The sequence below is a fragment of the Peribacillus asahii genome (assembly GCF_003570725.1).
GTDB classification, from domain to species: Bacteria; Bacillota; Bacilli; order Bacillales; family DSM-1321; genus Peribacillus; species Peribacillus asahii.
Genome location: NZ_QWVS01000020.1, coordinates 1 through 57,671, shown reverse-complemented (window position 1 = coordinate 57,671; position 57,671 = coordinate 1). Strand labels below are relative to the sequence as shown.

The 57,671-nt window shown below is 39.1% G+C and carries 52 protein-coding genes, 1 other RNA gene, 1 riboswitch and 2 other annotated features (1 of these 56 running past the window's edge); of the genes, 46 read left to right on the top strand and 7 right to left on the bottom strand.

The genetic code is table 11. The features are described 5' to 3' along the window. Window positions 1-443, top strand: the 3' portion of a protein-coding gene (locus tag D1953_RS12230) for a DUF421 domain-containing protein (RefSeq protein ID WP_245980094.1). The gene continues 211 nt to the left of window position 1, outside the view; only the last 443 of its 654 coding nucleotides appear in the window; the start codon falls outside the window, past its left edge; its stop codon occupies window positions 441-443. Here D1953_RS12230 and spoVB read toward each other — a convergent pair. Further along, complete coding sequence (spoVB, locus tag D1953_RS12225) at window positions 440-2,005, bottom strand: stage V sporulation protein B (RefSeq protein ID WP_119117473.1); 1,566 nt, start codon at window positions 2,003-2,005, stop codon at window positions 440-442. The two genes, D1953_RS12230 and spoVB, sit on opposite strands and share 4 nt — an antisense overlap. A 130-nt stretch (window positions 2,006-2,135) precedes the next feature. Between spoVB and D1953_RS12220 the strand changes: the two genes are divergently transcribed. From D1953_RS12220 to dtd, 6 genes are all read left to right on the top strand, one after another. Next, window positions 2,136-2,438 carry a post-transcriptional regulator gene (locus tag D1953_RS12220; RefSeq protein ID WP_119117472.1) on the top strand — a complete coding sequence of 101 codons (303 nt, stop codon included), beginning with the start codon at window positions 2,136-2,138 and terminating at the stop codon, window positions 2,436-2,438. 193 nt (window positions 2,439-2,631) lie between these two features. Beyond that, window positions 2,632-4,884: a protein translocase subunit SecDF gene (gene secDF / locus D1953_RS12215; RefSeq protein ID WP_119117471.1), complete on the top strand. Its 2,253-nt coding sequence runs from the start codon at window positions 2,632-2,634 to the stop codon at window positions 4,882-4,884. A 139-nt stretch (window positions 4,885-5,023) separates the two neighbouring features. Beyond that, window positions 5,024-7,396: a single-stranded-DNA-specific exonuclease RecJ gene (gene recJ, locus D1953_RS12210; RefSeq protein WP_119117470.1), complete on the top strand. Its 2,373-nt coding sequence runs from the start codon at window positions 5,024-5,026 to the stop codon at window positions 7,394-7,396. Beyond that, a complete protein-coding gene (locus D1953_RS12205) occupies window positions 7,387-7,899 on the top strand; it encodes an adenine phosphoribosyltransferase (RefSeq protein WP_119117469.1) in 513 nt (170 codons plus the stop codon). The genes recJ and D1953_RS12205 overlap by 10 nt, the downstream gene beginning before the upstream one ends. A gap of 272 nt (window positions 7,900-8,171) precedes the next feature. Beyond that, window positions 8,172-10,367: a RelA/SpoT family protein gene (locus tag D1953_RS12200; RefSeq protein ID WP_119117468.1), complete on the top strand. Its 2,196-nt coding sequence runs from the start codon at window positions 8,172-8,174 to the stop codon at window positions 10,365-10,367. Between the two features lie 12 nt (window positions 10,368-10,379). Continuing rightward, window positions 10,380-10,820 (top strand): D-aminoacyl-tRNA deacylase, encoded by a 441-nt coding sequence (dtd, locus tag D1953_RS12195; RefSeq protein WP_119117467.1) that lies wholly within the window; start codon window positions 10,380-10,382, stop codon window positions 10,818-10,820. 70 nt (window positions 10,821-10,890) lie between these two features. Here dtd and D1953_RS12190 read toward each other — a convergent pair whose 3' ends face one another. Further along, complete coding sequence (locus D1953_RS12190) at window positions 10,891-12,612, bottom strand: N-acetylmuramoyl-L-alanine amidase family protein (RefSeq protein WP_182480594.1); 1,722 nt, start codon at window positions 12,610-12,612, stop codon at window positions 10,891-10,893. Between the two features lie 110 nt (window positions 12,613-12,722). Here D1953_RS12190 and D1953_RS21280 point away from each other — a divergent pair, with 110 nt between their 5' ends. From D1953_RS21280 to D1953_RS12135, 12 genes are all read left to right on the top strand, one after another. Continuing rightward, window positions 12,723-12,893 (top strand): hypothetical protein, encoded by a 171-nt coding sequence (locus D1953_RS21280; protein WP_182480593.1) that lies wholly within the window; start codon window positions 12,723-12,725, stop codon window positions 12,891-12,893. A gap of 75 nt (window positions 12,894-12,968) precedes the next feature. Then, window positions 12,969-13,205, top strand: a binding site (T-box leader). 62 nt (window positions 13,206-13,267) lie between these two features. Then, complete coding sequence (gene hisS, locus D1953_RS12185) at window positions 13,268-14,539, top strand: histidine--tRNA ligase (protein WP_119117465.1); 1,272 nt, start codon at window positions 13,268-13,270, stop codon at window positions 14,537-14,539. Window positions 14,540-14,551: 12 nt separating this feature from the next. Further along, complete coding sequence (gene aspS, locus D1953_RS12180; protein WP_119117464.1) at window positions 14,552-16,324, top strand: aspartate--tRNA ligase; 1,773 nt, start codon at window positions 14,552-14,554, stop codon at window positions 16,322-16,324. Window positions 16,325-16,379: 55 nt separating this feature from the next. Then, window positions 16,380-16,564, top strand: a non-coding RNA gene (ssrS, locus tag D1953_RS12175) — 6S RNA. A 197-nt stretch (window positions 16,565-16,761) separates the two neighbouring features. Beyond that, the gene (locus tag D1953_RS12170) at window positions 16,762-17,904 is read left to right on the top strand and encodes a M20 family metallopeptidase (RefSeq protein ID WP_342769249.1); all 1,143 of its coding nucleotides are present in this window, start codon (window positions 16,762-16,764) and stop codon (window positions 17,902-17,904) included. 109 nt (window positions 17,905-18,013) lie between these two features. Next, window positions 18,014-18,781, top strand: a complete 768-nt coding sequence (locus D1953_RS12165; protein ID WP_119117462.1) for a tRNA threonylcarbamoyladenosine dehydratase — start codon at window positions 18,014-18,016, stop codon at window positions 18,779-18,781. A 281-nt stretch (window positions 18,782-19,062) separates the two neighbouring features. Then, window positions 19,063-20,250 carry an ABC transporter substrate-binding protein gene (locus tag D1953_RS12160; protein ID WP_119117461.1) on the top strand — a complete coding sequence of 396 codons (1,188 nt, stop codon included), beginning with the start codon at window positions 19,063-19,065 and terminating at the stop codon, window positions 20,248-20,250. 82 nt (window positions 20,251-20,332) lie between these two features. Beyond that, window positions 20,333-21,211: a branched-chain amino acid ABC transporter permease gene (locus D1953_RS12155; RefSeq protein ID WP_119117460.1), complete on the top strand. Its 879-nt coding sequence runs from the start codon at window positions 20,333-20,335 to the stop codon at window positions 21,209-21,211. Window positions 21,212-21,224: 13 nt separating this feature from the next. Further along, window positions 21,225-22,187 (top strand): branched-chain amino acid ABC transporter permease, encoded by a 963-nt coding sequence (locus D1953_RS12150; RefSeq protein WP_119117459.1) that lies wholly within the window; start codon window positions 21,225-21,227, stop codon window positions 22,185-22,187. Then, the gene (locus tag D1953_RS12145; protein ID WP_119117458.1) at window positions 22,162-22,944 is read left to right on the top strand and encodes an ABC transporter ATP-binding protein; all 783 of its coding nucleotides are present in this window, start codon (window positions 22,162-22,164) and stop codon (window positions 22,942-22,944) included. The genes D1953_RS12150 and D1953_RS12145 overlap by 26 nt, the downstream gene beginning before the upstream one ends. Next, on the top strand, window positions 22,944-23,651 hold the full coding sequence (locus D1953_RS12140; protein WP_119117457.1) for an ABC transporter ATP-binding protein: 708 nt from the start codon (window positions 22,944-22,946) through the stop codon (window positions 23,649-23,651). The genes D1953_RS12145 and D1953_RS12140 overlap by 1 nt, the downstream gene beginning before the upstream one ends. Before the next feature lie 129 nt (window positions 23,652-23,780). Then, on the top strand, window positions 23,781-25,637 hold the full coding sequence (locus D1953_RS12135; RefSeq protein ID WP_119117456.1) for a S8 family peptidase: 1,857 nt from the start codon (window positions 23,781-23,783) through the stop codon (window positions 25,635-25,637). A gap of 84 nt (window positions 25,638-25,721) precedes the next feature. On the opposite strand, the gene D1953_RS12130 is transcribed toward D1953_RS12135, so the two are convergent. Next, entirely contained in the window at window positions 25,722-26,906 is a 1,185-nt protein-coding gene (locus tag D1953_RS12130) for an MFS transporter (protein ID WP_119117455.1), read from the bottom strand. Between the two features lie 248 nt (window positions 26,907-27,154). On the opposite strand from D1953_RS12130, the gene D1953_RS12125 reads away from it, so the two are divergent. After that, on the top strand, window positions 27,155-28,000 hold the full coding sequence (locus D1953_RS12125; protein ID WP_119117454.1) for a hypothetical protein: 846 nt from the start codon (window positions 27,155-27,157) through the stop codon (window positions 27,998-28,000). Window positions 28,001-28,227: 227 nt separating this feature from the next. Here the strand turns inward: D1953_RS12125 and D1953_RS12120 are convergent, their stop codons facing one another. Together D1953_RS12120 and D1953_RS12115 are read right to left on the bottom strand one after the other, a co-directional pair. Then, the gene (locus D1953_RS12120) at window positions 28,228-28,896 is read right to left on the bottom strand and encodes a DUF2642 domain-containing protein (protein ID WP_119117453.1); all 669 of its coding nucleotides are present in this window, start codon (window positions 28,894-28,896) and stop codon (window positions 28,228-28,230) included. 39 nt (window positions 28,897-28,935) lie between these two features. Continuing rightward, complete coding sequence (locus D1953_RS12115; RefSeq protein ID WP_119117452.1) at window positions 28,936-30,276, bottom strand: arsenic transporter; 1,341 nt, start codon at window positions 30,274-30,276, stop codon at window positions 28,936-28,938. Between the two features lie 205 nt (window positions 30,277-30,481). Then, a riboswitch (cyclic di-GMP riboswitch) is annotated at window positions 30,482-30,565 on the top strand. 23 nt (window positions 30,566-30,588) lie between these two features. Here D1953_RS12115 and D1953_RS21275 point away from each other — a divergent pair. Beyond that, a complete protein-coding gene (locus D1953_RS21275; protein ID WP_182480591.1) occupies window positions 30,589-30,726 on the top strand; it encodes a hypothetical protein in 138 nt (45 codons plus the stop codon). A 167-nt stretch (window positions 30,727-30,893) separates the two neighbouring features. Here D1953_RS21275 and D1953_RS12110 read toward each other — a convergent pair whose 3' ends face one another. Continuing rightward, complete coding sequence (locus D1953_RS12110) at window positions 30,894-32,171, bottom strand: replication-associated recombination protein A (protein WP_119117451.1); 1,278 nt, start codon at window positions 32,169-32,171, stop codon at window positions 30,894-30,896. Between the two features lie 193 nt (window positions 32,172-32,364). On the opposite strand from D1953_RS12110, the gene cymR reads away from it, so the two are divergent. From cymR to D1953_RS12015, 19 genes are all read left to right on the top strand, one after another. Further along, window positions 32,365-32,784, top strand: a complete 420-nt coding sequence (gene cymR, locus D1953_RS12105) for a cysteine metabolism transcriptional regulator CymR (protein WP_119117450.1) — start codon at window positions 32,365-32,367, stop codon at window positions 32,782-32,784. Between the two features lie 121 nt (window positions 32,785-32,905). After that, window positions 32,906-34,051 carry a cysteine desulfurase family protein gene (locus D1953_RS12100; RefSeq protein ID WP_119117449.1) on the top strand — a complete coding sequence of 382 codons (1,146 nt, stop codon included), beginning with the start codon at window positions 32,906-32,908 and terminating at the stop codon, window positions 34,049-34,051. A 13-nt stretch (window positions 34,052-34,064) separates the two neighbouring features. After that, window positions 34,065-35,180: a tRNA 2-thiouridine(34) synthase MnmA gene (gene mnmA, locus D1953_RS12095; RefSeq protein WP_119117448.1), complete on the top strand. Its 1,116-nt coding sequence runs from the start codon at window positions 34,065-34,067 to the stop codon at window positions 35,178-35,180. A 93-nt stretch (window positions 35,181-35,273) separates the two neighbouring features. After that, the gene (locus D1953_RS12090; protein ID WP_119117447.1) at window positions 35,274-35,939 is read left to right on the top strand and encodes a tetratricopeptide repeat protein; all 666 of its coding nucleotides are present in this window, start codon (window positions 35,274-35,276) and stop codon (window positions 35,937-35,939) included. 83 nt (window positions 35,940-36,022) lie between these two features. After that, complete coding sequence (gene recD2 / locus D1953_RS12085) at window positions 36,023-38,365, top strand: SF1B family DNA helicase RecD2 (protein ID WP_425454272.1); 2,343 nt, start codon at window positions 36,023-36,025, stop codon at window positions 38,363-38,365. Window positions 38,366-38,523: 158 nt separating this feature from the next. Continuing rightward, the gene (locus D1953_RS12080; protein WP_245980092.1) at window positions 38,524-39,012 is read left to right on the top strand and encodes a PRC-barrel domain-containing protein; all 489 of its coding nucleotides are present in this window, start codon (window positions 38,524-38,526) and stop codon (window positions 39,010-39,012) included. Beyond that, window positions 38,981-39,217 carry a hypothetical protein gene (locus D1953_RS12075; RefSeq protein WP_119117444.1) on the top strand — a complete coding sequence of 79 codons (237 nt, stop codon included), beginning with the start codon at window positions 38,981-38,983 and terminating at the stop codon, window positions 39,215-39,217. Before D1953_RS12080 ends, D1953_RS12075 begins: the two co-directional genes overlap by 32 nt. Window positions 39,218-39,474: 257 nt before the next feature. Next, a complete protein-coding gene (locus tag D1953_RS12070; protein WP_119117443.1) occupies window positions 39,475-40,551 on the top strand; it encodes an AI-2E family transporter in 1,077 nt (358 codons plus the stop codon). A 29-nt stretch (window positions 40,552-40,580) separates the two neighbouring features. After that, window positions 40,581-40,790, top strand: a binding site (T-box leader). A 53-nt stretch (window positions 40,791-40,843) separates the two neighbouring features. Beyond that, window positions 40,844-43,480 (top strand): alanine--tRNA ligase, encoded by a 2,637-nt coding sequence (gene alaS, locus D1953_RS12065; protein ID WP_119117442.1) that lies wholly within the window; start codon window positions 40,844-40,846, stop codon window positions 43,478-43,480. A 66-nt stretch (window positions 43,481-43,546) separates the two neighbouring features. Then, window positions 43,547-43,804 (top strand): IreB family regulatory phosphoprotein, encoded by a 258-nt coding sequence (locus D1953_RS12060; RefSeq protein WP_119117441.1) that lies wholly within the window; start codon window positions 43,547-43,549, stop codon window positions 43,802-43,804. An 11-nt stretch (window positions 43,805-43,815) separates the two neighbouring features. Next, a complete protein-coding gene (gene ruvX / locus D1953_RS12055; RefSeq protein WP_182480590.1) occupies window positions 43,816-44,241 on the top strand; it encodes a Holliday junction resolvase RuvX in 426 nt (141 codons plus the stop codon). Between the two features lie 11 nt (window positions 44,242-44,252). After that, window positions 44,253-44,534 carry a DUF1292 domain-containing protein gene (locus D1953_RS12050; RefSeq protein WP_119117440.1) on the top strand — a complete coding sequence of 94 codons (282 nt, stop codon included), beginning with the start codon at window positions 44,253-44,255 and terminating at the stop codon, window positions 44,532-44,534. A gap of 317 nt (window positions 44,535-44,851) precedes the next feature. Beyond that, on the top strand, window positions 44,852-45,985 hold the full coding sequence (gene mltG, locus D1953_RS12045) for an endolytic transglycosylase MltG (protein WP_119117439.1): 1,134 nt from the start codon (window positions 44,852-44,854) through the stop codon (window positions 45,983-45,985). 237 nt (window positions 45,986-46,222) lie between these two features. Then, window positions 46,223-46,888, top strand: a complete 666-nt coding sequence (locus tag D1953_RS12040) for an O-methyltransferase (RefSeq protein WP_245980099.1) — start codon at window positions 46,223-46,225, stop codon at window positions 46,886-46,888. After that, window positions 46,875-47,804: a peptidase U32 family protein gene (locus tag D1953_RS12035; RefSeq protein WP_119117437.1), complete on the top strand. Its 930-nt coding sequence runs from the start codon at window positions 46,875-46,877 to the stop codon at window positions 47,802-47,804. Before D1953_RS12040 ends, D1953_RS12035 begins: the two co-directional genes overlap by 14 nt. Before the next feature lie 23 nt (window positions 47,805-47,827). Then, complete coding sequence (locus D1953_RS12030) at window positions 47,828-49,102, top strand: peptidase U32 family protein (protein WP_119117436.1); 1,275 nt, start codon at window positions 47,828-47,830, stop codon at window positions 49,100-49,102. Between the two features lie 477 nt (window positions 49,103-49,579). Next, window positions 49,580-50,056 (top strand): transcription elongation factor GreA, encoded by a 477-nt coding sequence (gene greA / locus D1953_RS12025; RefSeq protein WP_119117435.1) that lies wholly within the window; start codon window positions 49,580-49,582, stop codon window positions 50,054-50,056. A gap of 253 nt (window positions 50,057-50,309) precedes the next feature. Next, window positions 50,310-52,106 (top strand): peptidoglycan D,D-transpeptidase FtsI family protein, encoded by a 1,797-nt coding sequence (locus D1953_RS12020; RefSeq protein ID WP_342769247.1) that lies wholly within the window; start codon window positions 50,310-50,312, stop codon window positions 52,104-52,106. A gap of 76 nt (window positions 52,107-52,182) precedes the next feature. Beyond that, on the top strand, window positions 52,183-52,836 hold the full coding sequence (locus tag D1953_RS12015) for a DUF1510 family protein (protein WP_119117433.1): 654 nt from the start codon (window positions 52,183-52,185) through the stop codon (window positions 52,834-52,836). A 53-nt stretch (window positions 52,837-52,889) separates the two neighbouring features. Here the strand turns inward: D1953_RS12015 and D1953_RS12010 are convergent, their stop codons facing one another. Continuing rightward, a complete protein-coding gene (locus D1953_RS12010; RefSeq protein WP_119117432.1) occupies window positions 52,890-53,102 on the bottom strand; it encodes a DUF2536 family protein in 213 nt (70 codons plus the stop codon). A 236-nt stretch (window positions 53,103-53,338) separates the two neighbouring features. On the opposite strand from D1953_RS12010, the gene D1953_RS12005 reads away from it, so the two are divergent. The 6 genes from D1953_RS12005 to D1953_RS11980 form a co-directional block, all read left to right on the top strand. After that, the gene (locus D1953_RS12005) at window positions 53,339-53,977 is read left to right on the top strand and encodes a class I SAM-dependent DNA methyltransferase (RefSeq protein ID WP_119117431.1); all 639 of its coding nucleotides are present in this window, start codon (window positions 53,339-53,341) and stop codon (window positions 53,975-53,977) included. Window positions 53,978-53,992: 15 nt separating this feature from the next. Continuing rightward, window positions 53,993-54,688 carry a 5'-methylthioadenosine/S-adenosylhomocysteine nucleosidase gene (gene mtnN / locus D1953_RS12000; RefSeq protein ID WP_119117430.1) on the top strand — a complete coding sequence of 232 codons (696 nt, stop codon included), beginning with the start codon at window positions 53,993-53,995 and terminating at the stop codon, window positions 54,686-54,688. Window positions 54,689-54,790: 102 nt separating this feature from the next. Then, a complete protein-coding gene (locus tag D1953_RS11995) occupies window positions 54,791-55,714 on the top strand; it encodes a PLP-dependent cysteine synthase family protein (protein WP_119117429.1) in 924 nt (307 codons plus the stop codon). Window positions 55,715-55,716: 2 nt separating this feature from the next. Beyond that, window positions 55,717-56,853 (top strand): bifunctional cystathionine gamma-lyase/homocysteine desulfhydrase, encoded by a 1,137-nt coding sequence (locus tag D1953_RS11990; protein WP_119117428.1) that lies wholly within the window; start codon window positions 55,717-55,719, stop codon window positions 56,851-56,853. 109 nt (window positions 56,854-56,962) lie between these two features. Continuing rightward, window positions 56,963-57,211 carry a YrhC family protein gene (locus tag D1953_RS11985; RefSeq protein ID WP_245980089.1) on the top strand — a complete coding sequence of 83 codons (249 nt, stop codon included), beginning with the start codon at window positions 56,963-56,965 and terminating at the stop codon, window positions 57,209-57,211. 199 nt (window positions 57,212-57,410) lie between these two features. Next, the coding region (locus D1953_RS11980; RefSeq protein ID WP_142920449.1) for a hypothetical protein at window positions 57,411-57,671 on the top strand (261 nt) is incomplete at its 3' end.

Below are 57,671 nucleotides of genomic sequence, written 5' to 3'. Positions count from 1 at the left end.
TTATTCAACTCTTATTTTCGTATATGTCATTGAAAAGCTCGAAGTTTCGTAAATTAGTAGATGGCGCACCGAGTATTATTATTAGCAATGGAAAGATTGATGAAAAAGCGATGCGCCAGCAACGCTATAATTTTGACGATTTACTAACGCAGCTTCGTGAAAAAGGTATTATTGATATCAATGAGGTTCAGTTTGCCATTTTGGAAACAACAGGTAAGCTTTCTGTTATTAAACGAGAAAATAAGGAAGTTTCCCAACATAAGGAGGCTGCATTTCCCCTGATTATAGATGGCGAAGTACAAGAGGATAGCCTCCGACATATTGGGCAAAATCAGTTTTGGCTCCGTCAGCAATTAAAGAAACGGGGCTATGAAGATATAAAGAAAATATCCTTATGTAGCTATAAGAACGGAACGCTGTATATTGATCAAAGTGACAGTTAAGGGCGCCATGCAAAACGGGCTAGAAAAGGTCCAATTCGCGGAATGCGCTGTAGGTCACTCTTTTTAATGCTGCCAGTAGCAAGCATCAGTACAATATACGTAATCAGAAGAATAGTCAGTGAACTTAGTAATCGGGTACTAATCGAGAAATTAGTTAAAAGATAATAGAACATATAATAACCGCCGGCACCTGAGATGAGACCAATGAGCAGAGCAGAACAATAGCTGCGAACATGAATGGTGAACGGAACGACTTTTAAGACGGTTGAGAAATGTAAAAAGGTTACGAGCACTGTTCCGACAGCAATCCCCATGGCTGCTCCCATAATGCCAAAACTCTCTTTTGTTGCTAATAAGAAGATCACGACAATTTTAACGATGGCACCAATCAAACTATTAATCATCGCCGCCCGCGCTAAATTTAATGCTTGAAGCATAGCTTGTAAAGGAATTTGAAAATAGAACATAACAAAAAAAGGTGCGAGAAATTTAATAAAAACCGCAGCGTTTGAGGAGCCGTACATCAGCTCTAAAAGCGGTTCGGCAAACACATAAAGAGCAATAACCGCTAAACAACCCGTGCTGAAGGTAATATTTAATGTTTGTTGCAATCGATGTTCAATTAATTTCATATTTCCAATTGACTTTGCCTCACTTACTGCTGGAACAAGTGATGTAGCAAGGGAAGATGTAAGGAAGGAAGGAAGCATTAATAAGGGCAAGGCGTATCCGGTTAACTCCCCGTATTGCTTAGTAGCGACAGCTGTAGCTACACCAGCAATCGCTAAACTTTGAGCGACTACAATCGGTTCTAAAAACCAAGCAAAAGAACCAATCATTCGACTGCCCGTTGTCGGAACGGCGATGCCCATTAATTCGGTAAACGTGTCTTTGCCTGAGTGAGCCATCTTAAAAAAGCCTTTACGTAATTTAAAGTGTTTTTTCAATTTAAAGGCACGCAGTAAGTAAAGTAGGGAGGCGAGCTCTCCGATAATGGATGCTAACATGGCTCCTGCCGCCGCATATTCAATGCCATAAGGTAAAAAGGTTTTCGTTAAGACTGCAATAAAGGTGATTCTTACTATTTGTTCAATCAGTTGAGAAAGGGCAAAAGGTTTCATATTTTGTTTGCCTTGAAAATAACCGCGCAGAACAGAAGAAATCGCAATAATTGGTACGACAGGGGCGATAGCTAGTAAAGGCCAAATCGTACGTTGATCTGTAAATAAAGTTTCAGAAAGTATAGGAGCCAGTATAATTAACAGTGGTGTGAAAATCATGGATAACGAAAAAGTACAGGCGAGGGAAACGACAAGAATTTTTTTTACTTTTCGCTCATCACCCCGTGCATGTGCTTCAGCAACAAATTTAGAAATGGCAACTGGAAGTCCAAATTGAGTAATCGCAATAACAAGAAATAATGTCGGGAGTGCCATCATATATAACCCGACCCCTTCTTCCCCGATAAAACGGGCGATAACAATTCGGTTAATAAATCCGAGTATCCTTGTAATTAAGCTAGCTGCGATTAAAATTAATGTTCCTTTTAAGAATTTTGACATTGCTTACAATCCCTGCCTTCTCAAACAAGCTGTCATATTATACAATTAACTATATGCAGTGACTTGGACAAAGCATGACAAAAGTGTTTGCGTTAAATACAAATAATCTTTCTTCGATGGGGGAAAAGCGATGACACAGAATCATCCTTATCAACGATACTACATTAAGGTAAAGCCAGCTTTAAAAAGCAAGCGGGAAGAGTTTAGAATGCTCGGATTACATGCGGTGAAAGAAGAGGACATTTGGAGCTACTTAACGGACAAAACATGGAAGCGTCCGCAAGAAACGATCCGTATTCATGAAATTGTAGCCGATATTTTAGCTCTTTCAAGCAATCAATTTATGACGTTTCAAATGATTGCTGCTTATAAAGCACCGAGCCTTTTTGAACCTTTGTCATCAGAGGAATTGAAAGATTTGTTACGTGATTAAAATGCATATAGAAGAGCGGCTCTTCTAAAAAATTGACAGTCGATTAAAATTGAATCATAATACTTATGGTTATGTATTTTTCTGGTGAAAAGGTAGTACTCGCGGTAACTCAGACACTTCTTTCGAATGTGATTCGAATAAGCAATACAACAACAAGGTCATAGGCATGTTATAGAAAGGGGCCTACTACATAATGGTAAAAAGAAGCAGGATTGTGGCGTTTTTCCTTATTGCTATCGTTATTTTTTCAGCAATAGGTACAACGTCCAAAGACATTCTCAATAATATTAAATTGGGACTAGACCTTCAAGGTGGTTTTGAAGTGCTTTACGAAGTAAAACCGCTTGATGGCGGGAAAGTTACGGAGTCCGTATTAACGAGTACGCAAGGTGCACTTGAAAGACGTATCAACGTGCTTGGGGTTAGTGAGCCGAATATTCAGATTGAGGGCAAGGATCGCATCCGCGTTCAATTAGCTGGTGTAACGGATCAAAATAACGCTCGTAAAATTTTATCGACTCAGGCTAAACTATCATTCCGTGATTTCAACGATAAGGAAATGATGACAGGTGCCGATTTAAAAGAAGGCGGTGCTAAACAAACATTCCAAGATAATAAACCAGTTGTCGAAATTACGTTAAAAGATTCCAAAAAGTTTAAAGAAATTACACAAAAGATTTCACAAATGGAGCCAGGAACAAACGTCTTGGCAATTTGGTTAGACTTTGAAGAAGGCAAAGATTCATTCGCGAAAGTAGAATCACAAGATAATATGATTTCTGCACCACAAGTGAGTGAAGTATTTAATACGAATACAGTATATATAACAGGTCAATTTACAGTAGAAGAAGCAAAAGAACTGGCAAGTCTATTAAATGCAGGTGCTCTTCCTGTTGATTTAAAAGAAGTATACTCAACGTCTGTAGGTGCACAGTTTGGAGAAGAAGCGCTTAACAAAACCATTTATGCTGGTATTCTCGGGATTGCGTTGATTTTCTTATTCATGCTATTCTACTATCGCTTCCCAGGTTTTATCGCAATTGTGACATTATCAATCTATATCTACTTAACACTGCTTGTGTTTGACTGGATGAACGCCGTCTTAACGCTTCCGGGAATTGCAGCATTAGTGCTCGGAGTTGGGATGGCCGTGGATGCAAATATTATTGGCTATGAGCGAATTAAGGATGAATTGAAATTAGGTCGTTCTGTAAAAGCAGCTTTTGCGGAAGGAAACAAAAACTCGCTAGCTACGATTTTTGATGCGAATTTAACGACGTTGCTTGCGGCAGCCGTTTTATTCATTATTGGGACAAGCTCTGTTAAAGGGTTTGCTACAACGTTAATTATTTCGATTCTAATGAGTTTCATCACTGCTGTTTACGGTACACGACTTTTCTTAGGCTTATGGGTAAAAAGCGGCATCTTTGATAAGCGTCCGGGCTGGTTTGGAGTAAGAAAGAAAGATGTTCATCAGTTATCAGAAAAGCTTGATTTAGTCGATTTAAGAACACGATTTGATCGTATTGACTTTGTTAAGCATAGAAAAGTGTTTTATGGTATTTCAACAGCAATTACGATTATTGGGATTATCTTTTTGTTTGTATTTAAGTTAAATCTTGGTATTGATTTTACAAGTGGAACACGCATTGAAATTGGCGGAGATAAACCATTAACAACGCAGCAAATTGAAACAGAAATGAACAAGCTGGATATTGAAGTGAAGGATATTAATTTCGCGGGTACAAATAATGAAATTGGTGTCGTTCGTGTAATCGGTGTTCTAGATAAAGAAGAAATTGCTGAATTGAAGGATCATTTCAGTAAGGATTTTGGTGTTGAGCCAAATGTTAGTACGGTTTCACCAACCGTTGGTAAAGAGTTAGCGAAAAATGCGTTAATTGCTGTAGTCATTGCCTCACTTGGAATCATTTTATATGTTTCTGTACGATTTGAGTGGAGAATGGCTGTACCATCTGTTGTTGCTTTAATACATGACGCCTTTTTTGTCATTACGCTTTTCAGCGTTCTGCGATTAGAAGTAGACATTACGTTTATTGCCGCGATTTTAACAATCGTTGGGTACTCGATTAACGATACAATTGTTACCTTTGACCGAATCCGCGAAAATTTACGTAAGAAGAAGAAAATTAAAACGGTGGAAGAACTCGAAGAAATTGTAAATATCAGTATTCGTCAAACATTAACAAGATCGATTAACACGGTATTAACGGTTCTTGTAACGATTATCGCTTTAATGATTTTCGGCAGCGAATCCATCCGTAACTTCTCGATTGCGCTATTCATTGGGATGGTTTGTGGTGTGTACTCTTCTCTATACATCGCTTCTCAATTCTGGCTAGATTTGAAGGCGAAAGAATTAAAGCAAAAAGGTACGTTAAAAACAGAAAAAGTGAAAAGAGAAAGCTTAGAAGGACAAGTATAAGCTTTTGAATGGAGAGACTGACAATATGTCAGTCTCTTTTTTGGAATTGGCAAATAAGAGGCGCTCCTTTTAAGGGTGAAATTAAAATTGAAACTGCTCCTCTCTTTTTTGTATAATGAATAAATTGAGGGGTGAATTCATGTTAAAGCCAAAAACGCGGTGGAATGTACAAGCCGCTGATTCAAATAAAATTACTGCGCTAGTGGAACAGCTTCATATTACACCTCTAGTAGCAACGCTATTAGTTAATCGAGGCTTAGATGATGTCGAAGCTGCTCGATCTTTTTTATATGTAAAAAAACAAACGTTTCATGACCCGTTTCTATTAAAGGATATGGACAAAACCGTTCATCGTATACAAGAGGCCATTCATCGTGGCGAGAAAATTCGCATATTCGGTGATTATGATGCGGATGGTGTCACATCGACAACGGTGATGATGACAACGCTAAAAAGATTAGGCGCTCACGTGGATTTCTATATTCCCAATCGTTTTACAGAAGGATATGGGCCGAATGAGATGGCTTTTCGCCTTGCTGCTAGTGAAGGTGTGCAGCTATTAATTACCGTTGATACAGGAATTGCTGCCGTAGCAGAAGCAGCGCTTGCCCGTGAGCTTGGGATGGATTATATTGTGACAGATCATCATGAACCAGGACCAGAGCTTCCAGAAGCATTTGCTATCATTCATCCAAAGTTAGAAGATAGCAGCTATCCGTTTAAAGAATTAGCTGGAGTTGGGGTAGCATTCAAGCTTGCACATGCCCTGCTTGGAGAACTTCCGGAAGACCTGCTAGAAATTGCTGCAATTGGAACGATTGCCGATTTAGTACCGTTGCTTGGTGAAAATCGTTTGATTGCTGCAAAAGGAATTGAAAAGATGCGCCAGACGAGAAGACCAGGTCTTGTTTCTTTAATGAAAGTAGCGAATATTGAGCAAGGTTCGTTAACGGAAGAATCGATTGGGTTTTCTTTGGCGCCGCGTTTAAATGCAGCCGGACGTTTAGGTCCTGCCGATCCTGCTGTTGATTTATTAATGGCGGAAGATTTGCTAGAGGCAGCCGAGCTTTCAGAAGAAATTAATGAGCTTAATAAAGAGCGTCAAGCAATTGTAGCGGAAGCAGTAGAGGAAGCGGTTCGTGAAGTAGAAGAACATTATCCACTCGCTAACAATCAAGTGCTGGTTGTCGGGAAAGAGGGATGGAATTCAGGCATTGTAGGGATTGTCGCTTCAAAGCTTGTTGAGCGTTATTATCGACCGACAATCGTTCTAAGTTATGATCGAGAAAAAGGTTTAGCAAAAGGATCAGCACGCAGTATTGCTGGATTTGATTTATTTCGGAATTTATCTACTTGTCGCGAATTATTACCTCATTTCGGAGGTCATCCAATGGCAGCTGGAATGACGTTACAAATTGATGATGTGCCCGAATTGCGCATGCGTTTAAATCAATTGGCGGCCGAACAATTAACAGCAGAAGATTTTATTCCTGTAGTGAGTCTAGATGGAGCCGTACATATTGAAGAGGCTTCCATTCAAACAATTGAGGAAATGAGCTTATTAGCTCCATTTGGTGTCAGCAATCCTAAACCGAAAGTTTTACTTGATTCTGTTCAGCTTGCAGGCATTCGGAAAATCGGTGCCAATCAAAATCATTTAAAGTTCCAGTTTGCGGAGGAAGATAAGCAGCTTGATGGGGTTGGATTTGGCTTAGGACATTATGCTGATCATATTGCTCCGCATGCCAAAGTGTCCGTTATTGGAGAACTTTCTATTAATGAGTGGAATAATATGAAAAAGCCGCAAATTTTTGTGAAAGATATTGCTGTTGATCATTGGCAGCTATTTGATTATCGTGGTAAAGGTCAAGTGGAAAAGTGGTTAACGGAGATTTTGCCAACGAAACGAAAAATCATTATTTTTTCGACCGAGACGATGAAACAGTATCCGTTTTTGCAAGATTATCCAGATGTGATGTTGATTCAAACGGAGCAGGATGTAGACAGGGTAGAAGGAATTAATAGCTATTTAGTATTGATGGACTTGCCAGTGTCTCGCGAAATTTTACAGAAACTTATTCGTAATCAACAGCCAGAGCGAATTTATGCTCACTTTTTTCATCAACAAGATCATTTCTTAAGTACGATGCCAACTCGGGACCATTTTAAATGGTTTTATGCATTTTTAGCGAAAAAAGGGCCGCTTGATTTAGGAAGATATGGAGATGACCTTGCTGCATACCGTGGTTGGTCCCGAAATACAATTGATTTTATTTCTAAGGTGTTTTTTGAATTAGATTTTGTTACAATAGATAATGGATTAATTATGCTTAAAACCAATGCGAAAAAACGCGAACTAACTGATTCAATATCGTATCAACGAAAGAAAGAGCAATTTGAGCTTGAAAAAGAGCTTGTTTATTCTTCCTATCAGCAATTATTCGATTGGTTCAATCAAGAATTAATTCAAGAGGTAATAGACCTTGAGGAGGAAACAAAGCAATGGATTTAAAGCAATTTGTAACAATTGTGCCAGATTGGCCGAAAAAAGGAATTATTTTCAAAGATATCACGACGTTAATGGATAATGGTCAAGCCTATAAATATGCAACAGATCAAATTGTAGAATATGCACGTGATAAAAAGATTGATTTAGTCGTTGGACCGGAAGCACGTGGCTTCATTATCGGATGCCCAGTTGCTTATGCATTAGAGGTTGGTTTTGCACCGGTACGTAAAGAAGGGAAACTTCCACGAGAAACTGTGAAAGTCGAGTATGGATTAGAGTATGGGAAAGATGTACTAACGATTCATAAAGATGCGATTAAGCCGGGACAGCGTGTGTTAATCACCGATGACTTGCTGGCAACAGGAGGCACAATCGAAGCAACAATTAAACTTGTGGAAGAATTAGGCGGAGTAGTTGCAGGGATTGCCTTTTTAATCGAGTTAAGCGATTTAGATGGCAGAGATAAACTAAACGGTTACGATGTCTTAACATTAATGACATATTAATAATGAAGAAAGAGCATTCTTGGAATAGAATGCTCTTTTTTACAAGGCTGCTTAATAAAAAATGGCCGGTTATTAAGAAAAATACAAGGAATTCTCTTTACATCCTCCCTTTTTTTTTCGATAATAGTAACAATAATGTTTTTTTTCTGCAAAAATTGTCGTGTTTTGAATAAAGACTAATAGATATGATTAATTATACTCAATCCGGTGTATTAGTATAAATAGAGACAATAAGATACCGGTGGCAGTTAAAGTGGGGTTAAGGTGATTTCATGGCTAATGATCAAATATTGACTGCCGAGCAGGTTGTCGAAATAGCGAGCCGGTATCTTCAGCCCGAGGAAGCTGAATTTGTTTATAAAGCATACAAATATGCTGAGTATGCTCATCGTGAGCAATATCGTAAATCGGGTGAGCCTTATATTATTCATCCGATTCAAGTAGCTGGAATTCTAGCGGATCTTGAAATGGATCCAGCGACGATTGCAGCGGGGTTTTTGCACGATGTTGTGGAAGATACCGAAGTGACGCTGAAGGACCTTGAGGAACACTTCAGTGCTGAAGTTGCGATGCTCGTTGATGGTGTAACAAAACTCGGAAAAATTAAATATAAATCTCAGCAAGAACAGCAGGCAGAAAACCATCGCAAAATGTTTGTTGCTATGGCTCAAGATATTCGGGTTATTTTAATTAAGCTTGCGGATCGCTTGCATAACATGCGGACATTAAAGCACTTGCCGCAGGAAAAACAGCGTAGAATTTCGAATGAAACATTAGAAATTTTTGCTCCGCTTGCTCATCGACTTGGAATTAGTACGATTAGATGGGAGCTTGAGGATACAGCGCTTCGCTACTTAAATCCACAGCAATATTATCGCATTGTTAATTTAATGAAGCGAAAGCGTGCTGAGCGTGAGCAGTATCTTCAAGAGGTTATTAATGAAGTTCGAGACAATGTTGGTGCTGTGAACATTAAGGCGGATATTTCAGGAAGACCAAAACATATTTATAGCATTTATCGTAAAATGGTGATGCAAAATAAGCAATTTAGTGAAATTTATGATTTGTTGGCCGTTCGTGTTGTTGTCAACAGCATTAAAGATTGCTATGCCGTACTTGGAATTATTCATACATGTTGGAAACCAATGCCGGGGCGCTTCAAAGATTATATTGCTATGCCAAAGCCAAATATGTATCAATCTTTGCATACAACGGTGATTGGACCAAAAGGTGATCCGTTAGAAGTCCAAATTCGGACGAGTGAGATGCATCGAATTGCTGAATTTGGTGTTGCGGCTCACTGGGCTTATAAAGAAGGAAAAGATGCAAGCAATCAGCCATCACTTGAGGATAAGCTTACATGGTTCCGAGAAATTCTTGAATTTCAGGATGATGCTACAAATGCTGAGGAATTTATGGAATCGCTGAAAATTGACTTATTTTCGGACATGGTGTTCGTTTTTACTCCAAAGGGTGACGTAATTGAATTACCGGCTGGTTCCAATCCAATTGACTTTGCTTACCGAATTCACTCGGAAATCGGTAACAAAACAATCGGTGCCAAAGTAAATGGGAAAATGGTTCCGCTAGACTGTAAATTAAAAACGGGCGATATTATTGAAATTTTAACATCTAAGCATTCATATGGCCCGAGTCAAGACTGGTTAAAATTAACGCAAACTTCACAAGCGAAGAATAAAATTCGAGCCTTTTTCAAAAAGCAACGCCGCGAAGAAAATATCGAAAAAGGAAAAGAGCTTGTTGAAAAAGAGATTAGGGCGATGGAGTTTGATCCAAAAGAAATTCTTATGCCGGATAATTTAAAGAGAGTAGCGGAGAAGTTTAATATTATTAATGTCGATGATCTGTTTGCTGCTGTCGGCTATAATGGTATAACCGCTTTACAAGTAGCTAATCGCTTAACGGAAAAATTACGCAAACAAAAGGAACGTGAACAAGAGCCGGATATTAAAAATGCGGTTTCTGAATTGAAATCGTTCCCAATGAGTAAAAAGCGTGAATCAGGTGTACGTGTACCAGGAATTGATAATTTATTAATTCGTGTTTCTCGTTGTTGTAACCCGGTGCCGGGTGATGAAATTGTTGGTTATATTACAAAAGGGCGCGGTGTTTCAGTTCATCGAAAAGACTGTACAAACCTAGATGTAAGCGAAGATGAAAATCGCCTTATTCCGGTTGAATGGGAAAGTATTGCGAATGATCGAAAAGAATATACAGTGGAAATTGAAATAAGCGGTTATGATCGTCGAGGCTTATTGAATGAAGTATTACAGGCGGTAAATGAAACAAAAACAAATATTTCGGCTGTTTCAGGAAAATCAGATCGTAATAAAGTAGCGACGATTCATATGTCCATTTATATTTTTAATCTGGCTCATTTACAGAAAGTCGTCGAACGGATTAAGCAAATTCCAGATGTCTATTCTGTAAGAAGGATGATGAATTAAGGAGTTTTATTCATGCGCGTAGTATTACAACGATCAAAGGCGGCTAAAGTAGTAGTAGCTGGAGAAACAATTGGTGAAATTGAAAGAGGTCTTGTTTTGCTAGTGGGTGTCACTCATGGTGATACAGCAGAAGACGCTGCTTATTTAGCTGAAAAAATTGTGAATTTACGAATTTTTGAAGATGAGGATGGAAAAATGAATCACTCGCTTCTTGATGTTGGTGGCTCTATTCTTTCTGTCTCTCAATTTACGCTATATGGTGATTGTCGCAAAGGTCGTCGTCCAAACTTTATGGATGCAGCACGTCCGGAAGAGGCCGAGGTGTTGTATGAACGATTTAATGAGGAACTTCGTAAGCGAGGCGTCCATACTGAAACCGGGCAATTCGGTGCAATGATGGATGTTCAGCTTACAAATGATGGGCCTGTCACCTTAATATTAGAAAGTAAGTAACAAAAAAAATCCCTAATAGGGATTTTTTTTGTTGTTTACTAGTAGATTCATTATAGCTAGTAACATAGCCTTATTTGAAATATCGAGCAAGTCCGTTGTAGATTGCTGATGTGACGTTTTCTTGGTAGTCATTTGTTGTGACAATTAACTCATCAGCAGGGTTACTTAAATAGCCGAGTTCGACTAGTGCTGCTGCTCGTTTATTTTCCCTTAGCACATGATAATTTCCAAGGCGCTGCCCGCGGTTTTCAACTTGTAAGGCTGAGGCGAGCGAGTAATTAATGGATGAGGCTAAAGCTTGTTGATATCCATGATAATAATAGGTCGTGATGCCGCTCGTTGCAAGATTTACCGTGCTATCATAATGCAGGCTAATAAAAGCATCTGCATTGTGAATATGAGAGATGCTTACGCGAGAGGGAAGCGGCACATATGTATCTGTACTTCTTGTTAAGATGACATCGGCTCCGGCTGCATGCAGCTTATCGTATAGCAGCTTAGCTGTGCGACTTGTTAAATGCTTTTCAAGTGTGCCTCGCAGGCCGATTGTTCCGCCATCACGTCCGCCATGACCAGGGTCAATAATAATGACCTTATCTTTTAAATATTTTTCTACACCAGGGCGGGTAACTTGTTCGTTATGGCCATCTATGCTGACCATCCAGCCCGCTACATAGCCTGTTTTTCCGCTCTTCCATTTTACTTTATACCAATCGTCTTCAAGACCTGTAACCGAGAAGGTATCTCCTTCTTTTGTTTGTTTAAGGATGGCTGAATTCGCAGTTGGTTTTTCTCGAATCAATGTATCATCGTACATAATGGAAATTGTGCCGTTCGTTACTTTCTTTTTTTCAGAAGAGAGTGCTGGCGGTTCTTCTTTTTCTAAAAACCAATTAGCTACCCACCCTTTTTTTGTCGAATTAAACTGAATTTGTGTTAGGTATCCTTTTTCTTTTATAATAGGATAACTTTCATTTTTTTTGACTTCACCTAATAAGCTGCTCGTTAACGAGGCCTCTTTATGAACGGCTAGGTTTGGGGCTAATACTTTTGCCGTTGCACCGCTCGATGCTGTATCTTTTGTTTGAATATATTGCTTTAAAACCCAGCCTTTTTGATTTTGAAAGTCAATTTGCACCCAACTTCCTTCTTCCTGATAAACGGTCACTTCGCTGTTTTTTGCTAATTTGCCTAAAAGTGCTCCGCTCGTAGATGGTTGTAAGCGTACATTTAATTGATCAACGTTTACTAAGCCCGTATATAGTTCTTCTGCTTTTGCTTTCGATTCTTTTGCTTTTTTAGTTTGCCCGGTGGCAGAAAGTTGAACATATTGCTTAGCTACCCAGCCTTGTACATGATCGGTTTTGATTTCGAGCCAATTCTCGTTGTCTGTTATGGTGATGCTGACTGCTGTACCGTGAGATAGTGAACCAATCGTTTGAAAGGATGTTCCAGGTCCAGTACGAATGCGAACAGAGTCTCCGATGATGGTACCTTGCTCCGTTGTTTGGTTCACTGCTTCTGTTTTTTCTACAAGCCAATTGGCAACCCAACCTGTTTTGGCTGCTGATAATTTAATTTGAATCCAATCGCCTTCCTCTTTTATAACAACGTGTTCTTCTCCTTTTGTTAATTGACCGATGACAGGAAAGCTAAGTCCTGCTCCAGCGCGCACATTGACGCTATTGGATGTTGCAGTAATTTTTTGCTGCTCACTAAAGGCGTATGCATGCGGAAAAGCAATGAATATGATAAGTAAAGCGAGAGTAAGTATGGTCCATTTTTGTTTCAATGAGCTCAATGCCTCCTCTTAGATAAAATTTTGTTTATATGTAACATTTCAATATTTTAAAAAACCCTCTAGTAGGAAATACTATGACTAAATGAGGAGGGGGTTCGTTTATGAAATTTAGTGAGAAAGGGCAAACGAGTTTAACTGGTTCCAATCAATTAACCGGAGTCGACTTTCACGATTTTATTCAAAAAGAGCAAAGCGCTAATTTAATTGAATTAGCGTCTGAATTTGGCGTGAATGTTCGGACAATTAAAAATCTAAAAAAGCATTTACGGTAAAGCGAAATTTGTCGAGCGAGTCTTGACAATTGAAGACAACGTCCGTATGATTATAGAATATCATACATATTACTGCAACAACCAATGATGGAGAAAAGTAGTTAAGATACACATGGAAAGAGAGGAAATGCCTTAGGCTGAGAGCATTCCACATGATGCCTTAATGAAAGAACACTCTGTAGGTTTCGCTCTGAACAAGCATTCTTTAGTAGGAGATGAACGTAGGCAGGCGTTAACTGCTTAAAAGAGGAGGCACTTATTACGTGCTTCAACTAGGGTGGCACCACGGGATATTCAACTCTCGTCCCTTGTAGCGATTGAGTTACAAGGGATGAGAGTTTTTTGTATGGGCAAATAAGAATGGAGGGAACGCAATGGGTATTCAAATTCCACGAGGTACGCAGGATTTACTGCCGGGCCAAACGGAAATCTGGCAATACATTGAGAATACAGCGCGCGAGCTTTGTCGCCGCTATCAATATAAAGAAATTCGCACACCGATTTTCGAGCATACGGAACTGTTCTTACGCGGTGTAGGTGATACAACAGACATCGTGCAAAAGGAAATGTATACGTTTCAAGATCGCGGTGGAAGGGACTTAACGCTGCGTCCAGAAGGAACGGCGTCTGTTGTTCGTTCTTATATTGAAAATAAAATGTTTGGTCATCCATCACAACCGGTTAAGCTTTATTATATTGGACAAATGTTTCGATATGAGCGTCCACAAGCGGGTCGCTTCCGTCAATTTGTTCAATTCGGAATTGAAGCTTTAGGCAGCAAAGACCCAGCTATCGATGCAGAAGTGCTGGCATTAGCGATGAGCCTTTATCAAGAGTTAGGTTTGAAAAAACTAAAGCTTGTCATTAATAGTTTAGGTGATAGCGAAAGTCGAATCGCTCACCGAAATGCGTTAATTAATCATTTTGAACCACGCATTGGTGAGTTTTGCAGCGATTGTCAAAATCGCTTGCAAAAGAACCCGCTTCGCATTTTAGATTGCAAAAAAGATCATGATCATGAGTTAATGAAAACGGCTCCATCGATTATTGATTATTTAAATGAAGAATCACGTACGTATTTTGATAAGGTGAAACAACATTTGACAGATTTAGAGATTGAATTTGTCGAAGATCCAACGCTTGTACGTGGTTTAGATTATTATAATCACACGGCATTTGAGATTATGAGTGAAGCGGAAGGCTTTGGAGCGATTACAACGCTAGCTGGAGGCGGGCGCTATAACGGTCTTGCTGAAAGTTTAGGCGGTCCAGAAACACCGGGTATTGGTTTTGCTCTTAGTATTGAGCGTTTAATTGCGGCTTTACAAGCAGAGAACGTTGAACTTCCTATTGAACAAGGCATTGACTGCTATTTTGTTTCCTTAGGAGATGCTGCGCGTGATTATACGGTGAAGCTTGCTTACCAATTGCGTAATTCTGGTTTTACTGTTGAAAAAGATTATTTAGACCGTAAAGTAAAGGCACAATTTAAATCGGCTGACCGACTAGAAGCAAGATATGTCGCCGTACTTGGGGATGATGAGTTAGCAAATAACAAAATCAACCTTAAAAACATGGCAACAGGCGAGCAAGTTGAATTAGACTTAGCAACATTTATTGAACAATTTAAGAAGCTACAAGCTTAAGGAGGAACTAAGATGTTTGGTAGATCATACTTCTGTGGAGAAGTTTTAGAAACAGCAATTGGTGAAAAAGTAACATTAAAAGGATGGGCTCAAAAGCGACGTGATTTAGGTGGATTAATTTTTATTGATCTACGTGACCGTACAGGCGTTGTTCAAATTGTGTTTAATCCAGATGTATCGGCTGAAGCATTAGCGATTGCTGAGAAAGTTCGTAACGAATACGTTCTTGATGTGCAAGGAACGGTTGTAAAACGTGATGAAACAACGGTAAATCCAAATATTGCAACAGGTACAATTGAAGTACAAGTTGAAAATATTACGATTATTAACGAAGCGAAAACTCCTCCATTTGCTATCGATGGAAATACGGATGTCTCTGAAGATGTTCGTTTGAAATATCGTTATTTAGATTTACGTCGTCCAGCGATGTTTGAAACATTAAACATGCGCCATAAAGCGACAAAAGCAATCCGCAACTATTTAGATAGCGAAGGATTCCTAGACATTGAAACACCAATTTTAACAAAAAGTACACCAGAAGGAGCACGCGATTACTTAGTACCGAGTCGTGTTCATGAAGGGGAATTCTATGCCCTGCCGCAATCACCGCAATTATTTAAACAATTATTGATGGTATCTGGATTTGAACGTTACTATCAAGTAGCTCGTTGTTTCCGTGATGAAGATTTACGAGCTGATAGACAACCTGAATTTACACAAATTGATATTGAGACAAGCTTCATGAGCCAAGAAGACATTATGTCTATGACAGAAAACATGATGGCTAAAGTGATGAAAGAAGTAAAAGGCTTAGATGTGACACTTCCATTCCCTCGTATCACATATGATGATGCGATGAATCGTTATGGTTCAGATAAACCGGATACTCGCTTCGGTATGGAACTTATTGATATTGCTGAAGTGGCGAAACAAAGCAGCTTAAAAGTATTTACAGGTGCTCTTGAAAAAGGCGGCCAAGTAAAAGCAATCGTAGTCAAAGGCGGAGCTGCGGACTACTCTCGTAAAGAAATGGATGCTTACGCAGAATTTGCAGCCATTTACGGTGCTAAAGGTCTTGCTTGGTTAAAAGTTGAAGAAGACGGTTTAAAAGGACCAATCGCTAAATTCTTTGGTGAACTTGAAGAAGCGTTAATCCAAACTGTGAAAGCTGAAGTTGGCGATATTATCATGTTCTGTGCCGATAAGAAAAGCATTGTAGCGGACACACTTGGGGCTCTTCGCGTGAAGCTTGCGAAAGAACGCGGCTTAATTGACGAATCTGCATTCAACTTCCTTTGGGTAACAGATTGGCCGCTTCTTGAGTACAATGAAGATGAAAAACGCTATACAGCAGCACATCATCCATTCACAATGCCATTCCGTGAAGACTTAGATAAATTGGAAAGTGCGCCACAAGAAGTACGCGCTCAAGCGTATGACATTGTCTTGAATGGTTATGAGCTTGGCGGTGGATCTCTGCGTATTTTTGAACGCGATGTTCAAGAACGTATGTTCAAAGCACTTGGTTTCTCTGAAGAAGAAGCAAAAGAACAATTTGGTTTCTTAATGGATGCTTTCGAATACGGAACGCCTCCACACGGTGGAATTGCTCTTGGTTTAGACCGTTTAGTGATGCTGCTTGCAGGTCGTACAAACTTACGTGATACAATTGCGTTCCCAAAAACAGCAAGCGCAAGCGACCTATTAACAGCAGCGCCAAGTACGGTAAGTCCAGCGCAGCTAAAAGAATTGAATTTAGCGATTACACCTTCGAAAAAATCATAACCAATATCGCTTGAAATAGACAAAAGCAATATGGTATGATATTTCCAAGTAAGAGAGAGTCCTGATGTGTACGTTTCCAAACCTATAAGTTTTGACCGAACACTTATAGTTAAGGGAGCTCCCAAGTTTCTAAGCCGCGTACATGCCTCCTTGAGAGGACTTACAATCGTTTAGAACAGAGCACCCACCTGCGGAGAGCGGGTTCAAAACAAGGGCACAAACGGCATATTCGGGATTCTCTTAGTCATGAATGTAAAACCCTACGTATGTAGGGTTTTTTGCGTTTAGCGGGTAAAGTACTGTTATTGGCAGGTAAATATATCAATTTAGCAGGTAAACGATTTAATATAGTAGATAAAAGAAATAATCATAATATAACAGCACATTCCTGATAAACTTTCGTACATATATAATAACGATAACAAGTGAAGAGAAGAGTGGGCATCTTGAAGGATCTATTGAACGCAAAGAAACAAGAAATGCTTCATTTTTTAGAACAAATCGTAAATATAGACAGCGGTTCTCACATAAAGTCGGGGATCGATGAAATAAGTGGGTTACTAAAAGTAAAATTTGAGCGTCTTGGTTTTATCGTAGAGGTAGTAGAAGAAAAAGCACAGGGAAATCATCTAGTTATCCAACATCGTGATGCTGTGCAGCCTGAAATTATCATTATCGGTCATATGGATACAGTCTTTCCAGAAGGAACGGCGAAAAGACGGCCATTTACAATGAAGGACGGCCGTGCATATGGTCCGGGTGTAATTGATATGAAGGCAAGCTTAGTTGAGTTAATCTATGCACTAACATGCATGAAGCAGACAGGAAGAAAGGGCTATCAGAACGTTCAGATTGTTTTGAATAGTGACGAAGAACTTGGGTCTCCAACCTCCAGGTCGCTTATTATGAAGCAAGCTATCAATAAAAAATATGCTTTAATTTTAGAGGCGGCACGTCCAGATGGTTCAATTGTAACAGCGAGAAGAGGAGGAGGGCAGTTTAAGGTTTTTGTAGAGGGGAAAGCAGCCCATTCTGGGATTGAGCCAGAAAAAGGTCACAGTGCCATTGAAGAACTAGCTTATAAAGTGATTAAACTTCAGCAATTGACGAATCATGAAGAAGGAATTAGTGTAAATGTTGGTCTTATACAAGGTGGAACGGCTGCCAATACTGTAGCAGCTGAAGCTTCTGCTCATGTAGATGTCCGTATTTCACAAAAAAAGCAAATTAATCCTTTGAAAGAACAAATTGAAAAAATTTGTACAACAAATTATATTGCTGGAACAAAAACAAATGTAGTTGGGAAAATAGAGAGAATTCCAATGGAAAAAAGCGAAAAAACAGAGGCTCTGCTATCCGTAATTAAGCAGGCGGGGCAGGAGCTTGGTTTAACGATTACAGATACGGCGACCGGTGGAAGTTCAGATGCTTGCCTTACATCTGCTATGGGAGTGGCGACAATTGATGGGTTAGGGCCAGTTGGTGGTTTCTTTCATAGTGAAGAGGAGTATTTAGTCATCTCGAGTTTGTTAGAACGAACGTTATTATTAGCGACTGTTATTCAAAAGCTGTCGGAATAATTCAGAGTGGAAATCATTCCGAGGGGTTGGCTTTTCGTTTTAACTTGTCATGTACTGTAGTTATGTTATATTCTTGACTTTATAAGTAATTTTATTGGAGTTGAGAATAATGTTGCACCAATTTTCGCGAAATGAATTAGCTTTAGGCCAAGAAGGCTTAAACTTATTAAAAAATTCAACGGTTGCTGTACTCGGTATTGGTGGAGTCGGCTCGTTTGCAGCAGAGGCCTTAGCACGTTCCGGTGTTGGACGTCTTGTTTTAGTCGATAAGGATGATGTAGATATTACAAATGTTAATCGACAAATTCATGCCCTGCTTTCAACAGTTGGACAGCAAAAGGTTGAATTGATGCGCGACCGCGTAAAAGAAATTAATCCAGACTGTGAAGTTATTGCTTTAAAAATGTTTTATACAGAAGAAACATATGAACAATTTTTTAGCTATGGTTTAGATTATGTCATTGATGCTTCTGATACCATTATGTATAAAATACATTTGATGAAAGAATGTTTAAAGCGTAATATCAAGATGATTTCCAGTATGGGGGCTGCCAATAAAATGGATCCAACCCGTTTTCAAATTGCGGATATTTCTAAAACACATACTGATCCGCTGGCAAAAGTGATTCGTACCAAACTTCGTAAAGAAGGCATTACAAAAGGGATTCCTGTAGTCTTCTCTGATGAAAGTCCAATTGTCATTCGTGAAGATGTTCGAAAAGTGGTTGGTAACGATGAGGCAAAAATTCGTAAAGCGAAAATGCCGCCGTCATCCAATGCATTTGTTCCTTCAGTGGCGGGATTAATTGCTGCAAGCTGGGTAGTCCGAGATATCGTTCGTGATATTGATATTCGCCGTGTAAGCGACGAGAAATAAATATAGTTGAACTGACTCTGTAAACAGGGTCAGTTTTTTTATTTGAAAACGATTCGTAAATATTAGTGCTCAATAATAAAACCGGATTGTATATGGTCTAGAGAATAGTATTTCTAATGAGAAAGTTCACAATTAATACCATATTTTTTCTATTTCGATAGAAAAAATAATAGGAATATAGACGTAATTGGGTTTTTAAGGTAGAATATTTTTAATATTTACTAATATGTAAATATTTAACTAATTTATTTTTCTACAAAAGACGTTGGGGGGATTTTTGCATGAAAAAGAAAAAGCTAGCGGGAATATTTATGTCCCTATCACTAGCGGCAGGGGTACTAGCTGGTTGTTCCGGCTCGGATGAAAAGGCAAGTAATTCTTCTACAGGGAAAGAAGAAACGATTAAAGTTGGAGCTAATCTTGAGCTATCTGGCGGTGTTGCTTCATATGGGCAATCGATTTTAGAAGGGCTTGAGCTGGCACTGGAGGAAATTAATAAGGAAGGCATTGATGGTAAGAAAATTGAGCTTACGACCGTTGATAATAAATCGGAAGCCGCTGAATCAACAAGCGCAGCATTAAAGCTTACCTCGCAAGATAAGGTAGCGGTCATTATTGGAGCGGCGACAAGCGGGAATACGATTGCACAGGTACAAATTGCACAAGATAGTCAAACACCGGTTATCTCACCAAGTGGGACAAGCCCAGATATTACATTTAAAGATGGAAAATTAAATGATTTCATTTTTAGAACAAGCTTTATTGATCCGTTCCAAGGAACAGTAGCCGCAAACTTTGCAACGAAAGAAGTAAAAGCGAAGAATGCAGCAGTTTACATTGATAGTGCAAGCGATTACTCGAAAGGCTTAGCAAAAGCGTTTATTGAGCAATTTAAAGCAAACGGTGGCAAAATTGTAGCTGAAGAAGCGTATGTTGCAAAAGATACAGATTTCCGTGCGACATTAACGCGAATTAAATCAGCGAAACCAGATTTTGTTTTCCTTCCTGGTTATTACGAAGAGGCTGGTCTAATTGTAAAACAAGCTCGTGAAGCGGGATTAGACGTACCGTTTATGGGTGGAGACGGCTGGGATTCTCCTAAACTTGTTGAAATTGCCGGTGCAGACGCTTTAAATAACACCTTTATTACAAATCATTATTCTTCAGGTGATCCTGACGAAAAAATTCAGAATTTTGTAAAATCATTTAAAGCAAAGTATAAAGATAAATCACCGGATGCGTTCAACGCTCTAGGCTATGACACGGGTTATTTCTTAGCGGATGCGATTAAGCGCGCTGGCTCAGCGGATTCTGTAAAAATTAAAGAAGCACTTGAAGCGACAAAAGATCTTGAACTAGTATCAGGTACATTTACATTAGACGATAAACATAATCCAATTAAATCCGCGTCTATTCTTGAATTTGTAAACGGAAAACAACAATTCAAGACAAAAATCGATCCTGAATAAGAGATTGACGGAATAGGGGGGCGAAATGGCCTCCTATTTCGGGTTTTAAAAAACATCATCATAATGAAGGAGGTTCAAGATCATGGAACTGATTCAACAGCTTGTGAACGGACTTTCACTAGGCAGCATATACGCCCTCATTGCCCTCGGCTATACGATGGTATATGGGATTGTTAAGCTGATTAACTTTGCCCATGGGGATGTATTTATGGTTGGGGCATTTGTCGGTTTTTATTCTATCACTATTTTAGAGTTACCTTTTTTACCAGCTTTATTGATCTCTATGATTGTCTGTGCCATCTTTGGAGTACTCATTGAGAGAATTGCGTATAAGCCTTTACGGAATGCAACGAGAATTGCTGCATTGATTACAGCAATTGGTGTGTCCTTGCTTATCGAATATGGGATGATTTATATTCGCGGTGCGCAACCGGAAGCCTATCCAAACGATGTTATGCCAACGAGCAAGATTGATATTTTAGGGGTTTCGATTAGCAGCCAATCTTTATTAATTTTCTTTGTTGCGATTGTATTAATGATTATTTTGCAATTTGTTGTACATAAAACAAAAATCGGAAAAGCGATGCGTGCTGTCTCTTTTGATGCCGATGCGGCAAGATTAATGGGCATTAATGTTAATAACACAATTTCGGCGACATTTGCGATTGGCTCTGCCTTAGCGGGTGCAGCAGGTGTTATCTTTGGTATTTATTATATTAAAATCGAGCCTTTAATGGGAATTATTCCTGGACTAAAAGCGTTTGTTGCGGCTGTCCTTGGTGGAATCGGGATTATACCTGGCGCCATGGTCGGAGGATTACTTTTAGGAGTGATTGAAGCGTTAGTAAGTGCAGCTGGATTTTCCTTATGGCGTGATGGTGTAGCATTTGTTGTCCTTATCTTAATCCTCATCTTTAGACCACAAGGCTTATTCGGAAAAAATAAAAGAGAAAAAGTATAGGAGGGACAAGGCAATGACGATTTTGAAGCGAGCAAAAGGCTTTTGGCTCTCTATTTTGCTATCATGTATCTTCTTTACCATTATTCAAACGATGATTAGCGGTGGCCTATTAAATCCCTTTTATCAAAATACAATCATGTTAATTGGGATTAATATTATCTTAGCGGCAAGTCTTCATTTAATTATTGGGATTACAGGTCAATTTTCAATTGGTCATGCTGGATTTTTGGCGGTAGGTGCTTATGCATCCGCTATTATGACTATGAAGCTTGAAATGCCGTTTTTTGTATCCTTACTAGTTGGAGGGCTAATGGCCGCTCTTGCGGGATTAATTATCGGAATCCCGAGTTTACGCCTAAAAGGAGATTATTTAGCGATTGCAACACTTGGATTCGGAGAGATTGTTCGAATTGTTCTGCTGAATATTGATTATGTTGGTGGAGCGAGCGGCATGCAAGTTTCCCATTTGACGACGTGGCCATGGGTATTTGCCTCCGTTCTTTTGACCATTTTAGTTATTCGTAACTTTACGAGTTCTACGCATGGCCGCGCCTGTATTTCGATTCGTGAAGATGAAACAGCAGCGGATTCTATGGGGATTAATACAACGTACTATAAAGTAGTTGCTTTTGCGATTGGTGCTTTTTTAGCTGGGATTGCTGGAGGTTTGTATGCACATAATTTTTATATTATTTTGCCTTCGAACTTTGGTTTCTTGAAATCGTTTGATATTTTAATTTTTGTTGTACTAGGTGGTCTAGGCAGCTTATCTGGTGCTGTATTAGCGGCTATTTTGTTAACGGTTGTGACGACTTTCCTACAAGATTACCCGGAAACACGAATGATTATTTATAGTCTTGTCTTAATTATTATGATGATTTATCGTCCGCAAGGATTATTAGGTACGAAAGAGTTTACAAGCTTCTTTAAGCGTAAAGGAGGTCACAAGCATGACAACGAACAAACCATTGCTTAAAGTGGACGCTGTTGGGATTCAGTTTGGTGGATTAAAGGCTGTGTCCAATGTGAATGTTGAACTCTACCCAGGCGAATTAATTGGATTAATTGGACCAAATGGAGCGGGAAAAACGACGTTCTTCAACTTATTAACAGGAGTGTATGTACCAACAGAAGGAAGTATTTCATTAGAGGGACAGAACTTAAGAAAACTGCCGCCATATAAAATTAACCAAAAAGGAATCAGTCGTACGTTCCAAAATATTCGTTTATTCGGCGACTTGTCTGTTATTGATAATGTAAAAGTAGCCTATCATTCGCTAGCGAAACACAGTATGATAAGCTCTATTTTACGCTTTCCAACTCATTTTAAAGGTGAGCAAGAAATGGATGAAAGGGCGCTTGAATTTTTAAAAATCTTTAATTTAGATCATTATCAACATGAATTAGCTAAAAATTTGCCTTATGGTCAACAACGGCGCTTAGAGATTGCCCGTGCGTTAGCAGCTAATCCTAAATTGCTTCTTCTTGATGAACCGGCGGCTGGAATGAACCCGCAGGAAACACATGAATTGATGAACTTAATCGCCTTTATCCGTGAAAAATTCAATCTGACCGTCCTTTTAATCGAACATGATATGTCACTTGTGATGGGGGTATGTGAACGAATTTATGTATTGGATCACGGCCAGCTTATTGCTGAAGGAAAGCCTGAAGAGATTCGTAACAACCCAAAAGTGATTGAAGCGTATTTGGGTGAGGAGGTTGTGTCATAATGTTGAAAATTGAAGATATCAATGTGTATTATGGGAACATTCAAGCACTACGCGGAGTTTCAATGGACATTAACAAAGGAGAAATTGTTACCTTAATTGGTGCTAATGGAGCAGGTAAAAGTACGTTATTAAAGACGATTTCGGGCTTATTGAAGCCGAAACAAGGGAAGGTTTTATTTGAGGGAGAATCGATTGGTGGAAAAGCGGCGCAATCAATTGTAAAATTAGGCATTTCGCATGTTCCGGAAGGTCGAAGAGTATTTGCGAATATGACTGTAGAAGAAAATCTGGAATTAGGTGCTTTTTTACGAAAAGATAAAGCGGGGATTAAGCAAGATTTAGAGAAAGTGTATACGCTTTTTCCAAGATTGTTAGAGCGAGTTAAACAGCAGTCGGGAACATTGTCGGGCGGCGAACAGCAAATGCTTGCGATGGGGCGGGCATTAATGGCTAGACCCAGACTATTACTTCTTGATGAGCCTTCAATGGGTTTAGCCCCCTTATTAGTAAAACAAATTTTTAATATTGTAGAAGAAATTAATAAAGGAGGAACAACGATTTTACTTGTTGAACAAAATGCTAATCTAGCTTTATCGATTGCGGACCGAGCATACGTTGTAGAAACAGGAAGCATTGTGTTATCGGGAGAAGCGGAAGAGTTAACAGCTAGTGAGGAAATCAAAAAAGCTTATCTCGGTGGGCACTAATGAGAAAAACCGCTATTGCGGTTTTTTGTGTTGAATGTGAAAGAATAGGTTGTTTCGTCCTTTTTAACTAAAGCCAAGGTGAGGAAATAGAGCGTATAATAGAGTCATATATTTCTAGGAGTGAGCATAATGTACAAATTTGTGAATCGTCTATTATTCTTCATCTTAGTTGGAAGTTTTCTATCCATTCTTCAGAGTGGGTCCGAGGTGTATGCAGAAGAAACGGACATTGGCCAAGTGATTGTAAAATATAAATCCGACGAAGAAATGGTCACGCTAGATGTGCCAGCTAAAAAGTCAGCCGCGAGCTTTATAGCTGAATTAGAAGAACAGCCGAATGTGGAGGCAGTAGAACCGAATTATGTAATCAACCGTTCTGCTACGGCTAGTGATCCGTATTATACAAGGCAGTGGTATCATCAAGTGATTGGAGTAGAAGATGCTTGGGACGTTACGACGGGATCTAGTGAGGTTGTCGTTGCGATTATTGATGATGGTCTCGATATCAATCATCAAGAATTTAAGAATCGAATTATCGCTCCTTATGACGTTGTATTAGATAGCAAATTAAAAATTACAGCAGGGGAGCACGGCACTCATGTTGCAGGAATTATTGCAGGTTCTATAAACAATAGCTATGGTGGGGCAGGGGTTGCACCGAATGTCAAAATTATGCCGATAAATGTTTTTGATAGAGAAAATGCGAGGCATTCCGATGTAATAAAAGCGATTGATTACGCAATTAAGCAAGGAGCAGATATTATTAATTTAAGCTTGGGCGGGACAGAATCCTCTGCTTTATTTAATGAGGCTATTCAAAGGGCTCATAAGGCGGGGTTACTTATTATTGCCGCAGCAGGAAATGATGGAAAAAACATATATGATTATCCAGCTTCTTATGACCATGTGATTGGGGTAAGTGCAACAGATAAGAACGATAAAATTGCACGTTATTCCAATTACGGGTCTACGATTGATCTTGCTGCTCCAGGTACTAATATTTATTCCACGTTACCTTATAATACATATGGTTATATGACAGGTACTTCTATGGCAACACCTATTGTTGCCGGTGTTGCTGCTCTTGTTTGGTCGATTAATCCGAGTTTAACGAATGAACAAATTGAACAACAATTATATAGAACGTCTCTCGATTTAGGGGTGGAAGGAAAAGATCGATATTACGGGTATGGGCGCATTGATGCGAACAAAGCAGTAGCAGTTATTCCAGATGTAGAGCAGAAACAAATGATTTTAACGGTCGATGAAATTGTCGATTCCGCTACCGTTGTAAAAGGAAGATTATCGAAGAGTATTGTAGATGGAAAGGTGACGATTTATACGGATCAGGAGGTTCTAGCAACTGCTAATCTAGTTAATCAGAATACTTTTGCTGTTAAGATTCCGAAGCAACGAGCTGGCACCGTTGTGCATATTGAAATAGATCAACCGAATGTTGAACCGGTTACTTTAACAGTCATTGATCAAACCTCACCGGCTCGTCCTGTAGTAAAGGGGATAGGGGACGATACAACCAAGGTCATAGGTACAGCAGAAGCAGGCTCGACTGTTCGTGTTAAATCCGGTATAAAACAACTCGGTGTAGCAAAGGCAAATAGTGCGGGGGAGTTTACGATCACTATGAAGACAAAACAAAAAGCGGGAACGTTACTCAAAATAACAGCTACAGATAAAGCAGGAAATGTGAGCGCTGCTACAAAGATTAAAGTTATCGACCAAACATCGCCAGCTAAGCCAACTGTCTCGATTAAAGCAACAAGTAAAACAATAACGGTAACCGGAAAATCTGAAGCGTATTCAACAGTCTACTTTCGAGGAAAGGGAGAAATAATCGGTACGCAACAAACCGATGCCCAAGGTAATTACACCATCAAAATCAGCAGACAAAAAATTGCCAAAATCTTACGTATTTATGCTCAAGATCCAGCTGGCAACCAAAGTGAACGTGTCACAGTGACTTTTTAAATTGTGGATAATCTGTGGATGAATCCCTATAATTTCCAAATAAAAAAGGGAAGCGAATGTGTGTAGAATTCGCTTCCCTTTTCGTTATGTTTGCTTATTTCGTATCAATAGCCAAATGTATATGACAATAGATAAGAGTACGGATAAAGCAGCGGTTATGTAGATGCTTCGATAGTCTAAAAAGTACCCAATTTGTCCAAATAGAATAGCGCCGAATCCAATCCCGAGATCGAAAAAGGAAAAGTACGTTGCATTGGCCATTCCTTTTCGATTGGCGGCCGCTTTTTCGACAGACCAAGCTTGGAGTGCAGGCTGTAAGGCACCGAATCCTAGTCCATAACAGATCGCGGCGATATACAATACGATGTTGTTTGGCATCCAAGCTAAAAGCAGCATAGCAATGCTAATGAGGATTGTAGATGGAATATAAATTGCTTTATGTCCGTGTTTATCATAAAGTTGTCCGGCAAAAATTCTTGTCGTCATGAGGGCTGCGGCAAAGATAAAGAAATACCATTGAATCCCTGTCACACCGCGTTGGTCTGCGTAAAGGGGTAAAAATGTTGAGATTCCTCCAAACGTCACAGAGATGAAAAAGATGAGAATAGACGGCTGAAGGGAGCTTTTTTCGTATAAGTTCCATTTCGTTGTTTTCGCTGCTATAGCCATAGGCTCGGCTTTTTTATAGCGAATGGTCGAAGCGGAAATCCAGGCGATGGCACCTAAAAGCCCACAAATTAAAAAAAGTTCTTTAAACGAAATCATATTGACCAAAATTAATCCAAGCGATGGACCGATAGCAAGTGCGACATTTCCTGATAATCCGTAATACCCCATTCCTTCGCCGCGTCTTTTAGCTGGAATAAGGTCTGTTGCGATGGTGCCAGATGCTGTTGTCGAATATCCCCAGCCTATACCTTGAATGACACGTATAGCAAATAGCAGAATCAAACTTGTGGTAAAGCCAAAAGCACCAATAGTAAGGATGAAAATCGTTAGTCCAGCTAGAAAAACAAAGCGTCGACCCTTTGTTTCCAATAATTGTCCAGCAAACGGTCTAATCAGCAGGGCGGAAAAAGTGAAAATGCCGACAACCACGCCAATGAGGCGATCATTTCCACCAAGACTTTCAACGAAAAGCGGAATAGTCGGTAAGGTCATTTGAAAGCCGAGAAATACAAAGAAGTTAGCTAAGCAAATTAAAATAAAATCTCGTGTCCAGATTTTTTCCTTGCTACTTACGTGTTCTTTCACCAAAGATTCAGCCATACACATTCACCTTCAATCTATAGATGCCGTTATTTTACTAAAAATTCATGAGTTTTACCAATGATTGAGAATTGAAGTGTTGCGTTTTTATTCGAATTGATGCACCTCCATAATTAAGTTTTTACTGGGCTAACAAACGAATTCCGCTAAAATGGGTTAATAGCAGATAGCGGAATTGATTAAAGGCGCATATACATGCATTATAAATATCCCTAAAGTATAAATAACTATTTGGAGGCAAGGTAAATATGGCAGATAAAGTAGGTTTATCATACCTTGAGAAGTTAGTCGGCAGAACTGTGACCGTTTTTAAAGGAGGACCACATTCAAGAACAGGTGAGCTTTTGGTGGTGAAAAGTGATTATTTGGTGTTGAAAACGGAAGATCAACAAGTTGTGTACTATCCATTAACACAATTAAAAAGCGTGATTGATAATACGAAGAATAGCGCAGTATCAATCGAGCATCTGTACACAAGACTAGCGGCACAGGAAACAATTGTTTATCCTGATACGTTTCAAGAATTAGTGCAGTCTCTGCAAATGGGCTATGTTCAAGTAAATGGAGGGGGACCATCTTCTAGTAAAGGCTATTTACTTGATGCTAAGTCCGAATACATTGCTTTGACAACAGAAGAAAAGGGACTTGTTTTTTATCGACTTGATCAAATCAAGAGTATTTCTACAACTGAATCTGATTTTTCAGAGGTGTTACCAACAATTGCATTTGGCGGCAGTCACTTATTTACAGATTTGCTAAGGTCTCTTCTGTTACAATGGACGACTGTTAATCATGGACCAGATAAAGTAGAAGGTATATTGATTGAAGTAAATGATGAATATTCCGTACTTGTGAAACATAAAGAAGTTATTTATGTACCAAATGATTCGATTAGCTTTGTTGCTCAAAAAATAGAGGTTGAAGAGGAAGAAACTAATGAAGATCAAAATATGGATAGTACTACTCAAAACGTTAGTCAGCCTGAAATGACTCAAAGCAATACACAGCCTGTAAATACAACTTCTGCAAGAAACTCTACAATTAGACGTATGTTAATTGAGAATATTATGAGAAATTCAACAGTTGGACAGTGATAAATAAGTAATAAAAGTACAACAACATGCTCGTTGTTGTACTTTCTTTTTGGCCTTGTTACGCAATGATCATACGGTTTTAGAATTATTTGTGTCAGATCAAAGTCTCACATAAATGATTCCAAAATAAATAGTACTCTGTACCAGAGCTTTCTTTTTTAATTAAGTCCTATGAGGCGATTGAAATCAGTCAAACCTCAATAGTGACATAACGCTTAGCTTGGGCACTATGGTAAATGAATCGTTTTGAGATGCTGGCAATTCCAATAGACGATTTCCTCTTCCGCAGTTACGAGTGTCAATTGCTGATCTTGTACTTTTTGAAGTAGACCAATTTTCTCGGGATGATCACCGCCATCTAAGATGACGATATTATTTTCAAGCTTTTTACACTGTTCGGTAAAAGATCTAGCTAATGAAATTGAAGTAGGGTTAACAGGGAGAAATTTATTATTTAATGAATAAGGAGAAGAGTTTTTGCTATATGGAATTAGCCACTTTAAATGATTCATGGAAATGAACATGACTTTATAGGCAGGAGAGTAGAAGACGAAGTAATCATTCATAATGCTTGTTAAATAGCCATGAATCGTTTTATTTCCTTCAATATAGATTTGGACAAAAGTTCCTTTCGCATTAGTGAGAATCTTTCGAAACGAGATAGAGTCTGAGTTTGTTGTAATAGGCTGTTCTGGCTGAAAGTCCGCTGCTAATTCTAATATATTTTGAGTGTCTAGCTTCACTCGTTGAATATGAACAATGGGAATATAGAAATATTGCCCATTATAGAGAACGAGAATATCTAATCCCGCATCGATAAGTTGTCCAAATATCTCTATTTTCCCCGATATCTCTACATTTATTATTTTACCAATTAGGTGATCAAAATGAGTCATAATTCATTGTAGCTCCTATTCTTTTATAAAATGTTGTTGTTAAAATAGCCAAGATACCCAGTAGTATAAGAGAACTAAAGTTAAAAGTGTAGCAGGGGGAATGACGATAAAGGTTACCTTCGTATACTGTCTCCACGTAATTTTGATTCCGTTGCTTTTGACAATATGCATCCACATAATGGTGGCCAACGTTCCCATAGGGAGAAGAAGTGATCCCATATCGCTGCCGATTACGTTTGCTAGGTAAGAGACTTTTAATGTGAGTGGATCGAGATTCATATTCATTAATGTTAACGTACCGACCATCAATGCTGGATGATTATTAAAAATATTTGAGAGAACGGATAATAATCCACCCATCATGACACTGGCATGCAGTAAGCTCCCAGAAACGATTGGATCCATGATTTTAATCAGCAACATTGTTAAACCGATATTATGCAATCCATAGATTACGACATACATACTAAAGGCAAAGACAAGAATATACCAAGGTGTTCTTTTTAGCACATCAATTGGTGGTACTTTTAAATAAAACCAACGCCATCCCAGTAGGACAGCAGAGCCGAGTACCGCCATAATCGGGACAGGAATGCCATAGTAAGAGGCTATAAATAAGCTGATCCGAACGATTAATACAAATAGAAGAATTTTAAGCATAAAACGAGTATTTTGCTTGGTTAATAAAGATGTGGAATTTTTAAGAGGGTGGTATGGACCAGTTACTATGCCTGTCACTTTCGTAGGAATCACTTTTGGCAGCTTCTTATAAAAGACAAGAAATAGAAGCAGAACAAGGAATAATAAACCGACTGTCGCAGGTACGAACATCATGGCAGTCTGCATGTATAGATCCATGTCAACAATCTTGAGCGCGATTAAATTGACGATATTACTGACACCAATTGGAGCACTTGAGGCAGTTGCAATGAGGGCACCAGATAACAAGTACGGAATCTTCTGATGATGCTTCACACCTAAATTATTGAGTAGGAGAATGAGAATCGGGGTTGTAATGAGAATACTACCATCATTATTCACGAATAGCGTCATGAGAAAGCATAAGAGATTGACATACCAGAATAAGCGAATCCCAGAACCTTTTGCTTGATGGGCTAATAATTCAGCTGTCCATTTAAAAAAACCAAAACTCTCTAAAACTATCGCCATTACAATTGTTGCTATAATAGTGATGGCTGCACCGCCAATGGTTTCACTGATTTGCCATAGGTCTGAAATAGAAACACTGCCTGTCATCAAAATGAAAAAAGCGCCAATCGTTGCTGGAACAGCTTCGTTTACCCCTTTTGGCCGCCACATTACAAACACGATTGTAAATAAAAAGGCTAAAATGGTTAATAAGCTTGTAAAGTCAAGCATGCTTACCTCTCCCTTAGTGGTTGTTCATAGAACCCAGTTATAAATAATTCTTCGGCGAATGTCACGATATTACAAACCTCCTTTATATCCATTTTCCCTATAATATATGCATTGTTGATAAGACAAGCTTCCGTCATTATCCTAATCTTTTAAAATTCCGCTCATAAATCTATTAAACATTTGTATGCAAAAGCCGATATTCATTTTAGAAGAAAGGCAAAATTGCTGAAAAGTAATGACGCAAAGCTATAGGGACTTCTACCTGCGGTAAAGTCAGCCAGTTATCATCAAACGTAAGGAGAGTTATTATTGATGTCAAAACAACGTTGGATTACAGCTGAAGAAGCTTACGAAAGAAAATTGCGAAATAAGAAAATTTTTATTGCCTCTTATCTATTGTTTACAGTAATCCTGATTTCATCACTAACTATTTTATTAGGGTCATTGTAATTAGATTGATAGTTGTTGCTATTATGCTTTATTGTGCAATATAGCTTACTTAGAAAAAGGCAAATAAAAGAGGCTGCTTGTTTTTTAAGCAGCCTCTTTTATTTAAAAGGTAAGTATAAAAACTTCAATACGTTTTGATGTCTAGCTGCAGGCGCCGTACACTTTTCTTATCTTTTTGAACTTTTTTCGATTTTTTCATACACAGAGGCGAGAGCTTGTTCGAATTTACCGCTTTTTTTAGGTGTATAGTATTTTTTATCTATTAATTTATCCGGTAAATATTGCTGTCTGACCCATCCGCTTTCGTAATTATGCGGATATAAATAATCAATGCCTCGTCCGAGTTCTTTGGCACCTTGATAATGTGCATCTTTTAAGTGATTTGGTACATCACCGCTATGTCCTGAACGGATATCTGTAAGAGCATGGTCAATAGCTAAAATAGCTGAATTCGATTTTGGTGATAAGCATAGTTCAATAACAGAATTGGCAAGTGGAATGCGTGCTTCAGGAAATCCGAGTCTTTCGGCTGCTTCTACTGCAGCTAATGCGCGTGGACCAGCTTGAGGGTTAGCGAGACCGATATCTTCATAGGCGATGACAATTAAGCGACGGGCAATGCTTGTCAGATCGCCTGCTTCTACTAAACGACCAAGATAGTGGAGCGCAGCATGAACATCACTCCCGCGAATCGATTTTTGGAATGCAGAAATGACATCGTAATGAGCATCGCCATCTTTGTCATGAGAGAAGCTTTTTTTCTGCATGCATTCTTCAGCAATTTTTACATCGATTGTTACAATATTAGCCGTGTCTGGTTCAGTTGAGATTACAGCGAGTTCTAAGGCATTTAAAGCGCTGCGCACATCGCCGTTTGAAGCGGTAGCAAAATGAGCAAGTGCTTCCGGTGTGACGTTTGTTTGATACGTACCTAGACCGCGTTGGTCATCTGCTAAGGCACGCTGCAGGGCTTGAATAATTTCTGCTGCTTCGAGTGCATGTAATTCGAATATTTGGCACCGACTGCGAATGGCGGGATTAATCGCATGATATGGATTGCTTGTTGTTGCTCCGATTAATGTAATCATGCCGTTTTCAAGATAAGGAAGCAAAAAATCCTGTTTCGCTTTATCAAGACGATGTACCTCATCCAGAAGTAAAATGACTTTTCCCGACATTTTCGCTTCGGCGACTACAATTTCTATATCTTTTTTATTATTTGTGACAGCATTTAAGGTACGGAAAGCAAATTTTGTACTTCCTGCAATGGCACTTGCGATGGATGTTTTACCAATCCCTGGCGGACCGTATAAAATCATCGAAGACAGCTGCCTCGCTTTAACCATACGTTGAATGATTTTTCCTTCTCCCACAAGATGCTGTTGACCGATAATTTCATCGATTGTGCGCGGACGCATACGAAAGGCTAGTGGTTGAATCGGCATCTTCTTCACTCCTTCCTATATACAGTAACATAACTTGAGAATCATACGTAATGATTGAAGGCATTCTGTTGATTTTCCAACTTATTTGATGTGAATAATTGACAACACGAGGAGTCAAAGTATGCATTTCCAATGGGAATATGCTATAATTTCATCAGTTTAAAGTTACGGAAAAAATTTGAGGTGTATGAAAATGAAAATTTCAACTAAAGGCCGTTATGGTTTAACTATTATGATTGAATTAGCTAAACATTATGGTGAAGGTCCAAAATCTTTAAAATCGATTGCGCAGTCACATGATTTATCGGAGCATTATTTGGAGCAGTTAATTGCGCCGCTTCGTAATGCGGGACTAGTGAAGAGTATTCGTGGTGCATATGGAGGATACATTTTATCACGAGAACCGCAGGAAATTACTTCTGGAGATATTATTCGTGTTTTAGAAGGTTCGATTTCTCCGGTGGAAGGAATTGAAGATGAAGAGCCGGTAAAACGCCAACTTTGGATTCGCATTCGCGATGCTGTAAAAGATGTATTAGATAATACGACATTATTGGACTTGGCGAACTATAAAGATACAGGTGAGCAAGGCTCTTATATGTACTATATTTAAAATGAAAACAAGAGGTAGTTTTTTTAAGCACTGTTGTGATAACGGTGCTTTATATCATTGTTGAGACAAATTAAAATATGCCACCTGTAATGGTGCGTTTAGATTTTTTGGAGGCGACAAAGTGAACAGAATATATTTAGATCATGCTGCGACTTCGCCCATGCATCCAAATGTAATAGACAAGATGATGACAGTGATGAAAAGTGAGTTTGGTAACCCGTCGAGTATTCATGCGTTTGGGCGTCAAGCACGCCATGTTTTAGATGAAGCAAGAGTGAGTATCGCTGCAAGCATTGGAGCTGAACGGAACGAGATTATCTTCACAAGCGGCGGGACGGAAGCGGACAATACAGCGCTTATTGGTATTGCTGAGGCAAACAAGGCGAGAGGAAAGCATATTATTACGACTGAAATTGAACACCATGCAATCTTGCATACGAGTCAGTATTTAGAGAAAAAAGGCTTTGAGGTTACTTATTTACCTGTTAACAATGAGGGGCTTATTTCGATGGCTGATGTAAAAGCAGCTCTTCGAGAGGATACAATCTTAGTTTCTATCATGTATGGAAATAATGAAGTCGGTACGATTCAGCCAATTGCTGACATTGGTGCTCTTTTAAAAGAACATCAAGCTTATTTTCATACCGATGCTGTACAAGCGTATGGCTTAGTTCCCATTGATGTAAATGCGCTTCATATTGATTTATTAAGTGTATCAGCTCATAAAATTAACGGACCAAAAGGAATTGGTTTTTTATATGTTCGTGAAGGTGTGAAGCTGCAACCGCATGCTCATGGCGGGGAACAGGAGCGGAAGCGCCGTGCTGGAACGGAAAGTGTTCCAGCAATTGCTGGATTTGCCGAAGCGGTGAAGATTGCGCAACAGACGATGGCAGAAAAAGCGGAGAAGTATCGTACATTTAAAGAAATCTTGCTTGCTCGTTTTGAAGAAGGTGGTATACAATATCAACTTAACGGCTCATTAGAAGCATCGCTGCCACATGTATTGAATGTTAGTTTTCCAGGGACGAATGTGGAATCGCTGCTCGTAAATTTAGATTTAGCGGGAATTGCTGTTTCCAGCGGTTCGGCATGTACGGCGGGTTCTATTGATCCATCGCATGTGCTTGTTGCGATGTTTGGCAAAAATTCAGAGCGGACGAAAAACTCCATCCGCTTTAGCTTTGGTTTAAACAATACGAACGAAGAAATAAAACAAGCTGCAGACGAAACGGTGAAAATCGTGAGCAGATTGGTTGATAAATAAAGAGGTGACAAGAATGAAGAAAGCACCAAAAGATACGCGTGTCGTTGTCGGCATGTCAGGTGGGGTGGATTCTTCTGTTGCAGCCCTGCTTCTGAAACAACAAGGCTATGATGTAGTCGGGATTTTCATGAAAAATTGGGATGATACAGACGACAATGGAGTTTGTACGGCAACCGAAGATTACAACGATGTTATTGCGGTATGCAATCAAATTGGCATACCTTACTATGCGGTCAATTTTGAAAAGCAATACTGGGAGAAAGTATTTACGTATTTCTTAGAAGAATATAAAGCAGGACGAACACCAAATCCGGATGTAATGTGTAATAAAGAAATTAAGTTTAAAGCATTTTTAGAGCATGCTGTTAGTCTTGGCGCGGATTACTTAGCAACAGGTCATTATGCTCAAGTAGCCTTTAGAGATGGCGAGTACAAAATGCTTCGCGGTATCGATGATAATAAAGACCAAACGTATTTCTTAAATCAATTAACTCAAGAACAATTGGAAAAAGTAATGTTCCCATTAGGGCATATTGAGAAAAAAGAAGTGCGTGAAATTGCCAAACAAGCTGGACTTGCTACAGCAGCGAAAAAAGACTCCACTGGTATTTGTTTTATTGGGGAGCGCAATTTTAAAGAGTTTTTGAGTCAGTACTTGCCGGCGCAGCCTGGTGAAATGATGACGATGGATGGAAAAGTGATGGGCAAACATGATGGGTTGATGTATTATACAATCGGCCAACGTCATGGCCTTGGAATCGGCGGAAGCGGCGAGCCTTGGTTTGTTGCTGGAAAAGACCTGAAACGCAATATTCTATATGTGTGCCAAGGTTTTGATAATGATTTGTTGTATTCGACTTCTTTGAAGGCAGTGAAAATGAGCTGGGTTGCCAATCAAGCACCAGCGAAAGAATTCACATGTACGGCTAAATTCCGCTATCGTCAAACAGACAGCCCTGTGTCTGTAAAAGTGCTGGAAACGGGCGATGTTGAAGTTGTTTTCGCTGAACCTGTTCGTGCGATTACCCCTGGACAAGCGGTCGTGTTTTATGATGGGGATGTCTGTCTCGGCGGCGGCACGATTGATGAAGTGTTTAAACATGGTGAAAAATTAACGTATGTAGGGTAATATAAGGAAGGTCCCCAACTGTTTACGGTTGGGGACTTTATTTGGTAAAGCCTTATGGTATACTTTCTATAGAAAATTAGGAGCGTGAAATGAATGGATAAAAATCAACAAGGAATTCAATACATGCAAGAAGGAAAATATGAGGAAGCAGCGAAGGTTTTTAATGAAGCAATTGAGGAAAATCCGAAAGATCCAGTTGCGTATATTAACTTTGGAAATGTGTTGACGGCAGTTGGTGATTATGAAAAGGCAATTCGTTTTTATAAAAGAGCACTTGAAATAGATGAACAGGCAGCAGCGGCCTATTATTCACTTGGCAATTTATATTATGAAAGTGATAAATTAATAGAAGCGAAAGATATGTTTGAAAAAGCGCTTCGTCATGGTTTGGAAAATGCGGATGCGTATTTCATGCTCGGCTTGACTTTAATGGCGCTTGATCAAGCAAAACTGGCGATGCCTTATTTACAACGTACGGTTGAGTTAAATGAAGATGACGTAGATGCGCATTTTCAGTATGCCCTTTGCCTCGCTAATGCAGAGTTGTATGAGGAATTGATTCATCAATTGAATATCGTGATTGAACAAGATCCGAATCACGCTGATGCTTACTATAATTTAGGTGTCGCTTTTGCAGGGTACCGTGATGACGTAGATGCAGCCATTGCTTATTTTGATAAAGCGCTTGAGGTGCAAGCTGATCATATGCTTGCCGCTCATGGGAAAAAACTAATGGAACAAATGAAAGCAGAAAACTAAACGGTTATTTTAAGTCATGAAAGGTGGGAGAGGCTTTGAGTCAACAAGAGGCTTTAGATTTGTTTTCGGAAGAGAAGCAGTTTATGAAAGGGCGGCACTTAGTGACGATTTTTCATAATGAGGAAAATATGTATTCTGTTGTTCGGATTCGCTTGGACGAAACAAATTTGAATTATGATGAGCAGGAAGCTGTCGTGACTGGTTATTTCCCACGTATTCATGAGCATGAAACGTATATCTTTTACGGAGTATTGAAGGAGCATCCTCGCTTTGGTCTACAGTTTCAAGTTAATCATTTTCGCAAAGATTTGCCACAGTCGAAGGAAGGGATTGTGGCTTATTTATCCGGCGATATGTTTAAAGGAATAGGGAAGAAGACGGCAGAAAGCATTGTGGAAACACTTGGTGAAAATGCAATTTCAAAAATTTTAGCGCAGCCTTCCGTACTGGATAATATTCCGCGTCTGTCAGGCGAGAAAGCAAAAGCCTTATATGATACGTTGCTTGAAAATGAAGGCCTTGAGCAAGTGATGATTGCACTGAATCAATATGGTTTTGGACCGCAGCTTTCGATGAAAATTTATCAAATGTATAAACAGGATACGGTTTCTGTTATTCAAAATAACCCATATAAGCTTGTAGAGGATATTGAGGGAATTGGTTTTGGACGGGCGGATGAACTTGGATTTCAGCTGGGGATTTCTGGGGGGCATCCAGACCGTATTAAAGCGGCTTGCCTATATTGCCTTGATACGCAATGCATGCAGGATGGACATGTCTACATGGAGGCGGAGGAATTATTAGAGTCCGTTCAACGTTTATTGGAAGAAAATAAGCGTGATGTCATTGAATTTACGGATATTTCCTCAGAAATAATCAAACTAGAGGCGGAAAGAAAGATTGTTGTCGAGGAAACACGTATTTACTTGCCTGCTTTGTATTTCTCGGAAAAAGGAATTGTCATGAATATTCAACGGCTCCTCCAACAAACAGAGTACGAAGACCAGTTTCCAGAATCGGAGTTTTTATTAGCGCTTGGTGAATTGGAGGAGCGTCTTGGCGTGACGTATGCTCCCGCACAAAAAGAAGCGATTCAGACGGCTTTGCAATCGCCTATGCTTATTTTAACAGGCGGCCCGGGAACAGGGAAAACGACGGTCATTAAGGGCATTGTGGAGCTATATAGTGAGCTTCATGGCGTGTCGATGAACATAAAGGATTATAAAAAGGATGAGGAGCCGTTTCCCTTTGTGCTTGCTGCGCCAACTGGCCGTGCAGCTAAGCGAATGGCGGAATCTACTGGTCTGCCGGCTGTGACGATTCATCGGTTGCTCGGTTGGAATGGCAGCGAAGGGTTTGCTCATGATGCAGACAATCCTATTGAGGGGCGCATTGTGATTATTGATGAGATGTCGATGGTCGATACATGGCTGGCTCATCAATTGTTGAAAGCATTGCCAGAGCATAGTCAGCTTATTCTTGTTGGGGATGAAGATCAGCTGCCGCCTGTTGGTCCTGGGCAAGTTCTGAAGGATTTACTAGCTTCAAAAGCTATTCCAACGATTGCTCTCCAACATATTTATCGTCAAGCAGACGGTTCTTCGATTATTGAACTTGCTCATGAAATGAAAAAAGGCCATGTGCCGCATGATGTGACAAAGCAACAAGTTGATCGTTCTTTTATTCGATGTCAACAGAGCCAAATGGCTGATGTCATTAAGCAGGTCGTTCAAAATGCACGTAAAAAGGGGTATAGTTCACGTGACATTCAAGTGCTTGCCCCAATGTATAAAGGCCCAGCTGGGATTGATATACTGAATAAGATGCTCCAAGAAGTATTAAATGGAGATAGCGAGAAAAAACGCCGTGAGTTGCAATTTGGTGATGTCGTCTATCGAACAGGTGACAAAGTGTTACAGCTTGTGAATCAGCCTGAAGAAGGTGTTTTCAATGGAGACATGGGCGAAATTGTAACGATTATATTTGCTAAAGAAAATACCGATCATGTAGATAAAGTTGTCATTTCCTTTGAGGGTATTGAAGTGACGTACACGAAGCAGGATTTAAACCAAATCACACATGCGTATTGCTGTTCCATACATAAATCACAAGGAAGCGAGTTTCCAATTGTTATTTTACCTGTTGTGCGAAGCTACTATAGAATGTTACGCCGAAATTTATTATATACGGCGATTACACGCAGCAAGGATTTTCTCATTATATGTGGAGAAGAAGAAGCGTTTCGACTTGGAGTGGAACGTAATGATGAAACACAGCGCCGGACAACATTGCGGGAAAAATTACAGGAAATACATGCAGGAAGCGATACTAAAATTATTGAAGAAGGTGAATCATACTTTGATCGCTTAATGAATGAGGACCCGATGATTGGCATGGGCGACGTAACTCCGTATCACTTTATGTAAAGGTTTTGTTATGAGACGCTGTTGTACTCGTTTTATCAACCATATTGTTTAATATAGAGCCTATGTGAAAGTAAGCGAGAGACCCTTCATGGTTTCTCGTTTATTTTTGTTTTAATGTAAGATGGAAAACGTTTCAGCTTATCATTCTCGACAGGAAGATGAATACTATACTTGTTCGAGAAGGTGGGATGACTTTGCGGACGTTTTCTTTATTAAAAGGTTTGCCGGTTGTTGATAAAAATGGAGAAAAAATCGGTATAGTTAACGATTTATGTATATCTGAAGCTGGGATTATTACAGGACTTATTGTGCAGAAGCAAAGATTGTTCAAAAAAAATGTCTATGTAGCGTTAGATGACGTATCTTCTTTTGGGCCTGATGGAGTCATTGTAAGCGGTGAGTTTGAAGAACAAATTCCAGAAGTGGACATGCTGCTGAATAAGGATGCAATGTTAGGAAGAATGATGCTTTCAGAAATAGGCGAGGAATTAGGATTGCTGCAAGATGTATGTTTTTTGGAAAAAATGGGCACGATTGTAGCATATGAAACAACGGATGGTTTTTTTTCAAAAAACAAGCTAATCCACTCAGAAGAGCCGCCTATATGTGGAAAAGATGCCATCATTGTTTCAGTATCAAAACAGTGAGGTGTCCATTGTGGAAATTGTATGTCCGAATTGCCGCAGTAAAGATGTCGGGAAAATCGGTGTAAACCAGTACTATTGCTGGGGTTGCTTTATTGAAATGTCGCTCTCTAATGGACTTATTTCAACACATCAGGTCGAAGAGGATGGGAGTCTTAGCTCTCTAGATGATTTATTTGAGGAACAGGATCGCCGCTTCACCATGTAGGGAAAAGAGGTGCGAGAGATGGCTAAACGAAATGTCACTAAAACAATCAATAGAAGCATTAAAAAAGTGAGAAAAAAATTAAAAGCAATGTTGTAATAAAAAGCAGCCTCCGCAACTATGCATGGAGGCTGTATTTTATATGAATGCTTGCCAATCATGAAGATTATCCTATCAAATTCAACACAAACCTGCTAATTTCCATTATAAACGAATGAAACGTCAGCCTGATTCAAAAACTAAACTAGGAGGCGTCATTTGTGGATATTCGCTTAAAATGGTTTTATCGACTTGGGTTTATTCTGCTTTTATTTATTGTTTTTTATATTTTTATGAAATTAAAGCCGATGTGGGGCCCCGTTTTGTCCGTTATGCTGGTTGTATTACTCCCTTTCATAATCGGTGCATTTATTAGCTATCTATTACATCCTGTTGTTGAAGCGCTTCATCAAAAAGGCGTGAAGCGAGGGCTGTCTGTTATTATTATTTATCTACTTTTCTTTGGAGGTTTAGGGGTTGGGATTTATAAAGGCATTCCAACTATGATGAATCAAGTAGAAGAGCTTTCTGAAAATGTTCCTGTTGTAATGGAACAATATAAAATGTGGATGAGAAATCTGGAATATCAAACGTCTAATTGGCCCATTGATGTGCATGAACGAATTGAAAGCGGAATGGATGTACTTGCGATACGTATGAATACCTTTTTAAATCATTTAATGAATTATGCAATGAAAGCACTTGATTTTTTGGTGCTTATTGGGCTGATTCCTTTTATTGCTTTTTATATGTTAAAAGATTTCGAGTCGTTAAAGAAAATGATTTGGTATATTACGCCCAAAAAATGGCGTAAGCAAGGTCGTGCATTTTTACGTGATGTCGATACCTCGCTCGGTGGCTATATTCGGGGACAGCTATTTGTATGCGTAGCGATTGGAGTTGCTGCTACGTTATTGTTTTGGTTATTTGATATGAAGTATCCGTTACTGCTTGGTGTCATTATTGGGATTACGAATGTAATTCCATACTTTGGGCCAATCTTTGGAGCGGTTCCTGCTATTATTATTGCAGCAACATTATCAATTAAAATGGTAATTACGGTTGCGATTATTGTGCTCGTTTTGCAATTTTTAGAGGGGAATGTGCTATCCCCGTTGATTGTGGGGAAAAGCCTGCACATGCACCCGTTATTCATTATGCTCGCCTTGCTAGCAGGCGGTGAAATAGGGGGAATTATCGGTATGATTGTATCGATTCCAATCCTTGCTATTTTAAAAGTTTTTGTTCTTCATGCCCGTGTTCATTTCAGAAAGAAGGAGCCGCTTGTTGACAAATAAAATAGTAGTGAATAAAATACAATACATAAGACAATTCGTTGAAGGATTAAGTATGCTGAACCCTGTCTACTAGAGAGAAATCCCCGTGGCTGAAAGGATTTTAGATCAAGAGCAGCAGAAAGCTAGTCCAGAGAGCAGCTAATACCTGCCGTTACGCCGCGTTAAGGCTAGATGAAGGTGATGGACAGGCAAGATGTCCATAATCAGGGTGGTACCGCGAGCTAACTCTCGTCCCTGTTTTTTAGGGATGGGAGTTTTTTGTATGCCCAAAATTAAAAGGAGGAAAAAATAGATGAAATATTTAACTGGTGCACAGATACGCCAAATGTATCTTGATTTTTTTAAGGAAAAAGGACATAACATTGAACCGAGTGCGTCACTTGTTCCGCATGAAGATCCATCTTTATTATGGATTAACTCTGGGGTAGCGACGTTGAAAAAATATTTTGATGGACGAGTAATTCCAGAAAATCCAAGAATTACAAATGCTCAAAAAGCAATTCGTACAAACGATATTGAAAATGTAGGGAAAACAGCGCGCCATCATACATTCTTCGAAATGTTAGGAAACTTCTCAATCGGCGATTATTTTAAAGAAGAAGCCATTACGTGGGCTTGGGAATTCCTAACAGATGAAAAGTGGATTGGCTTCGATAAAGATAAACTAGCTGTAACCATTCATCCTGAAGACGATGAAGCATTTGAGTTATGGAATAAGAAAATTGGGATTCCGGCTGAGAAAATTATTCGTTTAGAAGAAAACTTCTGGGATATTGGAGAAGGCCCAAGTGGTCCAAATACAGAAATTTTCTACGATCGCGGACCTGAATATGGCGACGACCCGAATGATCCGGAATTATATCCAGGCGGAGAAAATGAACGTCATTTAGAAGTATGGAACTTAGTTTTCTCTCAATTTAATCATAATCCAGATGGTACATATACACCGCTTCCAAAGAAAAATATTGATACAGGTATGGGCCTTGAGCGTATGGCTTCTGTCGTTCAAAACGTACCAACGAATTTTGATACAGATTTATTTATCCCAATTATTCGTGCCGTTGAACAATTTACAGATGTGAAATATGGGGCAGATAAAGAAACAGATGTAGCGTTTAAAGTTATTGCTGACCACATTCGTACGGTAACATTTGCAGTAGGTGATGGTGCGCTCCCATCTAATGAAGGACGCGGCTATGTATTACGTCGTTTACTTCGCCGTGCCGTTCGTTATGCAAAACAAATCAACATTAACGAACCATTCATGTTAGAATTAGTGCCTGTTGTTGGAGAAATTATGAAAGACTTCTATCCAGAAGTGTTAGAGAAAAAAGACTTTATTGCTAAAGTTGTGAAAAACGAAGAAGAGCGATTCCATGAAACACTGCATGATGGATTGAGCATTTTATCTGAAGTGATTAAGAAACAAAAAGAGCAAGGGGAAAGTATCATTCCAGGTGCGGATGCGTTCCGTTTATATGACACATATGGTTTCCCAATTGAATTAACAGAAGAGTATGCAGAAGAAGAAAACATGACTGTTGACCATGACGGCTTTGAGAAAGAAATGGAAGCACAACGTGAACGTGCACGTGCTGCGCGTCAAGATGTAGATTCTATGCAAATTCAAGGCGGCGTTTTAGGTGATGTGAAGGTTGCAAGTGAATTTGTTGGATATGAGAAACTTCAAGTAGAAGCGCAAGTTGTGGCAATCGTTAAAGACGGTGAGCTTATTACAGAAGCGCACGAAGGCGAAGAAGTTCAAATTATTTTAGATCAAACACCGTTTTATGCAGAAAGCGGCGGTCAAATTGCTGATACAGGAACGATTACTAGTGAAGCAGTACAATTAGCTGTACAGGATGTTCAAAAAGCACCCAATGGACAAAATCTTCACCGCGTAACAGTCGTTGCTGGAACATTATCGGCTGATGCACAAGTTGTGGCAACCGTTGATTATGCAAACCGCAGCGAAATTGTGAAGAATCATACAGCGACACATCTTTTACATCAAGCATTAAAAGATACACTAGGTACACATGTTAACCAAGCTGGTTCTCTTGTTCAAGCAGAACGCTTACGTTTTGACTTCTCACACTTTGGTCAAATTACGCCAGAGGAATTAGAGAAAATTGAGGCGATTGTAAACGAGAAAATTTGGCAAAGCTTAGAAGTAACAATTGATTTGAAAGATATTGACGAAGCAAAAGCAATGGGAGCAATGGCTCTATTCGGTGAAAAATACGGTAAAATTGTCCGTGTTGTTCAAATTGGAGACTATAGCTTAGAGCTTTGCGGTGGTTGTCACGTACCAAATACAGCGGTAATCGGTCTATTCAAAATTGTTTCGGAAAGCGGAATTGGTGCTGGAACTCGTCGTATCGAGGCTGTAACAGGAGCTGGAGCTTACAAATTAATGGCGGATCAAATTACGCTTTTAAAAGAAGCGGCGTCTAAACTCAAAACGAATTTGAAAGACGTACCAGCACGTATTGATGCCGTGTTAGCTGAAACGAAAGAACTGCAGCGCGAAAATGAAAGTTTATCTGCGAAGTTAAGTAACATTGAGGCTGGAAACCTTGTTTCAAATGTGAAAGAAGTGAATGGTGTTAACGTATTAGTTGCAAAAGTGCAAGATACAGACATGAATAACTTACGCGTAATGGCAGATGATTTAAAACAGAAACTTGATTCTGTCGTTCTTGTACTTGGTTCTGCACAAGGTGACAAAGTAAACTTAATTGCTGGTGTAACGAAAGATCTTATTGATCGAGGCTACCATGCAGGAAAATTAATTAAAGAAGTAGCAACTCGTTGCGGCGGTGGCGGCGGTGGTCGTCCAGATATGGCACAAGCTGGCGGGAAAGATCCAGCAAAATTGGATGCAGCACTTGATTTTGTCGAAGAATGGGTACGTTCACTTTCATAATCGGTAAGAAGTGTTGTACAATGTATATTATGGAAGTCTCTACGTAGAGGAGAGGTGCATGACCATATGAGTTCCTTTGATAACACGATGAAATTTAGTTTTCCGGAAGAACCATTTGAAAGAGATGTACAAGAAGTATTATTTCAAGTGTATTCTGCTCTTCAAGAAAAAGGGTATAACCCAATCAATCAGATTGTTGGCTATTTATTGTCAGGTGACCCTGCTTACATTCCACGCCATCAGGATGCGAGAAATCTAATTCGTAAGCTTGAACGGGATGAAATTATTGAAGAGTTGGTCAAATCGTATTTAAAGAATCAGTGAGAGGAATACTAATGCGTACAATGGGACTTGATTTAGGTTCAAAAACCCTTGGCGTTGCAATTAGCGACGCCATGGGTTGGACCGCACAAGGATTGGAAACAATCAAAATTAATGAAGCAGTAAAAGACTTTGGCATAAAACGGCTTGGAGAAATTATTCAAGAACATGAAGTGTCAAAAATCGTACTCGGTTTTCCAAAAAATATGAATGGGACGATTGGACCGCGCGGACAAGCAAGTCAAGATTTCGCGGCGTATTTAGAAAAGAAATTCAAACTGCCTGTCGTGTTATGGGATGAACGATTAACTACAATGGCTGCTGAACGGGTGCTGCTTGAAGCCGATGTGAGTCGGAGTAAACGCAAGAAGGTCATTGATAAAATGGCGGCTGTCATGATTCTGCAAGGTTTCTTAGACAGTCAAACAAATTCTCTTTGAGGTGAAAAAGAATGGAACATGGTGAAAATAATATTACAGTAGTAGACGAAAATGGAAATGAGCAACTTTGTGAAATTTTGTTTACATTCGATTCTGATAAATTTAACAAATCATATGTGCTATACTACCCAATTTCTGATAACGAAGATGAAGAAATCGAAATTCATGCTTCTTCTTTCACACCAAGTGAAAATAACGAAGATGGTGAGCTTGCTCCAATCGAAACAGATGAAGAGTGGGATATGATTGAAGAAATGCTGAACACGTTTTTAGACGAAGAAGGCGAAGAGTAAGATGCGGGCTGATCCTCCTAATGGGGATCAGCTTTTTTTGTATGAAACTATTTAATTATATTTTAATTATATTATTGATAAAAGTGAAACTTCTGTCAGTAGGTCTTCCATCCCGGTTAAGTGTAAAATAAAATGATTTCTTTCCTTCTTTTCCCCTCTTTCCTCTTAAGATAGGGGCTTATTGCCTGTTAATCTGCGATAAATATGTAGGAGAAATTGTATAATTTCGTAAAAGCTATGTATTTGCCGTTTTGTTTTAGTATAATATTCGAAGTGATTATTAAATAATCAATTTGTGTTGTGGTTGTGCAGGGGGAATGAAGATGGACTCAAAGCAATCTAAAAAGGAAAATATTAGAGAGAAATTATTAGAGCAGCAAGAGGATGCTCAATTAGTTCGAAAGATTGTTGTTCGAATTATGATCGCGATGATTGTGATAATAGGAATAACAGGAATAGGCGGTTATTTGTATGTCAATTCAGCGCTAAAGCCGCTGGACCCGAATGATAAGAAAAAGAGAACGGTAGAAATTCCAATTGGTTCTTCTGTTAGTTCTATCTCTAACTTGCTAGAAGAAGAAGGAATTATTAAGAATGCACGAGTGTTTAAATATTATATTAAATTTCGCAATGAATCTGGTTTTCAGGCGGGGAAGTATTCATTATCTCCATCGATGACGCATCAAGAAATTGTTAACAGCATTAAGACTGGAAAGATGATGAAAGAGGCGGCTCTGAAGATTACGATTCCTGAAGGGAAGCAGCTTGTCCAAATCGCCGAGATTGTAGCCGAAAAAACAGATCAAAATCCGAAAGAAGTATTTAAGAAACTAAATGATAAAAAGTTTATTCAAAGTATGCAAGATAAGTTCCCTGCTTTATTGACGGACGATATTTATGACAAAGACATTAAATATCCACTTGAAGGATATTTATTTCCTTCAACGTATGATTTTGAGGAAGAGTCTCCATCGTTAGAAACCGTTATTTCAAAGATGCTTAAACAAACAGAAGACATGTTAACTAAATATGAAGAACAAATGATAGAGCAAGATTACTCTGTCCATACGCTGTTGACAATGGCTTCTCTTGTGGAAGAAGAAGCAACAGAAAAAGTCGATCGTGCTAAAATTGCTTCTGTTTTTTATAATCGTCTAGATAAAGGGATGCCGTTACAAACAGATCCAACGGTGTTATATGCAAAAGGAGAACATAAGGAACGTGTTTTTTATAAAGATTTAGAGATTGATTCTCCTTATAACACTTATAAAGTGAAGGGCTTACCGCCTGGACCGATTGCTAATGCTGGTGAGATGTCCATTAAAGCAGTATTAGAGCCGGAAAAGACTAAATACTTGTATTTCTTAGCCACTCCTGAAGGGGAAGTGCTGTATTCGAAAACATTGGATGAGCACAATGCGAAGAAAGCAGAACATATTACGAATCAATAATGAGGGATTAGGTATTTGCGCTAAATATTTCATCAGAATAAATCGTCGGTTTGAAAAGCAAGATTTATTTTTATATGATAGAATAAGACAAGTGAAAAAGGACATAATGACCTTTTGGCTCGGCAGTTGCCGAGTTTTTTCTAATGTAGGCCGATTAGAGGACTCCAAAAGTCTAGTCGTCGCAAATATTAAGAATGTACGCCCATGCTTAAGGAACGTACGTATTTGGAGGAACAGATTTTGAACGGAAAAATAGATGAATATCTTCAATCCTTAATTCCAGAGCGGACTGGATTACTGAAAGAGATTGAAGAATTTGCAGAAGCAGAGCATGTCCCGATTATGGAGCCGGAAGGGATTGCGACTTTATTACAGTTTTTACGACTTCAACAGCCGCAAAAAATTCTAGAACTAGGGACAGCGATTGGATATTCAGCCATTCGAATGGCGATGACTTTGCCAAATGCTCGTATTGTCACGATTGAGCGGATTGAAAAGCGAATCGAAGTGGCAAAGCAAAACTTTGAGAAGTCTGGTTTGAGCGACCGTATTACCCTTGTTGAATCTGATGCATTGGAAGCCTTTGAGGTTGTAAAGGACCATGGACCATTCGATTTAATCTTTGTAGATGCAGCGAAAGGACAGTATCGTCGTTTCTTTGAATTGTATGAGCCGCTGCTAAGTGAGAGAGGAATTATCATTACAGATAATGTTTTATTCAAAGGTCTAGTTGCGGAAGAGTTAGAGACGATTACACCAAGGCGTAGACGCGGTTTGATTAAACGAATTCAAAATTTTAATACATGGCTGCTTAGTCATCCACATTACGATACGGTCATTATACCGATTGGAGATGGCATAGCCATTAGTAAACATAGAGGTGAACAAAATGAAAAAGCCTGAATTGCTCGTAACTCCAACAAGTGTAGCGGATATAGAACCGCTTATTAAGGCAGGAGCCGATGCATTCATTATCGGTGAGCAGCGTTATGCGCTTCGCTTACCCGGAGAATTTACACGTGAAGATGTGAAGGAAGTCATTCAAATTGCTCATGCTGCAAACAAAAAAGTATATGTATCGATGAATGCAATTTTTCATAATGAAAAAGTAGATGAATTAGAAGAGTACATTGCTTTTCTAAAAGAAGCAGGAGTTGACCGCATCGTTTGGGGAGACCCGGCTGTGTTAATGGCAGTTCGCACTGCAGCGCCAGATATGCCGTTGCACTGGAATACGGAAACGACGGTAACAAATTGGTATACAGCGAACTATTGGGGACGTCGCGGCTCAGTTCGTGCTGTTGTAGCTCGTGAAATTAATATGGATGCTATCATTGAAATGAAAGAACATGCTGAAGTAGAAATTGAGGTACAAGTGCATGGAATGACATGCATGTTTCAATCTAAACGAACATTGCTTGGAAACTATTTTGAATACCAAGGGAAATCACTAGAAGTAGAAAATCGTGCACAACAACGCAATATGTTTTTACATGACAAAGAACGTGAAAACAAATATCCGATTTATGAAGATGAAAATGGTACACATATTATGAGCCCGAACGATATCTGTATGATTGACGAGCTTCAAGAATTAGTCGAAGCAGGTATTGATTCGTTTAAGATTGATGGGATTTTAAAAACACCAGAATATATTATTGAAATAACGAAATTATATCGCCAAGCTATTGATTTATGTGCAGAAGACGTGGATCGTTATGATGAAATCAAGAGTGAGCTTTTTGAAAAAGTTGAAGCGATTCAACCAAAGAATCGTGCATTAGATACAGGATTTTTCTTTAAAGAAACAGTTTATTAATACAGGAATGAGGAGGAATAGCCTTGAACGCTATTGCTGATAAAATTTCCAAAATTATTGATGGAAAAAGAGTCATTGTGAAAAAACCGGAGCTGCTAGCACCTGCCGGAAATTTAGAAAAATTAAAAGTTGCTGTTCACTATGGTGCAGATGCTGTTTTTATTGGTGGACAAGAGTATGGTTTACGTTCAAATGCCGGAAACTTTACATTTGAAGAAATGAAAGAAGGCGTTGAATTTGCGAAAAAGTATGGAGCAAAAGTATATGTAACAACGAATATTTTTGCTCATAATGAAAACATTGATGGGTTAGAAGAATACTTAGCTGGTTTAGAAGAAGCTGGTGTACATGGTATTATCGTAGCGGACCCTTTAATTATTGAAACATGTAAAAGAGTAGCACCGAGTCTGGAAATTCATTTAAGCACTCAGCAATCATTATCGAACTGGAAAGCTGTTCAATATTGGAAGGAAGAAGGGCTGGAGCGCGTTGTACTTGCTCGTGAAACAGGCGCTGAAGAAATTCAATTAATGAAGGAAAAAGTTGATATTGAAATTGAAGCCTTTGTGCATGGGGCGATGTGTATTGCTTATTCTGGACGCTGTACGTTATCTAATCATATGACAGCTCGCGATTCTAACCGTGGTGGCTGCTGTCAATCTTGCCGTTGGGATTATGATTTATACGAGTTGGATAGTGATGGTGAAAAAGCGTTATTTGATGAAAAAGATGCTCCATTTGCTATGAGTCCAAAAGACTTAAAACTATTGGAGTCACTGCCAAGAATGATTGAGATTGGCGTGGATAGTTTAAAAGTAGAAGGACGAATGAAATCGATTCACTATATCGCAACTGTTATTAGTGTATATCGTAAAGTGATTGATACGTATTGCGCGGATCCAGACAACTTCTCAATTAAGCAGGAATGGTTAGATGAATTGGATAAATGTGCGAATCGTCCGACAGCTCCAGCGTTTATGGAAGGAGATATTCCGGGGTATAAGCAGCAGATGTTTGGGAATCATAGCACAAAGACTCGTTTTGACTTTGCGGGGCTTGTGTTAGATTATAATCCGGATACTCAAATTGCTACATTACAACAGCGAAATTTCTTTAAGCCAGGGGATGAAGTAGAATTTTTTGGCCCAGAAATTGAAAACTTTACGCAAAAAGTAGGCGTCATTTTAGACGAGAAAGGCAATGAATTAGACGCTGCTCGTCATCCATTGCAAATTGTTCGTATTAAAGTAGATCACCCTGTATTTGTTAACAACATGATGCGTAAAGAAAATGAATAGGACGTATCATAGACAAAGTGTTAAACAAAATCTTGAATAAAAGTCTATTTTGTAATAATATAGCATAAATAAAGATAGGTGAAATTTTCCTGAACCCTGCTGTTTTTCTAAAGTCTATGTTAATGAATATTGTTGATTCATACGATTTTTCGCTCAATCGTATGAAACCACTGTTTTACACGCCTTTCAGCTTTACTGAAAGGTAAATGAGCCAAAAATAAACAGTGTTATTTAACAAAACCTTTGTAAAAAGACTAGACAAATGAAAGGAAAGGTCATACTCTATCTTAAAGACAGTGAAATAATCGACTGCTTCTTTAAAGAAAAGCAGTCGATTTATATGCTAGGATTTCTCTAGTAGATAGCGCGCCCTTTTATGAGGTCGCGCACTTATATATATTCGACTTGTTTGAATGAAAAAGTACATATACATCACGGAACCTTTGTATCTGTGAGAACTTGAAGGAGTGAAGAGTTTTGGCTATAGAAAAAGTATTTCCGATGACAAAAGAAGGTAAAGAGAAATTAGAACAAGAGCTTGAACAGTTAAAAACAGTAAAACGTAAAGAAGTAGTGGAAAGAATTAAAATTGCACGCAGCTTCGGAGATTTATCAGAGAACTCTGAGTACGATTCTGCGAAAGATGAGCAAGCATTTGTAGAAGGCAGAATTACAACCCTTGAAAATATGATTCGCAATGCGAAGATTATTGAAGAAAGCGATTTAGATTCAGATACGGTTTCTCTTGGGAAATCTGTTACATTTATTGAGCTTCCAGATGGAGACGAGGAAACGTATACAATCGTTGGTAGTGCAGAAGCAGATCCATTTGAAGGGAAAATTTCAAACGATTCACCAATTGCCCAAAGCCTAATTGGCAAAAAAGTAGGCGATCAAGTAACCGTACAAACACCAGGCGGCGAAATGCAAGTAAAGATTACTTCTGTTCAGTGATTTTTCTGCAGATGAATGAGTAGTAAAACGCTGTCTTGGAATATCATGAACTCTTTGCCGCTTTCAGGTAAAGAGTTAGGCTAAAAAGCAGATTTGTTTGATGAATCTGCTTTTTTGTCATTTGGAGACTTATAAAGTGAAACTTCCATCAGTAGGGCTTTCTGTCTTTTAAATATTGGATAAAATTTGAAAATGGTAGACCATCTTTTGATATCTAGTGCAAGCGAACCCAGGTTAATGGGTGAGTTTTCTAATGGGGAAAGAATTAAATTGTTTAATCGCGTCAACAATGGTAACGAGGTGTTGCTGGATGCATAAACGACGAATGATCATCGTTGCCACGATATTAATGGTATTAATTATCACCTTAGTTGGCCGGCTTGTACAAATACAGTTAGTTGCGACAGAATCGTTTTCTAAACATCATGTAAATTTAATTGAAGCGAGTGTGAAGCAGCGTTCACAAGTATTAAAGATTGATGATGGAAGAGGGAAGTTTTATGATCGAAATGGACAGCCACTGGCTCATGAAGAAATTCCAACGCTTGTACTCTTTCCGTTTTTAAGTAAAATGACATGGCCGGCTGATGAAGTAGCCCGTATTATTGGAAGTTCAGAACAAGCACTGATTACCGCAGTCGCAAATGCAAAAGAGCCTTTTGCATTTGGCGGGGATACGCCGATTCAGTTATCATTAAGCCAATCAAAAGCTATTAATGAATTAAAAATCCCAGGTGTGTTTGCGGTCAATCAGAAAATTTACGGAGAGGATAGGCTTGCTGCTCAATTAATTGGTACGACGGTTAAATCGGATGCGCTAAAACTCGAGCGCTATCCAGATTTAAACTTATCCCCTGAAACGAGAATTGGAGATAAGGGTCTACAGCGAACATTTGATGAGTTTTTACTATCGGAAGGCGAATCTAAGCTTGTGTTTCATGTTGATGCGAGCGGAGGTCCTTTATTTGGAGTCGATGTGAAGTATGTGGAGCCTGCGAACCCCCTATATCCAGTTAAAGTCATCACAACTATTGATAAGGAGATTCAAGAAAAGGCAGAAGCACTTGTTGACCAATATAAGATTACCAATGGCGGACTTGTTTTATTAGATATTGAAAAAAGTGAAATTGTTGCGATGGTATCACGTCCAGCACTTAAAAAAGATGATCCAAATGGAATAGGCTCAGTTAATATGATGGCGACACAAAAAACCCCGGGTTCGGTCTTTAAAACGATTACGGCAGCAGCGGCAATCGATTATGGTGTCATTTCATCTAGTCGAATGTTCAATTGTGACCTGACGATTGAAGGAAAGGTTGATCAACAACGTCCGTTAGGAATGCTAAACTTTAAAGATAGTTTTGCTCAAAGCTGCAATCGAACATTTGCCGAGCTTGCTACAGAAATAGCGGAAGAGAATCCTAACTTTTTGGAGGAATATGCTAAAAAGCTAGGAATCATCGGTCAAGTAGGCTGGAGCGGCGATGTATATCACACCCAGGTTACCCAGCTTTATCGCGAGCAATCAGGAAAGGTTTGGCATGAGCAGGCATTAAAAAAAGATAAGAAAATGATTGCCAAAACAGCAATTGGACAGCAGGATGTTCAGACGACACCACTTGCTATGGCAAATATGATGGCCACCATTGCGCGCGGAGGTAAAAAAGAGCAGGTAAAAGCGGTATCAAAAGTTGAGTTTAATAATGGGACAACAGTGGTCGATTTTCCAAATCAAAAGATAGAAGGAGAGAATATCTCACCTTATACAACGATTAAATTGCAGCAGTTATTAAGAGGGGTCGTTACGGAAGAGAAAGGAACAGGTGCCTTGCTGCAGAACCTGCCTTATGAGGTTGCCGGTAAGTCAGGGACGGCTCAGACAAATCTAGAAACAGGCAAGTTAAATAAATGGTTTGCTGGCTATTTTCCGTATAAAGAGCCAAAATATGCACTTGTAACCGTTAGCTTAGATACAACGGAACAGTCAAGCGGTATGACTCCGCTATTCGCAGACGTTGTGAAAGTGATTCATCAACTAGATTCCCAATGACGAAAGAAGTAGGATGCGATTTGTGGATAAGTCATGTTAAAATAGAGAGAAAAGATAAGATAAGGGGGTTTATGTTTTGGCTTCTCGTCTTGATCGACATGATAAAAAGCGAAAAATAAATAAATTTTACAACATTGCGATTACGATTGTATCTTTACTGATTGTGATTGTTGCTATTACTATTTTCACGAATAATGATGTAGAACCAGTATCTAAAGAACAGGAAAAAACAACTCCAAAAGAAGAAGTAAAGGAATCAAAATCAGAACCGGAATCAAAGGATAAAGAGAAAGATGAAACTGAGGAAGCGGTTACTGAAGAAGAAGCAGAAGAAGCAGAAGAAGAATCAGAGTCAGAAGAGGAACAGGCTGATGGTGTTAAACTTGAACAAATAGAAGGTAGTGGAGACGCCAATGTATTAAATACGTACACAAGTGAAGACTGGCAGCCGGTTGGGACGGAGCAAACTGGTCCACATACGACAAGCTTTGAAAAAGGCTCTAAAGATTGGAATGAAATGACGAAGGCTATTGCTTATGGAGCTGGGCTAGATGAGGGAAGTATGCGTCTTTGGTGGTTGAAAAATGGAGGTTCCCCGACTACAGCCATTGGTACTGTATCAGAAGGGGATAATCCGCAAGCTTATCGCGTATATATTGAATGGGTCGATGGAGCTGGATGGAAGCCTGTAAAAGTGGAAGAATTAAAGGAAAATGATAGAGGCAGATAATAGTCTTTAAACAAAGAGCCCTCAAGCTATGTGAGGGCTCTTTGTCATTTCCATTATTTCTTCGCTTTAAAATGGACAACAGCGCTATAAAAACGTCGCCCTTCTTCGCTTACATACATCTCATGTGAAACAGAGTGAACATGGAGCATGAGTGCTTTATTGTTTTCAATTTGTGTTTGAATTTTTTCTTCCAATGTCTTAATGCTTTCTGCTTCAAAAAATTCAATTTTATCATCTATTAAGTCTAAGTTTAGTTGAAAAGTCATTGTTCTACCCTCCAATGTTTTATTCACTTTATTGTAGCATGCATGGCGGTTCATTTATATTGAAACCCTTTAAAGATAAGGGGAGTTTATCATAAATATTGAACCATTCTCGAATAAAATCATACTATATCCATATGATTTATATAAAATGTTTTTTTAATTCAGAACTATGTTATAGAATATTGGCGACTTTGGGTTTAATCATTAACATAGTTAAATTTAAAAAGGTGATGATAATGGGGCGGGAATTTGTTGAGTTATTTGAAGAATGGTCCGAATACTATGATGATACAGTCAGTGGTTACGATAAAGAATATCGTGATGTATTTCATGGATATGAGCAAATATTAAAAGAAGTAGTTAATCGTTCACAAGGTCATGTGCTGGAGTTTGGCGTAGGGACAGGAAACTTAACGATATGTCTTCTGAAAGCGGGGCTTTCGGTTACAGGTGTAGAGCCATCTGCATCTATGAGAAGGAAAGCAGTCGAAAAATTACATGGTCAAATACCTATTCTAGATGGCGATTTTCTTGAATTCCCAACACATAGGCAAATAGATACATTTGTCAGCACGTATGCTTTTCATCATTTAACAGATGAAGAAAAGGAAAAAGCGATTGTGAACTATGGCAAGTTACTCCATCGAGGTGGTAAAATAGTATTTGCAGATACGATGTATGAGTCTAAAGAAGCGCATCAAGCGGCTATTCAACAGGCAAAAGATGCTGGATTTCTAAAGCTAGCAACGGATTTGTCAACGGAATACTATACAACGATTCCTTTTTTACAGAAGGTGTTGAAAGAGAACGGATTTGATGCTTCGTTCACTCGTTGCAATCAATTTGTTTGGATTGTTGAAGCTCAAAAATTATAGGAAGAGGTTTAGTGAATGAAAGTAGCAATTATCGGAGCAATGGAAGAAGAAGTAACGATTTTACGAGATAAATTAGAGAATGTAGAACAAGTTACAATTGCTGGTTCGGAGTTCAATATTGGTACATTGAATGGTGTTGAGGCTATTGTTCTAAAGTCAGGCATTGGGAAAGTTAATGCGGCGATGTCGACAACCATTTTATTAGAGAAGTTCAAACCAGATGCTGTAATCAATACAGGTTCTGCTGGTGGATATCATGAAGAATTAAATGTCGGGGATGTCGTTATTTCAACGGAAGTTCGTCATCATGATGTAGACGTAACGATTTTTGGCTATGAATATGGTCAAGTACCGCAATTGCCGGCAGCCTTCTTGCCAGATCCAAAGCTGTTTGCCATTGCAGAAGAAGCAGCGAAGGAAATGACTCATTCACAAGTAGCAAAAGGGTTGATTGTAACAGGAGATTCTTTTATGAACGATCCTGTTCGTGTGGAGTTTGTCCGTAGTAAGTTTAAAGACTTATATGCAGTGGAAATGGAAGCAGCCGCAATTGCTCAAGTGGCGCACCAATTTGGAACGCCTTTCGTAGTGATTCGTTCCCTTTCTGATATTGCAGGAAAAGAATCGAACGTATCATTTGATCAGTTCTTAGAAACGGCAGCCCTGCATTCTGCTGAGCTTGTTTTAAAAATGATTGAAAAAATTAAATAATCATCTGATAATTGACGAAATTATTCTTCGTCAATTATCATTTTACACATTAACCGGGTAAATAGGTATGTTAACTTATATTTGGTGAAAAGGTGGGAGAATATGAAAGTTGTTCGGAATATACATGAATTAATTGGGTCTACCCCTATGCTAGAAATTACTCGATTTTCTCTTCCAGAAGATGTACGAATTTTCGCTAAATTAGAGTTCTTTAACCCAGGTGGCAGTATAAAAGATCGTTTAGGAGTGGAGTTATTAGAAGCAGCTTTTGCGAGCGGCGTATTAAAGCCAGGTGGAACGGTAATCGAACCGACGGCGGGAAATACGGGGATTGGTCTAGCACTGGCAGCTCTTCATTATGGGGTCCATGTTATAGTCTGTGTACCAGAGAAGTTTAGTATAGAGAAGCAAGAGTTAATGCAGGCTCTTGGTGCCAAGGTTGTGCGTACACCTTCGGAAGCAGGGATGCGAGGAGCCATTGCAAAAGCTCAAGAGCTTTTAAAAGAAATTCCCCATTCCTATTGTCCGCAGCAATTTGCCAATCCAGCCAATCCAGCAACATATTATAAAACACTAGGCCCTGAAATCTGGGAGCAGCTTGACGGAAAAGTAGATGTATATGTTGCCGGAGCTGGAACAGGAGGTACGTTTATGGGAACCTCCCGCTATTTAAAAGAAAAAAATCCTTCTGTAAAAACAGTTATTGTTGAACCGGAGGGATCGATTTTAAATGGCGGCAAGCCCGGTCCACATAAGACAGAAGGAATAGGCATGGAGTTTTTACCAACCTATATGGACGAATCTTATTTTGATGATACTCATACGATTGTAGATAAAGAGGCGTTTCGCTATGTAAAAGAGTTAGCCGCCAAAGAAGGATTGCTCGTTGGAAGCTCTTCAGGAGCAGCTTTTGCTGCTGCAGTGAAGGAAGCACAAGTTGCTTCGAAAGGTACAAACATTGTCGTAATCTTCCCAGACGCGAGCGATCGCTACTTAAGTAAAAAAATCTACCAAGGAGGTATTTGAATATGAAGAGGAAAACACAATTAATTCATGGCGGTATCTTTGGTGATGAACAAACAGGAGCGGTTTCTGTCCCGATTTATCAAGTGAGTACGTATAAACAATATGGACCAGGCAATCATACCGGCTATGAATATTCACGTACAGGTAATCCGACACGTCATGCGCTAGAAACATTCATTGCGGAGCTAGAAGAAGGAAAACGTGGTTTTGCTTTTGGCTCAGGGATGGCAGCGATGACAGCGGTGCTGATGCTGTTTAATCAAGGAGATCACATTTTAGTGACAGATGACGTATACGGTGGTTCTTTTCGTGTAATTACAAAAGTGTTACATCGATTTGGACTAAGTGCCACATTTATTAACACGAGCGATTTAAGTGAAATTAAAAAAAATATTCAAGAAAATACGAAAGCGTTATTTATTGAATCCCCAACAAATCCTCTTCTGAAAATTACCAACATTGAAACTGCAGCCAAAATTGCAAAAGCAAACGGCTTATTAACCATTGTAGATAATACATTCTCAACACCATATTGGCAAAATCCAATTTCGCTTGGTGCAGATATCGTTCTTCATAGTGCAACGAAATACCTTGGCGGTCACAGTGATGTTGTGGCAGGTCTTGCTGTTGTGAAGGATGAGAAGTTAGGTGAAGACCTTCATTTTGTTCAAAATTCAACAGGGGGTGTGTTAGGCCCTCAAGATTCTTGGTTATTAATACGAGGTATGAAGACGCTCGGTCTTCGTATGGAAGAGCATGAGAAAAATGCTAACAAAATTGCAAGGTACTTAGTTGAGCATGATGCCGTTTCAAAAGTGTATTACCCAGGACTAGAAAGTCATCCCAATCATGATATCGTGAAGCAACAATCTCGTGGCTTTGGCGGCATGATTTCCTTTGACGTTGGCAGTGCCGAAAAAGCAGCGCAAGTGTTAAATAAAGTGAAGTACTTTACACTTGCAGAAAGTCTTGGGGCAGTGGAAAGTTTAATTTCTATTCCCGCTCTTATGACACACGCATCGATTCCAGCAGAGCGCCGTGCTGAATTAGGGATTACAGACGGTCTGATTCGGATTTCTGTTGGTCTTGAGGATGTTGAAGATTTACTTGAAGATCTAGAACAAGCCTTACAAGACTAATTCTAGTCTCACCTTCTCTATTTGAAAATATTAACAAATAGTAAATGGATGTATATATGGTAGAATAAATTATCCGTGTTTTACTAGTTATGAGAGAAGGTGAGCATTCTTGAATAAAAAAATGAAAAACCTTTCTGCAAAAATGATAGATTACAAACGCTTTGCGATTACTTTATTATGTGTGGGTTCTTTTTTCTATTTAGGCACGATTCTTCCGTCAGAGGGAAGGACAGCGTTTGATGTGAACGGTTATATGCTTGCTTCGGTTTTGTTTTTGGCAGCATCGATTGGATGTTTCTTGCAATCTTCTAAATATAAAAAGACTCTTGCTGAATTAAATGAGCTAGATTCACAGTAATCAATTTCTTTTAAATAACCCCAATCCTATTTTTTAATAGGGTTGGGGTTATTTTTTATGGAACTATGTTAATTAATAAAAGCCATATAAAAATGTCCAGTATCCACTATTGTATTACACAAATTATGGCCTACAGAATATCCTATAAATAGAACTTGAAATCCAATAAATGTATGAATAAGAACAGGAGGTAAGTGAAGTGAAGGATTTTTCGCAACAAGGAAATAATCATTCATCTTTTCGAAAAGCTGCATATTTGTATAAGCATTTTAAGGAGGGGGTAAACAAGCAGGAACAAGAGGGTAGAAAGGTAGAAGATGAATTTATTGAAGATACCGATTTGGATGTACTAGCCGAAGTTACGCCTGAGGATCAGACATTTGAGACAGTAACGGCAACTCAAGAAGAAAATCTAGAAGATGAGATTTACGAAGAGGAAAGCTCAGGTTACGAAGAGGAA

Coding starts and splice junctions, on each gene's coding strand:
- spoVB (WP_119117473.1), bottom strand. CDS start 2,005: ATGTCAAAATTCTTAAAAGGAACATTAATTTTAATCGCAGCTAGCTTA.
- D1953_RS12220 (WP_119117472.1), top strand. CDS start 2,136: ATGACACAGAATCATCCTTATCAACGATACTACATTAAGGTAAAGCCA.
- secDF (WP_119117471.1), top strand. CDS start 2,632: ATGGTAAAAAGAAGCAGGATTGTGGCGTTTTTCCTTATTGCTATCGTT.
- recJ (WP_119117470.1), top strand. CDS start 5,024: ATGTTAAAGCCAAAAACGCGGTGGAATGTACAAGCCGCTGATTCAAAT.
- D1953_RS12205 (WP_119117469.1), top strand. CDS start 7,387: ATGGATTTAAAGCAATTTGTAACAATTGTGCCAGATTGGCCGAAAAAA.
- D1953_RS12200 (WP_119117468.1), top strand. CDS start 8,172: ATGGCTAATGATCAAATATTGACTGCCGAGCAGGTTGTCGAAATAGCG.
- dtd (WP_119117467.1), top strand. CDS start 10,380: ATGCGCGTAGTATTACAACGATCAAAGGCGGCTAAAGTAGTAGTAGCT.
- D1953_RS21280 (WP_182480593.1), top strand. CDS start 12,723: ATGAAATTTAGTGAGAAAGGGCAAACGAGTTTAACTGGTTCCAATCAA.
- hisS (WP_119117465.1), top strand. CDS start 13,268: ATGGGTATTCAAATTCCACGAGGTACGCAGGATTTACTGCCGGGCCAA.
- aspS (WP_119117464.1), top strand. CDS start 14,552: ATGTTTGGTAGATCATACTTCTGTGGAGAAGTTTTAGAAACAGCAATT.
- D1953_RS12165 (WP_119117462.1), top strand. CDS start 18,014: ATGTTGCACCAATTTTCGCGAAATGAATTAGCTTTAGGCCAAGAAGGC.
- D1953_RS12160 (WP_119117461.1), top strand. CDS start 19,063: ATGAAAAAGAAAAAGCTAGCGGGAATATTTATGTCCCTATCACTAGCG.
- D1953_RS12155 (WP_119117460.1), top strand. CDS start 20,333: ATGGAACTGATTCAACAGCTTGTGAACGGACTTTCACTAGGCAGCATA.
- D1953_RS12150 (WP_119117459.1), top strand. CDS start 21,225: ATGACGATTTTGAAGCGAGCAAAAGGCTTTTGGCTCTCTATTTTGCTA.
- D1953_RS12145 (WP_119117458.1), top strand. CDS start 22,162: ATGACAACGAACAAACCATTGCTTAAAGTGGACGCTGTTGGGATTCAG.
- D1953_RS12140 (WP_119117457.1), top strand. CDS start 22,944: ATGTTGAAAATTGAAGATATCAATGTGTATTATGGGAACATTCAAGCA.
- D1953_RS12135 (WP_119117456.1), top strand. CDS start 23,781: ATGTACAAATTTGTGAATCGTCTATTATTCTTCATCTTAGTTGGAAGT.
- D1953_RS12130 (WP_119117455.1), bottom strand. CDS start 26,906: ATGGCTGAATCTTTGGTGAAAGAACACGTAAGTAGCAAGGAAAAAATC.
- D1953_RS12125 (WP_119117454.1), top strand. CDS start 27,155: ATGGCAGATAAAGTAGGTTTATCATACCTTGAGAAGTTAGTCGGCAGA.
- D1953_RS12120 (WP_119117453.1), bottom strand. CDS start 28,896: ATGACTCATTTTGATCACCTAATTGGTAAAATAATAAATGTAGAGATA.
- D1953_RS12115 (WP_119117452.1), bottom strand. CDS start 30,276: ATGCTTGACTTTACAAGCTTATTAACCATTTTAGCCTTTTTATTTACA.
- D1953_RS21275 (WP_182480591.1), top strand. CDS start 30,589: ATGTCAAAACAACGTTGGATTACAGCTGAAGAAGCTTACGAAAGAAAA.
- D1953_RS12110 (WP_119117451.1), bottom strand. CDS start 32,171: ATGCCGATTCAACCACTAGCCTTTCGTATGCGTCCGCGCACAATCGAT.
- cymR (WP_119117450.1), top strand. CDS start 32,365: ATGAAAATTTCAACTAAAGGCCGTTATGGTTTAACTATTATGATTGAA.
- mnmA (WP_119117448.1), top strand. CDS start 34,065: ATGAAGAAAGCACCAAAAGATACGCGTGTCGTTGTCGGCATGTCAGGT.
- D1953_RS12090 (WP_119117447.1), top strand. CDS start 35,274: ATGGATAAAAATCAACAAGGAATTCAATACATGCAAGAAGGAAAATAT.
- recD2 (WP_425454272.1), top strand. CDS start 36,023: ATGAAAGGGCGGCACTTAGTGACGATTTTTCATAATGAGGAAAATATG.
- D1953_RS12080 (WP_245980092.1), top strand. CDS start 38,524: ATGAATACTATACTTGTTCGAGAAGGTGGGATGACTTTGCGGACGTTT.
- D1953_RS12075 (WP_119117444.1), top strand. CDS start 38,981: ATGCCATCATTGTTTCAGTATCAAAACAGTGAGGTGTCCATTGTGGAA.
- alaS (WP_119117442.1), top strand. CDS start 40,844: ATGAAATATTTAACTGGTGCACAGATACGCCAAATGTATCTTGATTTT.
- D1953_RS12060 (WP_119117441.1), top strand. CDS start 43,547: ATGAGTTCCTTTGATAACACGATGAAATTTAGTTTTCCGGAAGAACCA.
- ruvX (WP_182480590.1), top strand. CDS start 43,816: ATGCGTACAATGGGACTTGATTTAGGTTCAAAAACCCTTGGCGTTGCA.
- D1953_RS12050 (WP_119117440.1), top strand. CDS start 44,253: ATGGAACATGGTGAAAATAATATTACAGTAGTAGACGAAAATGGAAAT.
- mltG (WP_119117439.1), top strand. CDS start 44,852: ATGAAGATGGACTCAAAGCAATCTAAAAAGGAAAATATTAGAGAGAAA.
- D1953_RS12035 (WP_119117437.1), top strand. CDS start 46,875: ATGAAAAAGCCTGAATTGCTCGTAACTCCAACAAGTGTAGCGGATATA.
- D1953_RS12020 (WP_342769247.1), top strand. CDS start 50,310: ATGGGGAAAGAATTAAATTGTTTAATCGCGTCAACAATGGTAACGAGG.
- D1953_RS12010 (WP_119117432.1), bottom strand. CDS start 53,102: ATGACTTTTCAACTAAACTTAGACTTAATAGATGATAAAATTGAATTT.
- D1953_RS12005 (WP_119117431.1), top strand. CDS start 53,339: ATGGGGCGGGAATTTGTTGAGTTATTTGAAGAATGGTCCGAATACTAT.
- mtnN (WP_119117430.1), top strand. CDS start 53,993: ATGAAAGTAGCAATTATCGGAGCAATGGAAGAAGAAGTAACGATTTTA.
- D1953_RS11995 (WP_119117429.1), top strand. CDS start 54,791: ATGAAAGTTGTTCGGAATATACATGAATTAATTGGGTCTACCCCTATG.
- D1953_RS11990 (WP_119117428.1), top strand. CDS start 55,717: ATGAAGAGGAAAACACAATTAATTCATGGCGGTATCTTTGGTGATGAA.